45 protein-coding genes (1 of these 45 running past the window's edge) are annotated in these 57,671 nt (G+C 62.7%); 21 read left to right on the forward strand and 24 right to left on the reverse strand.

Going from position 1 to position 57,671, the window contains the following annotated elements:
* Window positions 1–1,265 precede the first annotated feature (1,265 nt).
* Window positions 1,266–2,471 carry a trans-acting enoyl reductase family protein gene (locus tag QUV11_RS11230; protein ID WP_300882688.1) on the forward strand — a complete coding sequence of 402 codons (1,206 nt, stop codon included), beginning with the start codon at window positions 1,266–1,268 and terminating at the stop codon, window positions 2,469–2,471.
* 8 nt (window positions 2,472–2,479) lie between these two features.
* Here the strand turns inward: QUV11_RS11230 and QUV11_RS11235 are convergent, their stop codons facing one another.
* The 3 genes from QUV11_RS11235 to QUV11_RS11245 form a co-directional block, all read right to left on the reverse strand.
* The gene (locus tag QUV11_RS11235; RefSeq protein WP_367279858.1) at window positions 2,480–2,734 is read right to left on the reverse strand and encodes a DUF1289 domain-containing protein; all 255 of its coding nucleotides are present in this window, start codon (window positions 2,732–2,734) and stop codon (window positions 2,480–2,482) included.
* A 60-nt stretch (window positions 2,735–2,794) separates the two neighbouring features.
* Window positions 2,795–3,148: an MBL fold metallo-hydrolase RNA specificity domain-containing protein gene (locus QUV11_RS11240; RefSeq protein ID WP_300882690.1), complete on the reverse strand. Its 354-nt coding sequence runs from the start codon at window positions 3,146–3,148 to the stop codon at window positions 2,795–2,797.
* Between the two features lie 66 nt (window positions 3,149–3,214).
* On the reverse strand, window positions 3,215–4,801 hold the full coding sequence (locus QUV11_RS11245; RefSeq protein ID WP_300882692.1) for a carboxylesterase family protein: 1,587 nt from the start codon (window positions 4,799–4,801) through the stop codon (window positions 3,215–3,217).
* A gap of 296 nt (window positions 4,802–5,097) precedes the next feature.
* Here QUV11_RS11245 and QUV11_RS11250 point away from each other — a divergent pair, with 296 nt between their 5' ends.
* Together QUV11_RS11250 and QUV11_RS11255 are read left to right on the forward strand one after the other, a co-directional pair.
* Window positions 5,098–6,240: a dihydrodipicolinate synthase gene (locus tag QUV11_RS11250; RefSeq protein WP_300882694.1), complete on the forward strand. Its 1,143-nt coding sequence runs from the start codon at window positions 5,098–5,100 to the stop codon at window positions 6,238–6,240.
* A gap of 15 nt (window positions 6,241–6,255) precedes the next feature.
* Entirely contained in the window at window positions 6,256–7,869 is a 1,614-nt protein-coding gene (locus QUV11_RS11255; protein WP_300882696.1) for a carboxylesterase family protein, read from the forward strand.
* A 47-nt stretch (window positions 7,870–7,916) separates the two neighbouring features.
* Here QUV11_RS11255 and QUV11_RS11260 read toward each other — a convergent pair whose 3' ends face one another.
* Window positions 7,917–8,324 carry a VOC family protein gene (locus tag QUV11_RS11260; protein ID WP_300882698.1) on the reverse strand — a complete coding sequence of 136 codons (408 nt, stop codon included), beginning with the start codon at window positions 8,322–8,324 and terminating at the stop codon, window positions 7,917–7,919.
* Window positions 8,321–9,112 (reverse strand): acyl-CoA thioesterase II, encoded by a 792-nt coding sequence (locus QUV11_RS11265; protein WP_300882700.1) that lies wholly within the window; start codon window positions 9,110–9,112, stop codon window positions 8,321–8,323. Before QUV11_RS11265 ends, QUV11_RS11260 begins: the two co-directional genes overlap by 4 nt.
* Before the next feature lie 314 nt (window positions 9,113–9,426).
* On the opposite strand from QUV11_RS11265, the gene QUV11_RS11270 reads away from it, so the two are divergent.
* On the forward strand, window positions 9,427–10,605 hold the full coding sequence (locus QUV11_RS11270; protein ID WP_300882702.1) for an amidohydrolase family protein: 1,179 nt from the start codon (window positions 9,427–9,429) through the stop codon (window positions 10,603–10,605).
* A 78-nt stretch (window positions 10,606–10,683) separates the two neighbouring features.
* On the opposite strand, the gene QUV11_RS11275 is transcribed toward QUV11_RS11270, so the two are convergent.
* A complete protein-coding gene (locus QUV11_RS11275) occupies window positions 10,684–12,156 on the reverse strand; it encodes an MmgE/PrpD family protein (protein ID WP_300882704.1) in 1,473 nt (490 codons plus the stop codon).
* A 161-nt stretch (window positions 12,157–12,317) separates the two neighbouring features.
* Between QUV11_RS11275 and QUV11_RS11280 the strand changes: the two genes are divergently transcribed.
* Complete coding sequence (locus tag QUV11_RS11280) at window positions 12,318–12,905, forward strand: TetR/AcrR family transcriptional regulator (RefSeq protein WP_300882706.1); 588 nt, start codon at window positions 12,318–12,320, stop codon at window positions 12,903–12,905.
* A 6-nt stretch (window positions 12,906–12,911) separates the two neighbouring features.
* Here the strand turns inward: QUV11_RS11280 and QUV11_RS11285 are convergent, their stop codons facing one another.
* Window positions 12,912–13,760 (reverse strand): TetR/AcrR family transcriptional regulator, encoded by an 849-nt coding sequence (locus tag QUV11_RS11285; RefSeq protein ID WP_300882708.1) that lies wholly within the window; start codon window positions 13,758–13,760, stop codon window positions 12,912–12,914.
* Window positions 13,761–13,995: 235 nt separating this feature from the next.
* Here QUV11_RS11285 and QUV11_RS11290 point away from each other — a divergent pair, with 235 nt between their 5' ends.
* The 3 genes from QUV11_RS11290 (at window position 13,996) to QUV11_RS11300 (ending at window position 20,119) form a co-directional block, all read left to right on the forward strand.
* Window positions 13,996–15,351, forward strand: a complete 1,356-nt coding sequence (locus QUV11_RS11290; RefSeq protein ID WP_300882710.1) for a carboxylesterase family protein — start codon at window positions 13,996–13,998, stop codon at window positions 15,349–15,351.
* A gap of 78 nt (window positions 15,352–15,429) precedes the next feature.
* The gene (locus tag QUV11_RS11295) at window positions 15,430–18,411 is read left to right on the forward strand and encodes a TonB-dependent receptor (protein ID WP_300882712.1); all 2,982 of its coding nucleotides are present in this window, start codon (window positions 15,430–15,432) and stop codon (window positions 18,409–18,411) included.
* A gap of 118 nt (window positions 18,412–18,529) precedes the next feature.
* Window positions 18,530–20,119, forward strand: a complete 1,590-nt coding sequence (locus tag QUV11_RS11300) for a carboxylesterase/lipase family protein (RefSeq protein ID WP_300882714.1) — start codon at window positions 18,530–18,532, stop codon at window positions 20,117–20,119.
* 74 nt (window positions 20,120–20,193) lie between these two features.
* Here the strand turns inward: QUV11_RS11300 and QUV11_RS11305 are convergent, their stop codons facing one another.
* A complete protein-coding gene (locus QUV11_RS11305) occupies window positions 20,194–22,230 on the reverse strand; it encodes a 3-hydroxyacyl-CoA dehydrogenase NAD-binding domain-containing protein (RefSeq protein ID WP_300882716.1) in 2,037 nt (678 codons plus the stop codon).
* Window positions 22,231–22,487: 257 nt separating this feature from the next.
* Here QUV11_RS11305 and QUV11_RS11310 point away from each other — a divergent pair, with 257 nt between their 5' ends.
* The 3 genes from QUV11_RS11310 to QUV11_RS11320 all read left to right on the forward strand — a co-directional run bounded on the left by QUV11_RS11310 (window position 22,488) and on the right by QUV11_RS11320 (window position 26,714).
* Entirely contained in the window at window positions 22,488–23,669 is a 1,182-nt protein-coding gene (locus QUV11_RS11310) for an acetyl-CoA C-acyltransferase (RefSeq protein ID WP_300882718.1), read from the forward strand.
* 1 nt (window position 23,670) lies between these two features.
* Window positions 23,671–25,416, forward strand: coding sequence for a class I adenylate-forming enzyme family protein (locus QUV11_RS11315; protein WP_300882720.1), 1,746 nt, complete (start codon window positions 23,671–23,673; stop codon window positions 25,414–25,416).
* A 68-nt stretch (window positions 25,417–25,484) separates the two neighbouring features.
* Entirely contained in the window at window positions 25,485–26,714 is a 1,230-nt protein-coding gene (locus QUV11_RS11320) for a TetR/AcrR family transcriptional regulator (protein ID WP_300882721.1), read from the forward strand.
* A gap of 10 nt (window positions 26,715–26,724) precedes the next feature.
* Here the strand turns inward: QUV11_RS11320 and QUV11_RS11325 are convergent, their stop codons facing one another.
* The 5 genes from QUV11_RS11325 to QUV11_RS11345 are packed head-to-tail and all read right to left on the reverse strand — an operon-like array spanning window position 26,725 to window position 33,192.
* Complete coding sequence (locus QUV11_RS11325; RefSeq protein ID WP_300882723.1) at window positions 26,725–28,035, reverse strand: MFS transporter; 1,311 nt, start codon at window positions 28,033–28,035, stop codon at window positions 26,725–26,727.
* Between the two features lie 4 nt (window positions 28,036–28,039).
* Window positions 28,040–29,125 (reverse strand): acyl-CoA dehydrogenase family protein, encoded by a 1,086-nt coding sequence (locus QUV11_RS11330; protein ID WP_300882725.1) that lies wholly within the window; start codon window positions 29,123–29,125, stop codon window positions 28,040–28,042.
* Between the two features lie 17 nt (window positions 29,126–29,142).
* Window positions 29,143–30,354, reverse strand: coding sequence for an acyl-CoA dehydrogenase family protein (locus QUV11_RS11335; protein WP_300882727.1), 1,212 nt, complete (start codon window positions 30,352–30,354; stop codon window positions 29,143–29,145).
* Between the two features lie 25 nt (window positions 30,355–30,379).
* A complete protein-coding gene (locus QUV11_RS11340) occupies window positions 30,380–31,891 on the reverse strand; it encodes an MFS transporter (RefSeq protein WP_300882729.1) in 1,512 nt (503 codons plus the stop codon).
* On the reverse strand, window positions 31,888–33,192 hold the full coding sequence (locus QUV11_RS11345) for an acyl-CoA dehydrogenase family protein (RefSeq protein ID WP_300882731.1): 1,305 nt from the start codon (window positions 33,190–33,192) through the stop codon (window positions 31,888–31,890). The genes QUV11_RS11340 and QUV11_RS11345 overlap by 4 nt, the downstream gene beginning before the upstream one ends.
* Before the next feature lie 350 nt (window positions 33,193–33,542).
* Here QUV11_RS11345 and QUV11_RS11350 point away from each other — a divergent pair, with 350 nt between their 5' ends.
* The gene (locus tag QUV11_RS11350) at window positions 33,543–34,997 is read left to right on the forward strand and encodes an MFS transporter (protein ID WP_300882733.1); all 1,455 of its coding nucleotides are present in this window, start codon (window positions 33,543–33,545) and stop codon (window positions 34,995–34,997) included.
* 61 nt (window positions 34,998–35,058) lie between these two features.
* Window positions 35,059–35,694 carry a TetR/AcrR family transcriptional regulator gene (locus QUV11_RS11355; protein ID WP_300882735.1) on the forward strand — a complete coding sequence of 212 codons (636 nt, stop codon included), beginning with the start codon at window positions 35,059–35,061 and terminating at the stop codon, window positions 35,692–35,694.
* On the opposite strand, the gene QUV11_RS11360 is transcribed toward QUV11_RS11355, so the two are convergent.
* Window positions 35,674–36,603 carry a TetR/AcrR family transcriptional regulator gene (locus QUV11_RS11360; RefSeq protein ID WP_300882737.1) on the reverse strand — a complete coding sequence of 310 codons (930 nt, stop codon included), beginning with the start codon at window positions 36,601–36,603 and terminating at the stop codon, window positions 35,674–35,676. The two genes, QUV11_RS11355 and QUV11_RS11360, sit on opposite strands and share 21 nt — an antisense overlap.
* Before the next feature lie 126 nt (window positions 36,604–36,729).
* Here QUV11_RS11360 and QUV11_RS11365 point away from each other — a divergent pair, with 126 nt between their 5' ends.
* The 3 genes from QUV11_RS11365 (at window position 36,730) to QUV11_RS11375 (ending at window position 40,259) form a co-directional block, all read left to right on the forward strand.
* A complete protein-coding gene (locus QUV11_RS11365) occupies window positions 36,730–39,102 on the forward strand; it encodes a TonB-dependent receptor (RefSeq protein WP_300882739.1) in 2,373 nt (790 codons plus the stop codon).
* A 20-nt stretch (window positions 39,103–39,122) separates the two neighbouring features.
* On the forward strand, window positions 39,123–39,737 hold the full coding sequence (locus QUV11_RS11370) for a glutathione S-transferase family protein (RefSeq protein ID WP_300882741.1): 615 nt from the start codon (window positions 39,123–39,125) through the stop codon (window positions 39,735–39,737).
* A 315-nt stretch (window positions 39,738–40,052) separates the two neighbouring features.
* Entirely contained in the window at window positions 40,053–40,259 is a 207-nt protein-coding gene (locus QUV11_RS11375) for a cold-shock protein (protein WP_300882743.1), read from the forward strand.
* Here QUV11_RS11375 and QUV11_RS11380 read toward each other — a convergent pair.
* Both QUV11_RS11380 and QUV11_RS11385 read right to left on the reverse strand, forming a co-directional pair.
* Window positions 40,247–40,510, reverse strand: a complete 264-nt coding sequence (locus tag QUV11_RS11380; protein ID WP_300882745.1) for a hypothetical protein — start codon at window positions 40,508–40,510, stop codon at window positions 40,247–40,249. The two genes, QUV11_RS11375 and QUV11_RS11380, sit on opposite strands and share 13 nt — an antisense overlap.
* A 435-nt stretch (window positions 40,511–40,945) precedes the next feature.
* The gene (locus QUV11_RS11385) at window positions 40,946–42,025 is read right to left on the reverse strand and encodes a L,D-transpeptidase family protein (protein WP_300882748.1); all 1,080 of its coding nucleotides are present in this window, start codon (window positions 42,023–42,025) and stop codon (window positions 40,946–40,948) included.
* Between the two features lie 124 nt (window positions 42,026–42,149).
* Between QUV11_RS11385 and QUV11_RS11390 the strand changes: the two genes are divergently transcribed.
* The gene (locus QUV11_RS11390; RefSeq protein ID WP_300882750.1) at window positions 42,150–42,761 is read left to right on the forward strand and encodes a murein L,D-transpeptidase catalytic domain family protein; all 612 of its coding nucleotides are present in this window, start codon (window positions 42,150–42,152) and stop codon (window positions 42,759–42,761) included.
* 121 nt (window positions 42,762–42,882) lie between these two features.
* Here QUV11_RS11390 and QUV11_RS11395 read toward each other — a convergent pair whose 3' ends face one another.
* Window positions 42,883–44,016 carry a PHB depolymerase family esterase gene (locus QUV11_RS11395; RefSeq protein ID WP_300882752.1) on the reverse strand — a complete coding sequence of 378 codons (1,134 nt, stop codon included), beginning with the start codon at window positions 44,014–44,016 and terminating at the stop codon, window positions 42,883–42,885.
* Between the two features lie 344 nt (window positions 44,017–44,360).
* On the opposite strand from QUV11_RS11395, the gene QUV11_RS11400 reads away from it, so the two are divergent.
* The 4 genes from QUV11_RS11400 to QUV11_RS11415 are packed head-to-tail and all read left to right on the forward strand — an operon-like array spanning window position 44,361 to window position 49,762.
* Complete coding sequence (locus QUV11_RS11400; RefSeq protein WP_300882754.1) at window positions 44,361–45,719, forward strand: amidohydrolase family protein; 1,359 nt, start codon at window positions 44,361–44,363, stop codon at window positions 45,717–45,719.
* On the forward strand, window positions 45,709–47,016 hold the full coding sequence (locus tag QUV11_RS11405) for a cytochrome c (protein WP_300882755.1): 1,308 nt from the start codon (window positions 45,709–45,711) through the stop codon (window positions 47,014–47,016). The genes QUV11_RS11400 and QUV11_RS11405 overlap by 11 nt, the downstream gene beginning before the upstream one ends.
* Complete coding sequence (locus QUV11_RS11410; RefSeq protein ID WP_300882757.1) at window positions 47,013–47,504, forward strand: (2Fe-2S)-binding protein; 492 nt, start codon at window positions 47,013–47,015, stop codon at window positions 47,502–47,504. The genes QUV11_RS11405 and QUV11_RS11410 overlap by 4 nt, the downstream gene beginning before the upstream one ends.
* A gap of 11 nt (window positions 47,505–47,515) precedes the next feature.
* Window positions 47,516–49,762, forward strand: coding sequence for a molybdopterin cofactor-binding domain-containing protein (locus tag QUV11_RS11415; RefSeq protein WP_300882759.1), 2,247 nt, complete (start codon window positions 47,516–47,518; stop codon window positions 49,760–49,762).
* A 111-nt stretch (window positions 49,763–49,873) separates the two neighbouring features.
* Here QUV11_RS11415 and QUV11_RS11420 read toward each other — a convergent pair whose 3' ends face one another.
* The 7 genes from QUV11_RS11420 to QUV11_RS11450 form a co-directional block, all read right to left on the reverse strand.
* Window positions 49,874–51,079: an alpha-hydroxy acid oxidase gene (locus tag QUV11_RS11420; RefSeq protein WP_300882762.1), complete on the reverse strand. Its 1,206-nt coding sequence runs from the start codon at window positions 51,077–51,079 to the stop codon at window positions 49,874–49,876.
* Window positions 51,080–51,084: 5 nt separating this feature from the next.
* Window positions 51,085–51,786, reverse strand: a complete 702-nt coding sequence (locus QUV11_RS11425) for a FadR/GntR family transcriptional regulator (RefSeq protein ID WP_300882764.1) — start codon at window positions 51,784–51,786, stop codon at window positions 51,085–51,087.
* On the reverse strand, window positions 51,783–52,562 hold the full coding sequence (locus tag QUV11_RS11430; protein WP_300882766.1) for an AraC family transcriptional regulator: 780 nt from the start codon (window positions 52,560–52,562) through the stop codon (window positions 51,783–51,785). Before QUV11_RS11430 ends, QUV11_RS11425 begins: the two co-directional genes overlap by 4 nt.
* A gap of 58 nt (window positions 52,563–52,620) precedes the next feature.
* Complete coding sequence (locus QUV11_RS11435; RefSeq protein WP_300882768.1) at window positions 52,621–53,931, reverse strand: MFS transporter; 1,311 nt, start codon at window positions 53,929–53,931, stop codon at window positions 52,621–52,623.
* On the reverse strand, window positions 53,928–55,328 hold the full coding sequence (locus QUV11_RS11440) for an FAD-linked oxidase C-terminal domain-containing protein (protein ID WP_300882770.1): 1,401 nt from the start codon (window positions 55,326–55,328) through the stop codon (window positions 53,928–53,930). The genes QUV11_RS11435 and QUV11_RS11440 overlap by 4 nt, the downstream gene beginning before the upstream one ends.
* A 5-nt stretch (window positions 55,329–55,333) precedes the next feature.
* Window positions 55,334–57,427, reverse strand: a complete 2,094-nt coding sequence (locus QUV11_RS11445) for a TonB-dependent receptor (RefSeq protein WP_300882772.1) — start codon at window positions 57,425–57,427, stop codon at window positions 55,334–55,336.
* A gap of 122 nt (window positions 57,428–57,549) precedes the next feature.
* On the reverse strand, window positions 57,550–57,671 hold the 3' portion of the coding sequence (locus QUV11_RS11450) for an SDR family oxidoreductase (RefSeq protein ID WP_300882775.1). 664 nt of this gene lie beyond the right edge of the window; 122 of the gene's 786 nt are visible here — the last part of the coding sequence; its start codon lies beyond the right edge, outside the window — the gene reads right to left on this strand; it ends in the stop codon at window positions 57,550–57,552.

Consider the following 57,671-nt stretch of genomic DNA (forward strand, 5'->3'; position numbering starts at 1 on the left):
TCAGACCCCTCGCACCATCGTCAGCCCAAAAATAACGCGTTCTTCGAGGTGTCCAATTTCCTGTCGTACTGATTAGTAATATCCGGTATATATTTTATCTATGACATGTGATGAATTAGCTGGGTCCGGACTATAAAAAAACTGATTATCGGGATGATGGGCGTTTTACCTGCATTATTTGCATACGCTTCAATCAACACAGATCTTTTGTTTGTGTTCTTCAACAAAAACTAATCGTCGTTTTTTTATTGGCCAGCATCGGCCGAATTGGAAGATCGAAAGGGAGCCGGCATGCCTCGACCGAAAAATGCCGACATTGGTACGATGCCTCTTGAATGACCGGTTCCAGGTATCGTGCTTGCGGTGCCCGATGAACGAGATTGCGCGAACTGTTGAACCACATTCTTGGAATCCGCAGGACAGCTTCTGTCAGGAGTAGGCGCTTGTGGCGGATGATGTAAGCGACCAACTCTGCGTCGCCTACTGCCATTGCTAAATGGCAAATCGGACGGCCGCTTTCCGCCATTGGCATCCCACAACCTGCCATTCAACAACCGGCCCATCAACAGCCATGCGATCGGAAGAGATCTACATTTTTTGGTAGCGGAAAACCCATCAAAAATGGATCCTTGTATCGCGACAAAATTGGCTCCTGCATCAGCGGCGAAAGGGCCAACGGTTGCCGAAGTCAGTCACAATTTCGGACTCAAACCCGCTTGAAATCAAATAGTTAGAATAATTTTTGGGGCACAATTGGGGGCAAAGTTGGAGGTGTGGGTCAGTTAAGCGTTTTAATTCAATTGTTTAAATGGATTGTGAGGTTCCCGTAAGCGCACCACCTCTTCACAAGGTAGATCAGAAGTTCCCATCGGAAGGGCCTTCCGGCTTGGGGCGCTCGTGGGTGCTTGCTGGGGCGTCTTTGCGTTGGACCTGCGGTGGGCAAACGATGCAGAAGGGGCTGCTGTGCGTCCAAATGGAACGATCATAAGCACGCGATCGTGAGGTTTTATCGAGCATAAAAACCATACATTAAAGGAATGCTTCTTTTGGTACTAGTCCGCCGAAAGCTTCACGTTCTACCTTGTCTATCTTGGGCTATACGTGCCTCACTGATCGGCCACACCCATCCAGGTCCGGCGAAAGAGCTGGAAACGGCTATGAACGGGTTTGTTGATGTTGGCGGGTTTGCACACAAAGGCCCAACCAGCCATCTTTGTAACTCGACCCTCGTCGGCGGCCCTGCATCATGAGGCATTTGAAGCAAAATGACGGACAACAAACTCGACATAATCGTGTTCGGCGCGACCAGCTTCGTTGGCCAGATCATCACGCGCTATATGCACGAGCAGTTCGCCGATGGGTCCATCAAATGGGCCATTGCCGGGCGATCACCCAGCAAGCTGCAGAGCCTGAGCGACACAATTGGGCTCGCTGGCGTAGAGCAAATCTTGGCAAACGCATCTGATGAGACGGCGTTGAAGCAGATGTGCGACCGAACCAAGGTCGTAATGTCCACCGTCGGCCCGTATGCACTCTACGGCGATCTGTTGGTGAAAGCCTGCGCCACGACCGGCACCCACTACTGCGACCTGACCGGCGAGCCACAGTGGATTCGCAAGATGCAGTCACGCCATGAGGCTGACGCAGAGCGGAGTGGCGCAAGGATCGTCCATTGCTGCGGCTTTGACTCCATCCCTTCCGATCTCGGCGTCCATTTCCTACAGAAACATTCGGTTCAGCGGTTTGGTCAAGCCTGCAACACGATCGACATGCGCGTCGTCAGTATGAAGGGTGGCGCCTCTGGTGGTACCATCGCGAGCATGATCAATATGGTCAAGGAAGCGGTCAGCGATGCCGAGCTTCGCCGCGAGCTGAAGGACCCATACAGCCTGTGCCCTCCGAGCCATCCATTCGCCGTCCCGCAAAAGGAAGTGAAGATCGAATACGACAAGGCCTATGGTGGCTGGATCGCGCCCTTCATCATGGCGGGCATCAATACACGGGTAGTGCATCGGTCGAACGCGTTAAGTGGCAACGGCTATGGCACTGACTTCAGGTACGAGGAAGCTGTGGCAACCAAGGGCAAGGGGATGGCCCGAGCAACAACCTGGGGTGCAAACGCGCTGATGGTCGGTCTGGCTGTGCCTCCGGTCCGGTGGCTGCTTGAAACCGTAGTGCTGCCAAAGCCAGGCGAAGGCCCGAGCGAGAAGGCGCAACGCGAAGGCGGGTTTGAACTGATGTTCCTGGGTTCAACTCCGAAGGGCGACACACTGCGCTGCCGGGTCACGGGCGACCGCGATCCAGGCTATGGGTCGACCGCGAAGATGCTGTCTCAAGCTGCTGCGTGCCTCGCCAAAGACGTGCCCGACAAGGTGCCGGGTGGCTTCTGGACGCCGGCAACGATCCTCGGCGACAGGCTGATCGACCGGCTTGAGGCAAATGCAGGGCTGACGTTCGAGCTATTGTCGTAGCCTAGCAATCACTCTTGTCGGCCGCGCTCCGCAAACAATGCGGCCAACCTTGAGGGAAGATCTGATAATATCTGCCGTTTTCTTGTATCCGATGCACTTGGCCATTCTTGGATTTCGCCCAGATTGCGACCACAGCCTTCGCAGTAGCCCATTCGCTCATAAATCCTGCAGGTCTGATTGCACGGTGACTTCATGTCGCTCCTCACACCACAGGCGCGGCCGCTGAGCAAGCGTGCCAAGTCATGCGGCGGTCGGCTCAGCATCAGTTGCAATTGACTTCCTGCGGCCCCCGCGACCAGTGTTCTGCAAGCCAGTTTGCAAGGCTATCTCGCGGCGGCGTGCGGCAAATCCCACGGCTCACCGTCCGATAATCTGCGGATTGGTGGCAAAGCAATCTGCGGATTGTCCCAAGCGACGCCGTGGACAGGGACGAGCGCCTTTGGACCTATCGCGTTGGCGAAACGTGCCAAGTCGGCGGGGCTTGCATGCCCGGAAGTATGCAGCTTCACTGTTCTGGCTCCAGCCGCCTGTGCTCGGGCCCACCCCGTGTTGGGATCTGCCGGATCCAGATAGCCACTCCAATTGGAGAACGCATAAGCGTCGGCAGCGGTAAAGCCCGCTCCACCGCGCTCAAAGTCCCGTACGCAAGAGTAATTCAAACCTATAGAGCGGGGCATACGCAGAATTATTTCCGGCGATAACAGAGTTCGGTTTTGGTACGAACGGTGCGGCTGAACAGGGTTTCAGTTCTCTCTGGTGTGGAATTTGCGCATGGCGCCCCGCGGATCGGCAGCGATGGTGATCGTATCGTCAAAAATCAGCGTGGACCTCTGCGTGCTTTCATAAGCGGGCCATTGAGGAATGCGTGGGTTGTCCGGCGTTCCGTTGGCGGCAAAGGCAGCCCAGCTTGAAGCGATGGCTGCCGCAAGGCTGATGGCTTCCGGCGACGATCCATTGAGCGCGCTACGGGTATTATAGAGGCTGGGCGCGACATCGATACCGTGCACCGCCCCAAAGCGGCCACCCGCTGCAGGGCTCGCGGCCTTCCATAGATAGGCCCAGACCTTGGCGCCGCCTTGCTTTGCCTTGCGCTCGGCCTGGGCGAACGCACTTTTACGGAAGGTGCGGTCGGTGTCCATCCGCGCGGCCAGAAGGAAAGGTTTTTCGTCGGGCGCTTCAGCGCGGTAGGCCGCGACGGCTTCTGCCGCGTCATCGCCGAACAGCTTTTGCGCAAACGTCATCAGACCGGCCTCGGTCATCGCGAAATCTGCCATGCGATAGGCGCGCTCATCAAGTGCGCTGGAAATGATCATCGGCACATCGGCGGACACCGCCGGGGCATCGGGGTCCCACGGATGGCGGGGGAGGGTGATGCCATCGATCACCGGCGCGAACGCTCCTGGTGCTTCGCCTTTTGCCCGGTCTGTCATCTCCAGCTTGGCCTGAGTTTCGAGCAGCGTCGTCCAGGGAACCTGCTGCAGCTGGCGTGCGTTTTCGGGCGCGATGTCGAGCGCCGCGAGGAGGCGGCGCGTGGCGGCCGAAGCCATCTCAGGCGGCATCATGCGCAAGGCCGATCCGCTCATCACCCCCGCACGGTGGAGCAGACCTTTTGCCGAGGGCATCGCCATGAGGACGCTGGTCTTGGCACCGCCACCCGATTGGCCATAGACGAGCACGCGCGAGGGATCGCCGCCGAATTCGGCAACGTTCTGTCGGACCCACGCCAGCGCGGCGACGATGTCCTGCATCCCCACGGTGCCCGATGTGGCAAAATCGGATCCGGCGTATTCGGGCAGGTGGAGAAAGCCGAACGCGCCGAGCCTGTGGTTGATCGCAATGACTACGCTGTCGGTAAAGCGGGCCATTTGCTCGCCGTCCATTCCGACCGAATTGCCCGATCCGCTGTAGAATCCGCCACCGTGCAGCACGACGATGACCGGCTTCTTGGCAGTGGCATCGATTTTCGGGGTCCACAGGTTGAGCGTAAGGTTGTTCTCGCCCATACCCGAAGGGTTGCGATCCACCATGATGAGATCGGCGTAGACCGATCGCCGGTCCCCCGGCACTTGCGGCGCGACATCACCCCAGTGCAGCGCATCGCGCACCCCGGCCCAGCTCTCCGGCGGGAGGGGAGGCATGAAGCGGTTGGCGCCCGCCGTGTCGCCGGCATAGTGAACGCCGCGAAATATCGCTACGCCCCCCGATGAAAGCCCGCGCAATCTGCCTTGCGCTGTCTCGACCACCGGAAACAACGTACTGCCCAGCGCCGGCTCGACCAAAAGGCCCATTCCAGTGGCCAAGCTCGCGGCGATCGCTGTCCTGCGTGACATCATGTGACTCTCCTTTGTGTCGCGGCCCCTGCCGGGGCAGTTCGCGTGACTGACACTAGAACCAATAGAACATCTGTGTTAAGCCTTTTTTCAATAAATGGGTATGGCGATCATACTCGCTGGCGGGAAGCAGCGTGAGAGGGTGGGAATGCGGGGTCTTGTCGATGGGATGATCGAAGGAATTGCCGAATCAGTGCGGCGATCTCCTGATAGCAGGGGGATGACTGCGTGAGCGGCGTGCCATCTGTACCGCACCTGAGTTGTCGGATTCGGCCTTTAGAAAGGCAAATCTGAATATGGGGTCTGATCCAGCGGTGGTTGCGAGCGAGGCACGGATCTTGCCGGACAGTTCCACCTTGCAGCGCAAATGGGCGCGTGCGCGACTGACTGGGCTGATGAACCTCATCCAGCCCTCGTTCCGTACTGACGGTACCATTCTGGATGAAGACGCGATCCGCATCGATGTGCGCGCCGCCATTGCGCACGGATTTTCAGGCACAATGCCGATGCCGAACTGGACCCTTCCCGGGACGGCTAATTGGGATCACTTCCATCGGATTGTGTGCGACGAGGCGCGGGGCAAAATCGCGGTACATGGCACCATTTTCGGGCGTGACGTGGAAGCGGATCGGGATGTGCTCAAAGGGCTTGAACGGCATGGTGTCGACCTTGTGCTACTGGCATCGACCTTTCCACGTGGCGTGGATTCGCGGGCGCTTCACGACCTGATAGCTGCGCGGGTACAGGCCACTGCTCTGCCCGTGATGCTCTATGCGGCGACCGGGCGGCGCGCCTTTGCCGCACTGGGGCCGGAAGGGCAGCCGCTCGACGTCTATGACCGCATCGCCGATATGCCCAATGTCGTTGGAGTCAAGGTTTCGCAGACGGTTTCCGAAGCGGCCACGGTCGAACTGTGCCGCAGGCTCGGCAACAGGCTTTCGATCGGGCCGGTCAATCTGGACTTCCTGCCACAGCTCGCGCGGCGGTTCCACATAGCGTGGAGCGGACAGTGGAATGCCGAGGCGATCCAGACTCCAGCCGACAGGGCCGGCATAAGACTGCTCGAAGCATCGGCGTGTGGCGATTTCGATCAGCTCGATGCGTTGGCGCAGCGGTTGCAACCGGTATTGGTGCACTTCTTTGCGGTGCAGGCACCGGTGCTCGCGAAGGGCGCACATCCCTGGCCGCACAATCGCTATTACCAGTGGCTGGGCGGGGGGAATGGCGGTTTGCTGCCTGCTGACCCCCATGCACCCAAAGGGGCGATCCCTGTGCTGGATGCGGCCGGTCGCACCGCGATCCGCACGGCATTTGCCGCGGCTGGGTTGCAGCCGGTCGATGCCCAAGACGACGACCAATTTATCGTCGGGCGCGCCGCCTGGTCTCGCGGCGAGCGGCCCGGAGCCAAACTGCAAGCGAGCGGATATTCGCGTGAATAAGAGGACACCCCTGACATGAAACAAGCCTTCAAGAGCACCCTGGCGCTGGCGGCGCTGTTCGCGAGCGCGCTGGCGCCGGTGACGGCCGCGCCATCGCGCGCAACCTCCTCCGCTATATTGCAGACGCGGTTTGGTCCGGTGGCGGGGAAGGTCGAGGGTAGCAAGGGGCAGGTGCGCGTCTATCGCGGGATACGCTACGCCGCTTCGACCGAGGGGCGGCGATTCCAGCGTGCTTCCGATCCGTCGCCATGGACTGCGCCAGCCGATGCCAGTGACTTTGGCAGCGATTGTCCGCAGCCCGAGCCCGGCGAAGTGCCAGTCTTCTCCTCATGGGCCAATCCACGCGGGATGAGCGAAGACTGTCTGTTCCTGAATGTCTGGACGCGCGGGCAGGGGGACAACAAGAAGCGACCGATCATGGTCTGGCTGCACGGTGGCGGCTATGTCACCGGTTCGGGCTCCAGCCACGGATATGACGGATCGCGGCTGGCCGAGCGCGGCGATGTTGTGGTGGTGACGCTGAACCACCGGCTGAACGCCTTTGGCTACAGCCACTTGGCGCAGGTGAGCGACGATCCGCGCTATGCCGATGCAGGCAACCTCGGCAGCCTCGATATCATCAAGGCGCTGCAATGGGTGCGCGATCACGCCGAGGCGATCGGCGGCGATGCCGGCAACGTGACCATCTTCGGGGAATCGGGCGGTGCGGCCAAGGTCTCGACGCTGATGGCGATGCCCGATGCGCGCGGCCTGTTTCATCGCGCGATCGCGCAATCGGGTTCGATGTCGCTCGCGGGGTTCGATCCGCGGCTGGCGTCTGCGCTGGCGAAGGATCTGCTGGCGACTGCAGGGGCAACGACGGTGCAGGATCTGGCCGCAATGCCGATGGATGCGCTGCTCAAGGCGATGGTGCAATCGCGCAGCAGGGGCGGCTTCTATCGCCCGGTGGTCGATGGGCGCGCGCTGACACGGCACCCCTATGCGCCCGATGCGACCCCGGTATCTGCCGACATTCCCCTGCTCGTGGGCAGCAACGCCAACGAGATGCGGTTGCAGGGCGGGCTTGGTCAACCCGGCAACTTTGCGCTGACCTGGGAGCAGCTGCCGCAAAAGCTGGAAGCCTTTGTGCCTGCGGCCGCGGTGGCCGAGGTGATCACCGGCATGCGCGCGGCGCATCCCGGCTACAGCGCCAGCGACGTGTTTTTCCAGGTGGCGACGTTCCGCAACTACCGCAGCGCCGCGCTGCGTCAGGCCGAACGAAAGAGCGCGCAGCCAGCGCCGGTTTACATGTACCGGCTGGACTGGAAGACACCGGTCGAAGGCGGCAGGCTGGGCACGCCCCACGCGCTGGACATCGCGTTCGTGTTCGACAACGTGGCGCGATCGACCAGCTATACCGGGCCTGAGACCAAGCAGACGCAGCGTATGGCCGACCTGATGGCCGATGCGTGGATCGCCTTCGCGCGCACAGGCAATCCCGCCACCCGCGCGCTGCCGCAATGGTCGACCTACTCTCCGGCGCTGAGGGCGACGATGATCTTCGACGTCAAGCCGCAGCTCGTGGTCGATCCCGATGCAGCTGAGCGCGAGCTGTTGCAGCGGCTGCTACCAGAAGGGCCTGCGCGTTAGAGGCGTTATTCCGTTCCGGACGCCATGGCGTCCGGAACGGGTCGCCGTCAGGTGCCGGGCTGCAACAGCTCGATCTCGTGCCCGTCGGGAGTCAGCAGGAATGCGATGCGCGCCGGGCCGAACTGGACCGTCTCGCCCTTCTGGCGCGCACCTGCAGCGATGGCGCGCGCGACATCACCGTCCAGATCGCGCGAGATCATGCCAAGCGGGCCCCAGCCATTGCCGATTTCGAGCGGGCGCTTGTCCTTCCAGTGGAACAGCACGACCGTGACCGAACCCTTGCGCCCAGTGAGCATGTGTTCGCGAAAATGCGGGGTATCGATTGTATCAGAGTGCTTCATGCCGAAACCGGCGACGAAGAACTGCGTCGCGTTGTCGATATCCGGGACCACGAGTTTGACGAAGGAGAAGAGCGCAGGGTGCGCGGTGTCGCTGGTCGGGCTGGCTTGTGTCATGTCGTCGTATCTCCGTCGCCCCTTGGGCGCATCAGGTTTTCCTGGGTGACCGTGGCGATCAGTTGCCCATCGCGGGCAAAGAAATGGCCAAGGTTCAGTCCGCGCGCATGGCCGGACCACGGGCTGCTGGTGGCATAGAGCAGCCAGTCGTTGAAATCGGGCGTCGTGTGAAACCACAAGGCGTGGTCCAGGCTTGCCGCCTGCACGCGATCGCTTCCTGGCCGTATGCGGTGCGGAAGCATCGCGTTGCGCAGGAACATCATATCCGACGCGTAGGCCAGGATCGCTCGTTGCAGCGCCGGATCGTCGGGCGAGGCCTGCCGTATCCGCATCCAGGTGCCGGTGCTTGGTTCGCGCGGACGGCTGCTGAAAAGGGCGCCGGGATCGAGCGGGACGATCTCTATCGGTCGCTTCTCGAGACGGCCGAAGATCGGCGATGCTGCGGAATCCGGGTGTTTGTCGATCCACTGCTCCAGCGATTGCAGCGCCGCTTCGATATCGAGTGAAAGGGGCGCATCGATCTGGTGGCATAGGCCCGGTTCGGGCGCATGAAACGACGCAGTCATGCTGAAGATAAGCTGTCCACGCTGCCGGGCGTCGATCCTGCGTGTGGCGAAGCTGCGCCCTTCGGACAGCGTGGTGACCGCATAGTCGGTCGGTTCGGACGCAATCCCGGCCTTTAAGAAATGCGCGTGCAGCGAATGCGCCAGTTTTCCACCTTGCTCTTCGCCCGCAGCAGCGAGCAACGCCTGCGCGACGGCCTGGCCGCCGAACATGCGCGGGCCCATGGCGGGGCCGGGTCTACCGGTCCATTCTCCATCTGATCGGCGTTGCGGCCTCAACAATTCGTGTAGCAGCTTTATGGTCGCCTCCCTTAAATAGTTCCGTACCGACTATTCGAATAAATCCTGCGCTGCAAGGGTATCACCTACGCTGAGTTCCATCCGAACCTGTTCGCTACCGGCCCATTAGGCAGCAGAAGGCTAATTTCGGTCGCGCAGATGCCGCCAGGCCGACGCTGACACCCTCAAACCCAACTTTCGAATAAATTGACAATCTCACAAATAGAATCGATAAAGCCGGCACAGCAAGGAGAATCGCCGTGGTTTATGCAAAGGGAAGACTCATCAACGATGCGGACGCGCACACTATGGAGACACAGGACTGGCTCGCTCCCTATGTCGATAGCGCGTTCAAGGATCAGTATTCGCAGGTCTATTCTGACAAGGATGGCGGTGAGCGGATCATCAAGATGATCGACATGGCCAAGGCCCGCAAAGCCGATCCGGCCGCGCGCGCCAAGGCGCTGGAAAATCCGATCGAAGGCGCGAAGGGCTGGCTGGGTTATGGCGGGTTCGACAAGGAGGAACGGGTCGAGGCACTCGACTGGCTGGGCTTCAAGAAGCAGCTGGTATTCCCCACATTCGGCCTGGCCGCGATCACCCGCGCGGAAACCAATGATCAGCGCTACGCTGCGGCGCGCGCGCTCAACATGGCGCAGCAGGATTTCTGCAACGCCGATCCGAGGCTGGACTGCGTCGCGTTTGCTCCGCTTGATGATCCTGCGCGCGCGCTTGATGAAGCGCGGCGCGCCATCGCCGAAGGCGCGGCGGCGATCATGTTCTCGGCAGGTCCTGCGGGCGACAAAAGCCCCGGCCACGCCGATTTCGACCCGTTCTGGCAATTGCTGCAGGACAGCAGCATCCCCTTCATGCTGCACATCGGCCCAGGGACCAAGACCCAGCCCGCCAAATTCAAGAACAATGGCCGCGAGCGCGCACCCGATCTGCACGGCGGCGGCGAGAACCTGCGCTTCCCCGATTTCCTGTGCCTATGGTTTGCGCCGCAGGAGTTCCTCACCGCCATGATCTATGACGGCGTATTCCAGCGCTTTCCAGACCTGCGCGGCGGAGTTATTGAAAGCGGGGCGGGCTGGGTTCCGGAATTCCTGCGCATGCTCGATCATGGCTGGCAGTCTTTCAACAAGACCGACCCTTATCTGCAGTCGATGGACCTGCAGCCGTCCGAGTACATCCGCCGTGCCGTCCGTTTCACCCCGTTCCCGAACGAGGATGTGGGGCGGATGATCCGGGATAGCTGGCCCGAGCTGTACATGTTCTCGAGCGATTATCCCCACCCCGAAGGAACCCGCGACCCGTTGGGCAAGTTCGAAGCATCGCTCGCGGGCATGGATGCGCAGGTGCAGGACATGTTCTTCCGCACCAATTACGATCACATGATGTGCCGCGATGCGGTCCAGGTGGCGGTCGCCGCGGAGTGAGGTTGCCGGGCCGTTGCCCTGCGGCAGCGGCCTTAGGGTCCAAGAGGCGCCCGGCCCATGCCGGCGCCTCTTTTTTTGTCAGACGCCGGGCAGGCGCATCAGCGCCACGAGCGGATCGACGGACGGGGCCGTATCGAGCTTGTCGCACAGCGCAACCAAGGCATCGGCCTTCGATGGTCCCAGCACGGGCGCAACCAACTCGCGCGCTTTCTCTTCGGCTTCGACCTTTGTCAGTGGATGCGTCGGGAAGCCCGGAACATAGGGCACGAAGCGCTCGGCTTGCTCGCCGTTGGTCAGGGTGACAGTGACGCGCGCACTCTCGGTGCGGTCCGCGCCTTCACCCGAATCCTGCGCCTTGTCTTGCACAACCGTGACGCGGCGAGCGAACTCGGCGGCAGCCTTGTCGGTGTTCAGCCGTTCCAACGATTGCGCAGCGACAAAATCCAGCCTGCCGTCCAGCATGATGATGGCAGCAAGGTACGGGATGTTGAGCGCTGGCATGTTGGCACGCTCAAACGTGCTTGCCTCTCCCGGCATGGCAACCAGGATCGAGCGGACCTGATCGGGCCGGATCGTTCCGCGCAGATCCAGCAGCGCGCGCACTGCAGGCTGGGTGGGGCCGCCCACGGGATAGCGCTTCATCGCGGCCAGCTGCAGCTCCCAGCGCTGGTTCAGCCCTTCAACCAGTGAGGCATGATTATTGCCCTCTCCCTGAAACGCTCGCCAGCGGAACCATCCCTTTTCGTTGTCGAAGCTGTCGGGCACCCCGGTAAAGCCGAGGCGCGCCATGTGCGCGGCCTGCATGCCGTTGCGCGCGCCCATTCCGGCGAAGACGAACGCTTTTTCGACATGACGGACATCGAGCAGCCATTGCCACGATCCTGACGCCTGCTGCGCGCAATAGGCGATCATGTGGTTCACCTGCATCCGGTCGAGCCCGAGCAGCGGGGCGCAGGCTGCGGCGGTGCCGAACGTGGGAGCGATGCCGTGATTGGCGAGGCCTGCCAGATAGAGGTTGCGCGTACCGATCGCCTTGGGCAGCCGCCCTGCAATTTCATAGCCCACGATGACCGCGCTGATCAGATCGCGCCCGTTGCGGCGGTTGCTCCGCGCGGTTTCCAGTGCCGCGCTGACGATGGCGGGCCCTGGCTGGACATAAGCGGACGGAATGAAGTCGTTGATCTCGGCGGCATGGGCGGTCATAGCGCTGGCAAAGACGGCATCGACTGGCGGCGCGGTCTGGCTGGAGCCCAGGATCGGACTTTCGCCCCGACCGCCTATCGCGCTGGCATAGGCACGCCCCAGCGTCGCCGCTTCGAGCGTGTGGCACGCGATGATAGAGGCCAGCGTATCGAGGACGTGGAGCTTGGCCCTTTCGCGCACTTCGCCAGGCACTGCGTGCTGGGCGGCACCCGCGATATAGGCGGTGAGCGCAGGCACCACCGGCGCCCAGGAAGCTTCGCGTGCTGCTTGTTGCCCCAGTGTTCCGGTGCTCGCCGTGCCCAGTGCAAGCGTGGCTCCGCCACCTTTCATGATGGTACGTCTGGTCATTGCTATCCCGTTTTTCATACATTCGGTATCCTGGCGCTAAACGGATTTTGGCTGCCCATGCTGGACAGATCGGCTCTGACAGTCAAACAAATAGAGATTATTCGAGCCAGCTGATGGCGTCGGCTTGTCAATTCGGGCGGAACAAGCCATTGCTTGCAGCCATGACGGTGCAGGGCGATGAAACTGGGAGACGCGAGCAGGTGTTGGCCGTGGCCGAACAGCTGGTGATCGCGCGCGGCTCCCTCAACGTTTCGCTCAACGCGATCGCCGAGGAACTAGGGGTCAGCCGCAGCCTGCTTTATGTCTATTTCGACAGCGTCCCGCAGATCATTGATGCGCTGTTTTTTGAACAGGCGTTACGGCTCGACCAGCTGGTCAAACAGATGCGCGATCAACACAGCGATTTCCGGCCACGCATGCTTGGGCTGTTTCACGGGTATCTGCAGCACCTTGTCGAACGCGGCCATCTCATCCACCTGGTGTTGCGCGAACGCCATCAAGACAGCCCGTTGCAGCCGCAAAGCTCGCGGCTGTTTCGTCGGATCCTGCTGATAATCGCGCGAGATGTGTCGTGCGAGTTGCAGCTTGCGCCGCGCGGCGCCTTCGTGACGCTTGAACTTCTTGCGGCGATACCCGAGGCGCTGGCGCGACTGGTACGATCCGGCGCGGTCGACGTGGCTGTCGCGATGTCTACCAGCGAACGACTGCTCGCGGCGGCGCTGGATGCAATGGAAGTGCGCGAGGCCTGACGCTGATCAGCGCAAGCCGTCGGCCAGTCGCTCGTCGCTGGCCACCCCTGCCATGAGAATCGACAGGCAAAGCTGCTCGACCATGGCGAACGGCGCCCGCCCTGCCGCCACGATGCCGCCCGCCTTGAGCGAGACGGCGGTGAGCGCGGTGGTCGAAGCGCGCGCGGTCGCCGCATCCATCGCACCCGACTCGGTTAGCCGTTCAATGATCGGCGCTCGGGCGGTCGTCGCGGCCAGTTGCCGCTCATCGCGCAGGGCCTCCTTGACCTCCGGTACGCGCAGCAGCATCTGCAGCAGCGTGCCGTGCTCCGCCGCCTCGTGGAGATACCCGATCGTCGAGAGCATGATGATCGTGCGGCGATCGGCGTTGCGCGCCACGCGGCGTACCCGCGCGGCTTCCTGCCTGGCGATTTCCTCGCGCGCCATCGTGGTCAACAGGTCGATACGTCCGCCGAAGCAGTTGTGAACCTGGGTGTCGCTGATGCCGACCGTATGGCCCAGGCGCCGCATGGTGAGCGCCGAAAGGCCTTCTTCCATTGCGATCTGGCGGGCTGCGGCGATAATCTGGCTGCGGCGGCTGGCGGCGTCGAGCCTGGTTCTGACACCGGGCGATTGCCGCGTCTGGCGCGACCCGAAGGCCACGACTTCGCTCAGTCCCAAAGGCGGCGGGGGCAGGGCGGGTGCGGGCTCGCGCGAATGCGGGTTGCGGGTCCAGTGCGACCGGCTTGGCCGCGGAATGTTAAGCCGATCACAGATCTTGGCTAGGCCGTTTCCGGTCATCCCAAAGCGCCCCGCCACGGCGCCGATCGGCTCTGCCCATATCTGTTGAAACAGTTGTTCGCGCGTCAATTCCATGACGCTGACCATAGCGGTCGGCGACGCCGTCTGTCTACCGGCACTGTCGAACGCGCCTTGCGGTGTCCGCATCGTTTTCGGTCATACCGGAACTTCAAAATGCTATATTGTTAGATCGTAAATTTCAGGATAGGCTCCTTCTCATAGGACGAGGAACATAACAATGAGTCGATACGCTGCGATTGCGCTAGGTGCGGCTTTGTCAGCAATGTCATCTGGATCGAGCCTGGCCCAGATGCCGGCGACGATCGACCCGGCGTTGGTTCGGATCTCCAATGGGCAACTTTCAGGTTCGCATGAAAATGGCGTACTTGTCTTTCGAGGCGTGCCCTATGCTGCTCCACCCATAGGCGAACTGCGCTGGCGTTCACCTCAGGCCGTGGCAGATTGGCCAGGCGTGCGCGCGGCATCCGCACACGAGGCGCCCTGTGTGCAGCCGGTGGACCTCGATACGGCCAAGGCCAATTTTGGTGGCGTCAACGGCGCGCAATCTGAAGATTGTCTCTATCTCACCATCCATGCACCGAAAGCGGGCAAGGGTGCGCCTGTAATGGTCTGGTTCCACGGCGGGGCGTTCTTCCTTGGTGCGGGACATCTGGGATCTTATGACGGGACCGCCAATGCCCGGCAGGGCGTGATCACGGTCAGCGTCAACTATCGGCTCGGCTCCCTGGCGAATTTCATTCATCCGGCGCTCGAAGCCGAAGCGACGACCGCGGGCGGCGCGCAAGCGAGCGAACCCCGTGGCAACTATGCCTTGCAGGACAGTGTGGCAGCGTTGCAGTGGGTCCGCGCCAACATCGCCGCCTTCGGTGGCGATCCGACAAATGTGACCATCGCTGGCCAGTCGGCAGGCGGCGGGATCGTCACCAACCTGCTGTCGCTGCCTGCAGCCAAGGGGCTGTTCGCCAAGGCCATCGTCCAGTCCGGCAGCCTGTTGATGCCGGACCGCGACCTGGCTGCAGCGAAGGACATGGCGGTCAAGGCACTCTCGACGATCGGCGTCGCCGCGAATGCCGATGCAAATGACCTCCGCGCCATCTCGGCACAGACTTTTGCAGCGTCCAACGCGCTGCGCAGTGGCTTCTTCTTTACCGGCGACGAAGCCTACAAGCCGCGCGCGACCATCGCGACGCTCAAGGACGGCACCGAATATGACGTGCCGCTGCTTGTCGGTGCAAACATGGGCGAACGTGGGTTTGCAGCAGCCAGGACTTTCGCCAGCCTGGCGGGAGATAGCGGTGCGCCGGCGTTCCTTTATCGCTTCGATCACGTCCCTGCTTTTCGGGCGCCCGAATGGAAGAGCGGTCCGATCCATTCCGCAGAACTGATGTTCACGTTTGATTCGATCGACCTGTCCACCTGGGGAGGGGAAAAAGCCGATGCGACCGACCGCACCATCGCGCGGCAGATGAACGCATGCTGGGTGGCCTTCGCCCGGCAGCCGAAAGATGCGCGGACGCTCGACTGCGGCAACGGCTTTGCTTGGAAGCCCTTTGGAAAGGCGGGTGAGACAGCGGTCTTCGGTAGCAAAGGTCCGGTGATGACCAGCGGGCTCGATATGCCTGACGGACCGGACGGCCAGCAATGAGGTGAACGCGAAGCGAAGGCGGAGTTGCAAAAACAACCCGCAAAAATGGAATACCAAATAAAAAAAGGGAGAGAGGAAATGTCTAGGAAGACCCGTTTCATGCTGGGGACGACGCTTGCTTTGCCATGGGCAATCCTGGCTGGTGGAGTAGCACACGCGCAGGAATCGCAGGAGCAGAGCAGTGAGGACACGCGAGACCTGGAGCGTCAGATCGTCGTGACCGGCAGCTACATTCGCGGTTCCGCAGAAGACGCTTCGCTCCCCGTGGATGTCTACTCGCTCGACGAATTGACCCAGCGCGGCATCGACAGTCCGCTTGAGTTTATTCGCACCCTGCCGTCGGTCGGGATCACGCTCGGCGAATCCAATCAGTACGCCGCAGGCGGCAGTCAGGGCGTCGGATCGATCAACCTGCGCGGGCTTGGCCGCGAACGCACGCTTGTGCTGATGAACGGTCGCCGTTTTTTTCCGGAACCGGGCGACGGCGCATCCGATACCAACCTCATCCCGATGTTTGCGCTGCAGCGGATCGAGGTGCTCAAGGATGGCGCATCGACGACGTACGGCTCTGACGCGATCGCAGGCGTTGCCAACTTTGTCACGCGTCGGAATTTCACCGGGGTCGAAGTGGCGGGCAACTACCAGTTCGTGAAAGGATCGAACGGCAACTATCAGGCCAGCATTCTGGCCGGGCACGACTTCGGCGCGGCGAACCTGATGGTCGGGTTCGGCTATCAGCGCCGTTCGGAACTGAGCACCCGGGAACGCGATTTCACCAACGTGCCCTATGCGCAGAACCCGTCGGGCTGGTCGTTCCTGAACGATGTCGGGACGTATATCCCCAAGCTTGGCTCCATCACCCAAGGTGTTGCGGGCCGGACTCTGGGACTTGGAGTCGATGGCCAACTGGGCAACGCCTGCGGCGCAATCGGCGGCCTGAATGGCACATTTCCATCGGGTGCATCGGTGTTTCCCGTATGCCGCTATTCCTTCATTCCGTTCGTCAATCTGATCGAGGAAGAAAACCGCTATCAGGGGTTCGCGCAGTTTGAAGTGGAACTTTCGGACACTTTGCGCTTCGTTGCCGATGCACTGTATTCGCACACCGACGTGCCGACGCTCGGCTATTCGCCGAGCTATCCTCCGACATCCGGACCGCGTGGCCCAGGGTCGTCACAGGCGTTCTTTGTTCCGCGGGCCAATCCCGGCTTCAACACGTTCCTGGCGCAGACCTTTGCTCCCGGCAACCCTGCTAACGCGGCAGGCTATGCCAGTATCCTGTTCTTCCGTCCATTCGGCTTGACCGGCAACCCGCTCGATCCCGAAGGCTCGGGCGAAGGCGCCGCTTATAACAACGCGTGGCGGATTACCGGCGGGTTCGAAAAGGAGTTCAATGCCAATTTCAGGGCGGAGCTCTATGGCACTTTCCTGCGCAGCCATCGCACCGCCTATTCGTTCGATATTCTCGGCGGGCGCCTGCAGAATGCGCTCAACGGTCTTGGCGGTCCGAACTGTACCGGCAATACTCCCGGTGCAAATGGCTGTCTCTATTTCAACCCGTTCGTCAACTCGCGGCCAGGCAATCCTGCGCTCGGCCTGGACAACCCGCTGTATGTGCCGGGGACCGAAAATAGCCCCGAACTGGTCAGCTGGCTTCGCGCAAGAAACGGCACAAGGGCCTATGAGGAGCAGCGCATCGTCGATCTGGTGTTCAGCGGATCGGCCAATCTGGGCATCGAATTCGAATATGCCTTTGGAGCGCAGTACCGTAGTGCACAGTTCGTCAGCCGGGCAATCAACAGCTTCAGCGATCCGGCGGCGGTTCCTTGCGCTACGGAAGGCACGCGCAGCTGCCTCAACAGCCCAACCGATCTGGATTTTCCAACCGGGCCGTTCATCTTTCTCGGCCAGTATCCATCCGCCAACAATACCCAAAACGTGTATGCCGTGTTTGCCGAGGCCAAGATCGTTCCGTTCACCGGCTTCGAGCTGAACGGCGCAGTCCGCTACGAAGACTATGGCGGTGCGGTAGGTGCGACGTTCAACCCCAAGCTCAACGCCCGGTGGCAGGTGACCGACTGGTTCGCGCTGCGGGGCTCGGTGGGCGATACGTTCCGCGGCCCGCTTCCAAGCGATCTCTCGCTGACCGGAGCCAGCGCGGTGGCAGGGATCAACGTGCTAGGCAACAACTTCAAGGCGATCGATTCCGGCGGCAATCCCAATCTGCAGCCGGAAACCGCGCTGACCTACAATATCGGTGCGATCATCAATGCGGGTGGTTTTTCCCTCACGCTCGATTACTGGACCTACGAGTTCGAGGGACGCTTCACCGAGCTTCCGGTGCAGGCGATCGCCGCTCTGGTCGCACCTGGGGGGAGCGATGGTCAGCAGGCGGTCAATTGCGCCAGCCCCTTCGTGCAGTTCGTCGTGTTTGAAGGCGGCGTCTGCAATGCCAACACGATCGGTCTGGATATCGCGCGCATCCGCCGCCAGACGGTCAACGGGCCGGATTCCAAGATCAGCGGACTTGATTTTGGACTGAACTATCAGGGCGAACTTGCCGGGGTGAACATCAATGTCGGCGTGAACGCAACGCACGTAATCAAATACACTTTCTCGGACTTTACCTTTGAAGGGCTGACCTTCAGCCAAGGCTACGATGCTGCGGGCTTCTCCAACTATGATCGCGCGCCGGGCACGGTGTCCAAATGGCGCGGCAACGCCTTTGCCTCATTCGGGGTCGGTCCCGTCACTGCCACCTACAACATGCTCTACATTGACGGCGTCACCGATAACCGCTGCCAGCCCAATCTGCCATGTGCTTCGACGCCAGAATTCGGTGGCACCGATTTCGGGCGCAGGATCGGCAGCTTCACCCAGCATGACCTGATCCTGTCGGCCAATGTGGAAACCGGAGGGCTCGACCTGCAGTTCACGGCAGGGGTTGAGAACATCTTCGACACCGACCCGCCCGAAGCGCGGCTGGAGTATAGCTATGATCCGTTCATCGGCAACGCGCTGGGCCGCACGTTCCGACTGGGCACCAAGGTTAGGTTCTAGTCTTGCCAACGAGTGGGCAGCGGCCTTGCATCCGGTCGTATGCCCACTCCATCTGGGGCGGATGGCCATGCGTCACCCGCCCCTTTTTTCTAACAGGGAGGTATCCGAGATGGTGGGCATGAAAAGCAGAATTTTGTGTGCGGGCATTGTGGCGCTGGCTATGCCTGCGCAATCGCTGGCGCAGACCGCAACGCCTGTCGTGCAAACGGACAAGGGCAAGGTGCAGGGCGTTAAGCAGGGCGGGGTCGATGCATTTCTGGGCATCCGCTATGCCGCCCCGCCGCTGGGTGAACGGCGTTTCAAGCGCCCGGAGCCGGCCGCGACATGGACAGGCATCGCCGATGCTACGGGTCCCGGTGCTCCGTGCATGCAGCTTTATTCAGCCAGCGGGCCGAATGAATCGGCGCTGACGCGTCAGATCCAGACCATCTTTCCCACCGCCACCGAGGCCAAGAACGACAACGAAGACTGTCTGTTCCTGAATGTGTGGACCCCCGATGTGACCAAGGGCAAGCGTCCGGTCATGGTATGGTTCCATGGCGGCGGCTATGCCTATGGGTCGGGCAACTGGCCTGCCTACAATGGCCGCAATCTCGCGGACAAAGGCGATGTCGTGGTGGTAACGGTCAACCACCGCCTCAACGCCTTCGGCTATCTCAACCTAGCGCAGAAGTTCGGGAGCGAGTTTGCCGAGAGCGGCAATGCCGGCAATCTCGATCTGGTGCGGTCGCTTGAATGGGTGCGCGACAATATCGCGGCCTTTGGCGGCGATCCCGGCAATGTCACGATCATGGGCGAATCGGGTGGCGGCTCGAAGGTGAGCCATCTGATGGCGATGCCGGCTGCTGCGGGACTGTTTCACAAGGCGATCGTTCAGTCGGGGCCGGGCGTGATCAGCGGAAAGCCCGATGAAGCCGCGGCCTATGCTGCCAGCATCCTCAAACAGGCGGGTGTCGAGACGGCGGAGCAGCTGCGCAACCTCCGCGCCGACGAGTTGGTAGACGCAGTGCGCAAGGCGACTCCTGTAGGATCGGAAACCGGTCGCGGGCCGCAATTCCAGCCGATTGCCGATGGCACGATCGTTCCGCGCGATCCGTTCATGGCAGGCGCACCGGCGCAATCGCGCGATATTCCGCTGATGATTGGCTATAACAAGACCGAGATGACGATGTTCCTGGCGTCGCAGCCGTGGTTCGGCAGGATCGACGAGGCGACGATGACCGCGATGGCAGGAATGACCGGGCCCGGCGGTACGGCGGCGGTCGAAGCCTATCGCAAGATGTATCCCGACTATTCGCCCACGCATATCGCCAGTATGGCAATGGGCACGCGTTTCGTACGCGGCACCTTCCTGATGGCCGACCAGCAGGCAAAGACGGCGAAGGCACCGGTGTTCGTCTATCGGCTGACATGGGAAACCCCGGTAGGCGAGGGCATGCTCCGTTCGCCGCACACGCTCGACATTCCCTTGATGTTCAACAACGCCAAGGAAAGCGCGTCGCTGGTCGGCGAGGGCGAGGACGCCGCGACCATGGCCGCGATGATGAGCGATGCCTGGATCGCCTTTGCCCGCACCGGCAAGCCCGCCAGCAGCCTCATGCCCGAATGGAAGCCTTATACGCCCGCCAAGCGCATGGTCATGGAACTGGACGTCAAACCGCGCCTGGTCGATGACCCGGAGGCCGCAATCCGCAATCTGCCACGCTAGAATAGCCAGCAGCCATACCCGGGGGCGAGGTGTCCCGGCAGCGCCAAGCGTTGCCGGGACATTTTTTTGGGCCTTCAGCCGAACGTGCCGCCTTCACCGGCGCGCTCGCGCAAATAGTTGCTGACCGGCAGGCCATGCTTGTCGAGACCCGCGACAACGGTATCGAGCCCGATCGTCGATGCCCAGAACATCGGGCCGCCGGTGTGGATCGGCCAACCATAGCCGTTGATCCAGACCACATCGATATCGCCGGCGCGCTGGGCGATCTTTTCGTCCAGGATCATCGCGCCTTCGTTGACCATGGGATAGAGCAACCGTTCGCGGATCTCGTCCTTGCCCACTTCGCGCTGCGCGTGTCCGGCCTTGGCCGCAAAATCGGCGATGATGGCGCGCACCTCGTCCGAAGGCGTACGCTGGCGAGCGCTGTCATAGTCATAAAAGCCCTTGCCCGCCTTCTGGCCGAAGCGGCCCGCTGCGCACAGCGCCTCGCGGACCGTCGTGACCTTGGTTGGATCGCGGTGCCAGCCGATGTCCAGCCCGGCAAGATCGCCCATCTGGAACGGACCCATCGGAAAGCCGAACTCGAGCAGGACATCGTCGACGTCCCAATAGCTCGCGCCTTCCATGATCAGCTTGTTGGCCTGCCCCTGGCGCTTTGACAGCATCCGGTTGCCTATAAAGCCAGGGCATACGCCCGAGACAGCGGCGACCTTGCCGATTTTGCGCGCCAGCTTCATCGCCGTGGCCAGCACGTCACTGCGCGTCTGCGCACCCCGTACCACCTCGAGCAGCTTCATCACATTGGCTGGCGAGAAGAAGTGCAGCCCCAGAACCTGGCCCGGGCGCTGCGTTGCGGTCGCGATCTCGTCGATGTTGAGATAGCTGGTATTGGATGCGAGAATGGCACTCGGCTTGGTCACCTCGTCAAGCCGCGCGAAGACCTGCTTCTTGACCTCCATATTCTCGTAGACCGCCTCGATCACCAGATCGCAATTCGCAAGGTCTCCATATTCAAGTGTCGGCGTGAGCAGAGACATCGCCGTATCGACTTGCGCATCGCTCATGCGACCGCGCTTGGCCGAGGCTTCGTAATTGCGGCGCATCACCGCCGTACCGCGGTCGAGCGCCTCCTGCTGCATTTCGAGGATGGTCACCGGTATGCCCGCCGACAGGAAGTTCATCGCGATCCCACCGCCCATGGTCCCTGCGCCAATCACGCCGACCTTGGCAATCGGCAGAAGTTGCGCATTGGCAGGCAGATCGGCGATCTTCTGTGCGGCGCGTTCGGCAAAGAAATAGTGCCGCATCGCCTTCGACTGCGTGCCCGTCATCAGACCGGCGAACAGTTCGCGTTCTCTCTTCACGCCCTCGGCAAAAGGCATTTCTCCTGCGGCGCGTACGGCCGAAATCGCCGCATTGGGTGCATCGAAACCGCGCATCGCGCGCCCGTGCTTGGCCCGGAACTCGTCGAAGATCGCGGGATCGCGCACGCCGTCGTGATTGGCGGTGCCTTCGCTCGCGCGCGGCACCGGCAAACCGATCTTTGAACGGGCAAAGGCCAGCGCATCGGCTGCCAGCGAGTCGCCGCCGGCCAGCTGGTCGAGCAGGCCGATATCCAGCGCCTCGCGCGCGGAAATGGGATTGCCCAGCGCCACGAGCGGCAATGCCGCCTTCGCACCGACAAGACGCGGCAGGCGTTGCGTTCCGGCAGCGCCGGGGATGAGACCCAGCTTCACTTCGGGCAGGCCCAGCTTGGCCGTGGGCGCTGCTATGCGATAATGGCAAGCCAGCGCAACCTCGCACCCGCCGCCCAGCGCGGTCCCGTGAATGGCGGCGACCACCGGCTTGTCGCTGGCCTCGATCTGGTCGAGCACCGCCGGCAGGCTCGGCCCCTGTGGTGTCTTGCCGAATTCGGTGATGTCGGCTCCGGCAAAGAAGGTCTGGCCATCGCAGCGTATGACCATGGCCTCAATGTCCGCATCGGCAAGGCCCTGCGCAATGGCATCGGCAAGCCCTGCGCGCACGGACTGGCCCAGCGCGTTGACGGGCGGATTGTCCGATACGATCACGAGCACATTGCCTTCACGTTCGGTTCGAATGGGTGACGTCATTAATCCTCCTCCATGTTTGCTGCGGGCCCCGTCCGGCATCGTGCCGCAGGGCAGACTGTCACGGCAGCATGACTGCATTTTGCAGATCGCATACGGCATACCGATCATTCGTTTTAATGCCAAGGAAGGATTATCAGCTACAATAGTGGTCATACCTCAAATTCAGAAATATGATCGGACACCTTGCAAGCGGCAGTTGCTTCTGGCTTAATCGCATCAGAAAAGAATCATGTTTTTGGGAAAGGATTGTATCGATCATGCGTGACGCCGTTATTGTGTCCACCGCGCGGACCCCGCTGGCAAAAGCCATCCGAGGCGCTTTCAATGCCACCCATCCGGTGCAACTCGGCGCGTGGTCGGTGGCCGCCGCAGTCGAGCGGGCAGGGGTTTCGGGCGAGGATGTCGACGATGTGATCATTGGGGCGGCCAGCCAGGGCGGCGCTCAGGGCTTCAACATGGGGCGACAGATCGCGTTGCGGGCCGGATTGCCGGTGGACGTTGCGGGCATGACGATCGACCGCCAGTGCTCATCGGGCCTGATGGCGATCGCCACCGCGGCCAAGCAGATCATCGTAGACCGGATGGACATCTGCGTCGCCGGCGGGGTCGAATCGATCACCGCGCTGCGCACTGCTACAAGTGGTGCGCCATGGCGCGACGAGGAACTGCTGCGGATGCACCCTGACATTTTCATGCCGATGATCGGCACCGCCGAGGTGGTGGCAAAGCGCTATGGCATCGACCGCGAGGCGCAGGACGCCTATTCGCTGAAGTCGCAGCAGCGCACTGCCGCCGCGCAGCAGGCGGGCAAATTTGCGGAGGAGATCATCGCGGTGTCCACGACGATGCAGGTCAAGGACAAGCAGACCGGCGAGATCAGCAAGCACGATGTGACGATCGGCATGGACGAGTGCAACCGTCCAGACACGACAGCAGAAGGCCTGGCGCGGCTTGAACCGGTGATGGGGCCTGGGCACACGGTCACCGCGGGCAACGCCAGCCAGCTTTCCGATGGGTCTGCTGCGAGCGTGCTAATGGAAGCAGATGTGGCAAAGGCGCGGGGGCTTGCGCCGCTGGGGCGCTATGTCGGCATGGCGGTGGCCGGGACCAAGCCCGACGAGATGGGCATCGGTCCTGTGTTTGCCATTCCGCGCCTGCTCAAGCGCTTCGGGCTTTCGATCGACGATATCGGCCTGTGGGAGCTCAACGAGGCGTTTGCCGTGCAGGTGCTTTACTGCCGAGATACCCTGGGCATTCCCGATGACCGGCTCAACGTCAACGGCGGATCGATTTCCATCGGCCACCCGTTCGGCATGACCGGTGCGCGCTGCGTGGGCCATGCGCTGATCGAGGGCAAAAGGCGCGGTGTGCGCTATGTGGTCGTGACGATGTGCGTCGGCGGCGGCATGGGCGCGGCCGGTCTGTTCGAGGTGCTTTGAGATGAGCGCACAACAAACGATGTCGGCGGTGTTGCCCGAATGGGCTCCGCCGCCCGGCTGGCCGGTCATTTCCCGCCAGCACTGCCGTGAAATCCTGACTGCGCCCGGTCAGCGCTTCGAGATGGAGACTATCGATGTCGGCGGCGTGCCCACGCGGGTCTGGAAGAACGCTCCGCCCAATCTTCGTGCGATTGCATTGCTGGGGCAGTCGCATGGCGAGCGAGTCTTCACCATTTACGAGGACGAGCGGGTGACGTACGACGCGTGGTTTCGCGCGGTGGCGACGCTGGCGCATGATCTTACCGCGCGCGGTATCGGCAAGGGCGATCGCGTCGCCTTGGCCATGCGCAATCTGCCGGAATGGCCGGTGGCTTTCTTTGCCGCGGTGACAATCGGGGCAATCTGCGTCCCGCTCAATGCGTGGTGGACCGGGCCGGAACTGGCTTATGGCCTCGCTGATTCGGGCACACGCGCATTGATCTGCGATGACGAGCGCTGGGACCGGATTTCGCCGCATCGCGGCGAATGCCCCGATCTGGAGGTGGTCATGGTCGCGCGCTACGGAGCCGAGCTTGTCGGTGCGACGGCGCTGGAAAGCGTGATCGGTACGCCAGGCGCCTATGCGACGCTGCCCCTGAAAGCCTTGCCTGAGGTTGCGATCGCCCCGGACGACGATGCGACCATCTTCTATACCAGCGGCACCACCGGCAGGCCCAAGGGCGCGCTGGGCACGCATCGCAACCTGTGCACGAACGTGCTGTCGAGCGGGTACAATGCGGCCTGTGCGGTGATGCGGCGGGGCGAGGCCCTGCCCGAACCGCGGGCCAAGGTAGGGCTGACGGTCATTCCGCTGTTCCACGTCACCGCCTGCTCGGCCGGGCTGATTGGCAATATGGCCGCCGGCAACACGATGATCTTCATGCACAAATGGGATGTTGTGAACGCCTTCCAGATCATCGAGCGCGAAAAGGTCAACAGCACCGGCGGCGTTCCGACCATCGCCTGGCAGATGATCGAGCATCCCGAGCGGAAGAATTATGACCTGTCGAGCATCGAGGCGATTGCCTATGGCGGCGCGCCATCAGCGCCCGAACTGGTGCGCAAGATCCGCGAGGTGTTCGGCGCGCTGCCCGGCAATGGCTGGGGCATGACCGAGACCATGGCGACCGTCACCGGCCATTCGAGCGAGGACTATCTCAACCGCCCGGACAGTTGCGGTCCGCCTGTGGCGGTGGCCGATCTGAAGATCATGGATGCGGATGGTTCAACCGAGCTGGCGGCGGGGCAGGTGGGCGAACTATGGGCGCGCGGCCCGATGGTGGTGAAGGGCTATTGGAATAACCCCGATGCCACAGCGGCGACATTTGTCGGCGGCTGGGTGCGGACCGGCGATCTGGCGCGGCTGGATGACGAAGGGTTCTGCTATATCGTCGATCGGGCCAAGGACATGATTATCCGCGGCGGCGAGAACATCTATTCGTCGGAAGTGGAGAACGTGCTTTACGATCATCCCGCAGTGACGGACGCTGCGCTTGTCGGCCTGCCGCACAAGCAGCTTGGTGAGGAACCCGCCGCCGTGGTGCATCTGGCGCCGGGAGCCCATGCGACCGAAGCCGAACTGCAACACTGGGTGGCGAGCCGCCTCGCACGGTTCAAGGTCCCCGTACGGATTGTCTTTTCGGCAGAGACATTGCCACGCAACGCGAACGGCAAGATCCTCAAAAAGGAACTTTTTGCGCTGTTTTGAGCCAACGCCCCTTGATGCATGGCGTTCGGAAAACAGGTGGTGTAACGCGATCATTGTTGGAGGGAACGGTGGCAGACACGGGAAAAGGTACCAAGCGGTTCGGGGAAAAGCGGCAGGCAATCGTACATGCGGCCTCCGTGCTGGTGAATGAGGTTGGTATGCAGGCCACCACCCTTTCGGAAGTGGCCCGCGCCATCGGGCTCAACGCCACCAGCATCACCTATTACTTTTCGCGCAAGGAGCAGCTGGTCGTTGCGGTCTATGAAGAGACGCTCGACCGGATGGACCGCATGGCATCCGAGGCGCTGGCCGAGCCGGACCCTCAGGCCAGGCTACAAAAATACGTCGCCCAGCACGTGGCCTTGCGCACGCGAATCCGCAATGGCGAGCGCGGGCTGGTAACCGCGCTGTCCGAAATTCGTTCGCTCGATGCCGAAACCCAAAAGCCGTTGCTCGATCGCTACCGCCAGGTGGTGGAGAAGGTCCGGGGCTTTTTCGGCGAACCTACCAGTGCGGAGCAGCGTGCAGTGTTCTCGGCGCGCGCGCATGTGCTGCTCGAGGCGATGATGTGGTGGCCGGTCTGGTCTTTGCGCTATTCGACGCTGGACTTCCCGCGGGTGCAAGAGCGCATGGTCGATATCCTCGCGCATGGTCTACCGGCGCAGCGGGCCACCTGGCAACCGTTCCCTCTGAAGGTGCGCCACTGGCGTAGCACCAGCAAAGGCGAGCCGACCCAGAACGACGAGTTTCTGCGCGCCGCGACGATCATGATCAACCGGCTGGGCTATCGCGGGGCGTCGGTCAACCGCATCGCTGAATCGATCAATGTCACCAAGGGCAGCTTCTATCACCACCACGAGGCCAAGGACGAACTGGTGCTGGCCTGTTTCAACAAAAGCCATGACCGGCTATCGGCCACCCAGATGGCGGGGCAGAATGCGGACGGGGACTATTGGGGGCGGCTTTCCAGCGTGCTCTACGAACTGCTGCGCGTGCAGTTTTTCGATAGCATGCCGCTGCTGCGGACGACCGCGCTGCAGGCCCTGAACACCGAACACAAGACCGATGTCGTGACCCGTTCCAACCGGCTCGCGCGGCGCTTTGCCGGATTCCTGATCGATGGGATCGCCGATGGGTCAGTACGGCCCGTTGATCCGTTGGTCGCGAGCCAGATCATCATGTCGACGCTCAACGCAGCCTATGAGGCACGGCGCTGGGCCGAGCGTTTCGCCGACGGCGACGCTGCTATTTCGGCTTATGCATCGACGCTGTTCTCGGGATTGATCGATACGCAGTGATGTAACGCCATCAGCTCTGGGGCCGATTGCGCGGTTCGCGTACCTTGAACAGCATGCCCAGCAACGCCAGGCTGACAGCGCCGATCAGGATCGCAAAGAGAGGCGTGAAGCCCGCGAATGCCACGAGCACCCCCGCCAGCACTGGTCCGATCGCGGATATCGCGCCCTCCACGGTGGTCGCCATTGCAAGCCGCATCGCGGTATCCTGGGTTTCGCCGAATTCCAGCACCATCGTGGTAGAGGCCAGCATCCAGCCCGCGCCGCCAACCCCCAGCATCATGAAGGCTGCGTAGATCGGCAGGGTCGTATGGCCCAGCATCAGCGTGACCATTCCGGCGAGCAGGCTGCACAGCGACAGCAGATAGACCAGCTTGAACCCGTATCGATCCCCAAGCGGGCCCCAGATGACATTGGACACGGTATCGGACGCCAGGAACATGAAGCTCAACGCCCCCACCAGCGCGCCATCGAGGCCCAATCGGCTGCCCGCATAGACCGTCCAGAAAGGGCCTCCGACGCGTGCCAAGGTTGCAAGGCTCTGCACCACGAGAAAGGCGGCAAAATCGCGGTTACGCAGCAGTTGGGGAAACTCGCGCACTCGGTCGCGCATCCGCATCTGCGGCCGAGCGATGGCTGCTGCGGGTTCGCGGATCAGGGCTCTCAGGACGAACAGCCCCATGCTGGTCAGGATAAAGGCCAGCAGAAAGGTGGTCGCGTATCCGTTGCCCAGCCAGTCATCGGCGATGAAATAATTGCCGGCAACCCATGCCAGCACGGCGGCGATCAGGCCGCCGGCGAAATTTCTATAGCCTTGCAGCCTTCCACGCTTGCGGATCGGGATCAGCTTGCTCATCAGCATCTGGAAGGCGACGCGCTGCGCGCCGGTAAAGAAGCCGAGCAGCAGGAAGCTGACGAAGGTCGCCGCGAGCAGGATGTCCCCTGTCAAAAACCATCCCGACAGCGCCAGGCACAGGATCATCAGCCGCATCAGCGACCCGACCTTGATCGCATATGGCAGGATGTGGCTTCTGTGTTCGATGCGCGAGCCGCTGGCGATCGGGCTGATCGTCGCGCCCAGTTGCAGCATCGCGGCACCAAGTCCCACCGCCGCGGTGCTGCCGGTGAGCACCAGCAGATAGGCCGGGATGATGGTCGGCGCATAGATCAACCGGAAACCGGTCATCCCGAGCACGCCATGGATGAAGTTGGCGCGGTAGTTGCGCGGCAGGTTTTCGTCCATGAAACGGGCATGATCGTCCAGCGCACGTTGCCGCGCGCTGGCCGTCATGTTCAGCCCGTCCGGGTCTTCGATAGGGTCCAAGGATTCAATAACCTGACAGCGTGGCGAACCTGTCCTTCAGAAATCCGGTGCTGCCCCAGCTTGCCTCAAGCACGCGGGCGCGTTTGAGGTAGAATCCGATGTCGTACTCGTCGGTCATGCCGATACCGCCGTGCAATTGCACGCCTTCGCGGCTGATCGTGTGCAACACGCGATTGGCCTCGGCCTTGGCGATGGCCGCGGCATGAGGCATCATCATGCCAGAATCGAGCGCCTGCAACCCGCCTTCCACGGCTGAGCGCATCATCGCAAGATCGCCGAACAGGTCCGCCATGCGATGCTGCAGCGCCTGGAACGAACTGAGCGCCTGGTTGAACTGAACGCGCTGCTTGAGATAATCGAGCGTGGTATCGAACACCTGCTGCGCCATGCCCAGCATTTCGCACGCCGTGAGGATGCGTGCGCGGTCGAGCACCTGATCGAGCAGGTCATCGCCGCCATGCGCCAGCTTTTCGGCCCGGGCACCGCAGAAGGTGACCTGCGCGTGTGATCGCATGTCTGCCAGATGGCGCGTAGCGACCTGCACCGAGGCCGCGGCATCCGGGGTGCTCGTGTCGACGACATACATTCCGTCGGCGGCAGCGACGACGAACAGCGTTGCGTCATGCGCTTCGTGGACGAACGCTTTTGTCCCGGTCAATGAACTATCGCTCACGCTCGTTTCCAGCCGATGCGGGTTGTGATGCGCACCCTCGTCGATAGCGAGCGTGCCGATCATCGCGCCGCCGGCCAGCTGCGGCAGCCATTTTGCTTTTTGTTCTGGATTGCCGCCCAACACGATGGCCGCGGCTGCCAGCGTCGTTGTAAGCAGCGGGCTGGCCGTGACCGTCTTGCCCATTTCCTCAAGGATCATTCCTGCGGAAAGCCAGCCAAAATCCGTGCCGCCGAATTCTTCGGGGATGATCACTCCGGCCCAACCCATCCGCGCGATCGTGGCGTAGGCCGCCGGATCATAGGCCCTCGGTTCACCACTGGCCCGCACGGCGCGGAATTTCGCCACCGCGCTTTCGTTGGTCACCCATTCGCGCGCCATGTCGCGCAGCATTTCCTGTTCCTCGTTGAGAACCGCCATGTCCTGTCCCGTCGTTTCTATTGGTGATCGAGCATACCAAGCACACGCTTGGCGATGATGTTGTTCTGGATCTCGGTTGATCCGCCGTAGATCGTGACCGCCTTGCCAAACAGCCAGGCGCGTACGCCCGCAAGCTCTGCATCGGAAAACCCTTCGCCTTCCCAGCCCAGGCCTTGCAGGCCCATGATTTCGATGGTCAGTTCGGACCGTTCCTGACTGAGCTTGGTGCCGAGCTTCTTGAGCACGGAACTGATCTCGGAAACGCCGCCCTTTTCCTTGCTTTCCTCCGCCGCCCGGCGTGCGGTGAGCAGGAATGCCCCCCAGCGGATTTCGAAATCGGCGATGCGGTCGCGCAACACCTTGTCGGTTAGGACACCGCTGGCATCGGCTTCGTGGTACTTCTTCGCCAGATCCGAAAGCCTTGGCCCCATCATCCGCGCCATCGAGCCGCCGCCGGACAGGTTGGTGCGTTCGTGCTGCAACAGACGCTTGCCGATCGTCCAGCCTTCGCCTTCGCGCCCGACGAGATTTTCCTTGGGCACTTTCACATCGGTGAAAAAGGTTTCGCAGAATGGGCTGAGACCGCTGATCATCCGGATCGGGCGGACTTCAACGCCCGCCGCGCGCATGTCCATGAGCAGGAAGCTGATGCCCTTGTGCTTGTCGCTGCGATCGGTGCGGACAAGGCAGAAGCACTTGTCGGCCCATTGCCCGCCGCTGGTCCAGGTCTTCTGGCCATTGACCAGATAGTGATCGCCCTTGTCCTCGGCCGTGGTCTGCAGGTTAGCGAGGTCCGATCCGGCATTGGGTTCCGAATAGCCCTGGCACCAGCGGATTTCGCCGCGGCAGATCGGCGGGATGTGCTCCTGCTTCTGCTGTTCGTTGCCATATTCCAGCAGCGTGGGGCCGAACATCATCACGCCCATGCCGCCAATCGGGTTATAGGCCCCGGCGCGGGACAGCTCCTCGTTGAGGATTGCTGCCTGCTTGCGGCTCAGCCCGCCGCCGCCATATTCCTTGGGCCATGTGGGCGTGCCCCAGCCACGGGCACCCATCGCCTCACGCCAGCGGCGCTGCGGTTCGGTTTCCCGCAGGTCACTTTCGACCCCCGTCACGGGATTGCCCTTGCCTTTCAGTTCGGGTGGGAAGCTTTCGGATAAGAACTGCTGAACCTCCCGTCGAAAGTCAGTTTCAGAAGCGGGTGCACCCGCTTTAGCCAAGCTCGCCATTACAATCTCCAGTCAGAAAACAAACTCATCGCGCCGGTCTCGAAAACCCGCCGTCGCGGGCGGTCTGTTCGAGCGCCTCTGCCTCTGTCGCGCGCAGGCGGGCGACATTGGCACGGTGCAAGGTCTCGGTGATGGGGTAAAAGAACAGGAACAGGCAGCCGATCGTCCAGAGCCCGATCGATGCCGGGATGTAATGAATCAGCAGGCTCTGTTCCATCGCCAGGGTGACATCGGCGGGGCTTACCTTTTCGGGAAAACCAGAAGCTGTCAGCACCATCCCAGCGACCAGAATGCCGAAGCCCGTGGAGCATTGCTGCATGAAGCTGGACGCGGAAAAGAACACGCCTGCAGCATGCTTGCCTGTCGTGACGGCGTGATCTTCCACCACATCGGCGAGCATCGAACTGGTATTGATCAGCGAGGTCGCAATCATTGCGCCGTAAAGCGCACCTACCAGAAACAGCGTCGGCACCAGCAGGGGGTGCCCGACCGGAAAGAACAGGCCCAAATAGGTCAGGGCGAGGGGGCTGACGCCGAGCAGGATGCCGAAGAATGCCATCGCCATCGAGGTATTGCGTTTTCCGAAACGGGCAGAAAACCAAGGTGCAAGCGGCGCCGCAATCGACGCGGCGACAAGCGAATCGAAGGTCAGCAAGGCTATCTGCCCGGAATTCAGATCGAAAACATAGGTGCTGAAATACAGCGTCGTTGCGCTGGAAAGGCCGATCGCGGTGTATTTGAATACACCGAAGCCGAAAATGGCAAGGAACGCCTTGTGCTTGAAGGCCGAGAACATCTCAGTGAGATGACCGCCGATGCTTGTCTTATGCGTTGGCACGTCGGCCTGCCGCATGTTCTGCACCTGCTTGCGCGTTCCCACCGCGCACACCAGGATTGCCAGAAGTATTAGAGTACCACCGGCAAGGGCGAAGCGATGGTAGCCATCGGGGTTGAGCTGCCCTATCGGATAATCCGGCGTCGCCACGAAGAACACCGCGAGACTGAACGCCGTGAAGCCGAACGTACCGGCATAGCCGAACCAGTAACGCAGCGAGAACAACCGTGTCCGCTGGGCGTAGTCCGATGTCAACTCCGGGTTCATCGCGCTGCTGGGGATTTCGAACATGCTGATCGAAACCCGCGTCAATGCTGCGATGCTGAATATCCAGATACCCATTTGCATATCGGTCAGCCCGCTGGGCGGGAACCACGCTATGACGAAGAAGAACGCAGTCGGTAGCGCAGACGCGAAAATATAAGGGTGCCTTCGGCCCCAGCGTGATCGCGTCACATCCGACAGTCGCCCGATGAACGGATCGGCTATTGCATCCACCAGCAGCGTCAGCGCGATCGCAGTTGATACGATCGCTGCCGGAACGCCGATCACCTGATTGTAGAACAACAGCAAATAGCTTGAAAAAGCGGCATTTTTCACGCCAATCGAGATCGCGCCGAAGCCATAGGCCAGGCGCGTGGACCGGGGCAATTGCCCTTCGCTGGTCGTTTGGTCGTCCAGCATCGCAGCCGCGCCGGTCATGCGTTGGCCTCCGCCAGTTCGGCGAGTTCTTCCATCGGATCGAACATCTGCCTTGCGGCTTCGCGGCGCGCCAGCAGCGAATAGTCGGGAAACATCGGGTCGGATACATCGCGATACTGCCGCAGGTGCTCCTTTGCGACCGTCACTTTGTGCACTTCGGTCGGGCCATCGGCGATGCCCATCACCATGGACGCGATAAGTCCGCCAACGAACGGCATTTCATTGGAAACGCCCAGTGAACCGTGGATGTGGATGCAGCGCGCGGCGATGTCGTGATACACCTTCGGCATGAGCGCCTTGATTGCCGCGATGTCTTTTCGAACCGTGCGATAATCCTGATATTTGTCGATGGTCCAGGCGGTTTTCAAAACGAACAGCTTGAACTGCTCCAGTTCGATATAGCTGTCGGCGATCTGCATCTGCACCGCCTGATAGTCGGCAATGACGCCGGTGCGGGTTTTTCGGCTGACGGCGCGGCGGCTCATCAGATCAAGCAGGCGGCGGCAGCTGCCGACCGTCCGCATGGCGTGATGCACCCGTCCGCCACCAAGCCGGGTCTGCGAGATGACGAATGCTCCGCCCTGCTCGCCCAGAAGATGATCCGCTGGGACGCGGACATCGCTGTAGCGGATGTAGCTTTCAGATCCGTTTTCCTGCCCGTAGACGCCGACGTTGCGGATAATTTCGACACCAGGTGTGCTTGCCGGTACAATGAACATGCTCATCCGCTTGTGGCGCGGCGCGTCGGGATCGGTCACGGCCATGACGATCAGGAATTCGGCCCATTTGCCGTTGGTCGAGAACCACTTCTCGCCGTTGATGACCCATTCGTCACCATCGCGAACAGCTGAGGTGATGAACGCCGTGGGATCGGATCCACCTTGAGGTTCGGTCATCGAGAAGGCCGATACGATCTCGTTTGCGAGAAGCGGGGCAAGATACCGCTCCTTCTGTTGGGCCGTACCGTAATGGGCAAGAATCTCTGCGTTGCCGGTGTCGGGTGCTTGGCAACCGAACACCACCGGGGCAAATGAGGCGCCGCCGAGAATCTCGTTCATCAGACCCAGCTTGACTTGGCCATAGCCCTGTCCGCCCAGTTCTGCACCAAGGTGGCAGGCCCATAGGCCTTGCTTCTGAACATCCCGTTGCAAAGGACGAACCACGGCGTTTCTGGCGGGGTTGCGCACGTCATAAGGGTGGATGCCGAGCAGCCCGAGCGGTTCTACTTTGTCACGGACGAAGTCTTCGATCCAATCCAGCTTGCGCTGAAAATCAGGGTCGGTCTCGAAATCCCAAGCCACCGGCGCTCTCCTGTCTCATGCGTTTTCGCACTTCGTGATTCTCAGCATACCCACTTTTTAGAAAACGGCAAGCGGGTCTTCCTTTGGGGTGATCTCGTGGCACGCTATGCCTTCTCCGCCTGCGGACCAGCCCCATCTTTTCCTGACTTCATGCAACGCTTGGCCCGGCGCACGTAATCACCATCCGCAGAGCCGACCGTGCGATTGATCTGGCCGGGCTTGTTGGGGGAAACTGGCAGTACGCCAGCGGCGGGACTGAGGGCACCGTTTCGCAATTCGATCCTTGAATTTATATTGAATATCGCACTACTAGTGGTAGTCAGATGCCGTAAAAGATAAAGAGGTGCGATATGGGAGAGAAGCCAGTGGCGACGTCGCGCGAAGGCGCTATCGCGAGCAAGGCGGCGCCAGCTCGCGGTCTCACGCCGACCGATGGGGGATATCCCTCACCAGCCTATGGCTGGTTCGTGGTGGGCGTATTGACGCTGGCCTATGTCTTTTCTTTCCTCGATCGACAGATCCTCAGCCTGCTGGTCGAGCCTATGAAGGCCGACCTCAATCTCAACGATACGCAGATCAGTCTCCTGCAGGGGCTCGCCTTTGCGGTATGCAATGCGCTCGCCGGCCTTCCGCTCGGTCGCCTGGTCGACACGCAGCGCCGGACAACGCTGGTCGCTGCGGGCATCGCCTTCTGGAGCGTCATGACGGCTGCCTGCGGACTGGTGCGCAGCTATGGTGCGCTGCTGATACTGCGCATGGGCGTAGGGGCGGGGGAGGCTGTTCTCACACCTGCGGCAAACTCGCTGATCGGCGACCATTTTCCGCCGCACAAGGTCGGCTTTCCGCTGGCCGTCTACAGCATCGGTATTTTCATCGGCGGCGGGCTGGCGTTGGTCATCGGCGCAACGGTGATCGCCGGAGCCATCGAAGCCGGCCCGGCATATGTGACGCTGGTCGGCGAAATCAGGCCATGGCAGACGGTCTTCCTGATCGTCGGGCTTCCCGGTCTGCTTGTCGCCTTGCTGGCCCTGTCGCTCCGCGAGCCGGCGCGCAAGGGCGCGCTTCGCCGGTCGGGCGCGGACAACGGTGCCGGCAAGCCTGAGGCACCGCCGCTGCGCGAGGTTTTTGCCTTCCTCAGCGAAAATCGCCGGGCATTCATATCGGTGAACCTGTTCATGGGGTTTTCGGCAGTCGCTGGATATGGCGTCGCGGCGTGGGTGCCCTCGATGTTCATCCGCCGTCACGGCTGGACCGCGGTCGAGATCGGCCACGCTTACGGGCTGCTGCTGGTCTTTGGCACGGCGGGCGTGCTGATGGGCGGGTGGCTGGGTGATGTGATGACCCGCCGTAAGGGGCCCGGCGGCCGGCTCCACATCGTGATCGTGGTCAAGCTGCTGACCATTCCTTTCATCATCGGCTACACGCTGCTTCCCGACGGCACCTTGGCACTGCTGCCGTTGGCGGCTTCGATCTTTCTGCCGACGTTCATGAACGGACTCAGCCCGGCGATCCTCCAGCAAATGGTCCCCAACCAGATGCGCGGCACGGCGATTTCCATTTCGCTGCTGGTCGTGAATATGCTTGGCCTCGGGGTCGGGCCGACCTTAATCGCGGTGCTCACCGACAGTGTATTCCAGGATCCTGCGATGATACACCTCTCGATCCTGTTCGTTTGCGTGGCGATGGCATCGATCTCACTTATCCTCATCCTCATCGCCTATCGTCCCTATGTTGCGCTGGTGAATGCTTTGCAGCAGTCGCAGGCGGAAGAGGGCAGGGAGGCGTTTGCTCAGGGCAGGCACTAGGCTATGCGGAGGCGACCAACTTTTATGAGGTCGCAACCGAGATAGGAGTACCATGCCGGACATGCCACGCCACCGCTCCCCTCGGTCGAGCCGCGACGAACGCCGGACCGACCTGCTCGATCATGCTGCACGGGCGATCCTCGCGCAGGGCGGTTTACCGCTGTCCTATGACCAGCTGGCTGTCGCTGCCGGGGTCAGCAAGGCGCTGGTGTATAACTATTTCCCCAGCCAGATCGCACTCGGTAACGCGTTGATAGAGGACGAATTGGCTGGCGTCGATCGGGACGAGCTGCGCCGCCTCGCGGCGACCGACGATCTGGTCGCCGCCGCGCGCGGATGCGCGTATTTCTATTTTGACATCGTTGTCGATCGAGGGCCGCTGCTTCACATGTTGCTAGCCGACCCGCTTTTGAACCAGGGACAGGCAGCGTATCTGACATCGCGAAGCGGCTTATTGCTGTTGCCGATTGTACGCCGGTTGCGGCGCGCCTTCGGCATATCCGCGCGCGAGGCGAATATCATCGTCCAACTGCTGATCACCCTCCCCGAAGAAGCCGGAAAGCAGGTGTTTCAAGGCAGCTCGACGCGAGAGCGAGCGCGGCGGTTGTGCGCCGATACCGTCGAGGCGACGCTTTCGGCATTACAGGGCGACCGGTCCGCAGACGGGGCGCTGGCGTTAGGCATCGATCTTATGTGACGCCGTCGCGCGATGGCCGTGCTCGGCGATCATATAGTCGATACCCGCACCGATCCCTGGCATAATCAGCCGTTCGATGGTTTCGAGATCGGCTTTGCCGCGGGCCATGAGCCGGCCGCCGCGCAGTGACATGGCGGTCAGGAGTGCGCCGACAAAGGTGCTCGCCCACGCCGGCACGCCATAGGCTTCCTCGAATGCGGTTCCAAGCACATCCTTGTTGACGCGCCGCCGCTCCTGATGGTCAGAGCGCAAGGCAAGGCGGACCTCGGGAAGCGCAAGCAGTTCCTGGACGATTTCCCCGCGCTGGCTGACCTGTCGCAAATAGGCGATCGTCGTCAACGTATAGCGCATCTTGGGATCGGTGCAGTTGCGCGCAGCGGCAAGGCGCGCCTTGTTCATTTCCATGAGCTCGGTCCGCGCGATGGCGACCAAAACCTCGGCCGAGCTCTTGTAATAATTATAGATCTGAGCCTCGCTGATACCAATATCGCGGGCGACCCGTTTGAGCGAGACGGCGTGCACACCCTCCGATCGGGCAATATTCATCGCCTCGTCCAAGATCTGCTGGCTGCGCTCGTCGCGCGACATCCGGCTGCGAGGCCGCCGCGAGGGCTGGCTATTGCGCGTGATCGTCGCTTCGGCCGGGACATCGTCAGTCACCGGCGGTAGAGCCGTCTGCGGCTGATCCTTGCCGGCGTAGACCTTCGCCCAATACCCCCGGGTGGGATAGGGGATCAGCAGCCGGTCGCAGATTTTGGCCAGCCCATTGGCCGACATGCCCAGGCTAACCGCTACGTTCGACATCGGTTGCGACCAGACAAGATCGTAGATCTCCAGGCGCGTCAAGACGGTCGGTGGCGAGGCGCCATCGTCATCGCTGCTTCGCGGGGAAGGGCTGGTCGGGGCCATCGGATGATCAAACACTCTCGCTCACAAAAGGCAAGTCTTTCAGAGTTGACTAATATTCTAGTTAGAATCTATAAATGCAATTCGCACCAATAAGAATTGCGGCGAATCCGGGGAGAGGAAATCCTGATGCATATACGCAAAACCATCGCTTGCTTGCTCGTCGGCCTGTCGGGAACAGCCTTTCCCACCGCGCTAGCTGCCCAGTCGGCAGACCAGCCGCTCCGCACAACCGCTCCGGCGGATGGCGCCAGTTCATCGGTGTATGGATCGGATATCGTCGTCACGGCGCAGCGCCGCGCCGAAAGTGTCCAGCGCGTCCCGGTCGCCGTGACCGCGGTTGCCGGCGAAACGCTGCAGCAGCTCAACATCACGTCGCCGCAACAATTGACGCTGATTGATCCGAGTCTGAAGTATAAGCAGAGCACGAGCGCGGGCAATTCCGGCTTCCTCATTCGCGGGATCGGTACAAGCAGTTTTTCGGCGGGTATCGAACAGAGCATATCGACCGTCGTCGATGGCGTTGTGCTGGGTGACCCATCGACCATCTCGACACTGATCGACATAGAGCGGGTAGAGGTGCTGCGTGGTCCACAGGGAATGTTGTTTGGGAAGAATGCCTCGGCAGGCCTGATTTCCTTCACCACGGTGCGCCCAAAAATCGGCGAAAGCGAGTTGATCGGGCGGGCGGAGTTCGGATCGAACGGCCATCGTGTCGGCAATCTGATTGCCAACCTGCCGATTTCGACCACCGCCGCCGTCCGGGCATTCGCCTTCATCAAGGAACGCGACGGCGTTGTTACCAATCGCAGCCCGTTCCAGCCGAAGGATGTCGATGGCCAGCTCAATTATGGCGGCGGTCTCAAATTCCTGTGGGAACCGACCGACGGCCTCAGCATCTATCTTTCGGGGGATTATTCAGAGGTCGGCCGCTTCTGCTGCTCGATGGTGTGGACGAAGGTGGCGCCGGGATATGCCCCCGCGGTCAGCCTGGCCGAATATGGCATCGTCGCATCGGACCGCAACCGAGAGGTCGCGATCAAGGGGCCCTCGTTTGGGTCTGCCCAGCGCGGCGGGGTGTCGATGGAGATCAATTATGACATCGGCGATCATGCGCTGACGTCACTGACGGCCTGGCGCGGGTCCTCGCGCGAATCCTTTTACGACGGCGACAACACGACAATCAATTATGTCGACCGCAACGGGGGATCGAACAAGCTTGATCAGTTCAGCCAGGAACTGCGCCTGACATCGCCCAGTGGCAACCTGATCGACTATGTCGCCGGGCTCTTCTACTTCGACCAGCGGGTGACCGGTTTTATCGCCCAGCAGGGACTGCTCGAATGGATCGTTCCGGCTTCGAACGGCAACGTCATCCGGCTTGTCCCGACTGCGCCGCCCGGCACCATCTTCGACGCCAACCTGACCAACCGTGTCCATTCGCGCAGCGTCGCCGGGTATGCCCAGGCCAATATCCACGCGACCGAACGGCTGAACTTCATTCTCGGTGGACGCCTGACCTATGATGATCTGCAACTGAACTACAGCCGAGGGACGGCTCCAGGTGCCCGGCCCATTCCCGGCGCCGTCACGCTGTCGCTGCGCCAGCGGGTCGACAACACCAATTTCTCGTTCCGCGTCGGCGCGCAATATGACGTCAGCGACGACATCATGGCGTATGCGACCTATTCGCGTGGCTACAAGGGGCCGGGGTTCAGCGGTCTCACCGTCTCCAACGTCGATCAGGATCAGCGCGTCGCACCGGAAATTCCGACCAACATCGAAGTCGGTGTCCGCGCGGCGCTGTTCGATCGCAAGCTGACGGTGAACGCAACAGTGTTCCATATGCGGGTCCGGGACTTCCAGGCGCAGGTTGCCGACCTGTCGAGCCCCAGCTACGCGAACCGGATTACCAACGCCGGGTCGCTGAAGAGCAAGGGCGTCGAATTCAGCATCGTCGCGCGCCCAACGTCGGGACTGACCCTCAGCGGCGGCGGTGCCTATGTCGATGCGCGCTACGGCCGTTTCGAGGGCGTGCAATGCTATTTCGGCCAGCCCAAAGTGGCGCAGGGGGGGCCGTGCGTGGCGCCGCCTGCTAACCCCAATTCGATCGACGGCTTTTTCGACGCTGCTGGCAATCGGCTCGCGGGCGCACCGCGGTTCAGCTATAATCTCGTCGCCGACTACCAGCGCGCGATCGGTGACGATCTGCGCGCGCAATTCCAGGTCAATTTCAGCGGCCAGTCGGACGTCAACTATTCGGCGAACGGTGATCCCGGGACGATCCAGAAAGCCTTCGGCCTCTTGGGCGTGAACATCGGCATCGGGGCGGAAGACGGGCGCTGGCGCATCGGCCTTTTCGCGATTAACCTGCTCGACAAGCAATGGGCGGCGCAGAAGAATGCCAGCCCGGTCACGACGCTCAATCCCGGCGGATATCTGCAATATCTCAGCCCCGACGCGGTTCGCACGGTCGGTGCCACTCTCGACTTCCGCATCTGATCATCAAGGGGACAAATGACATGAAATTGTACAGCGCGAACATGCCGGCGCCGAACCCGCGCCGCGTGCGTATCTTTGCCGCGGAGAAGGGCATTGCTCTGCCCGAGATCATGCTGAGCCTAGTCGAGCGGGAACACAGGTCAGCAGATCATCTGCATCGCAATTCACTGGGCCAGGTTCCGGTGCTCGAGCTTGAGGATGGCACAACTATCAGCGAAACGATCGCCATCTGCCGCTATATTGAGGAATTGCAGCCCGACCCGCCAATGTTTGGCCGCAGCGCCAAGGAAAAGGCGTTAATCGACATGTGGACGCGCAGGATCGATATCCAGCTCGGCGAGCCGACGAAGATGTTCTGGCGTCATGCGCACCCGGCCACCGCAGCATTGATCGAGCAGCATAAGGTCTTTGGCGAATCCAACCGGGACGTCCTGGCGCGCGCGATGCAGTGGCTCAATACCGAGCTGGAGGACGGTCGTTCATTTCTGACCGGAGACAGCTTTACGATCGCCGATATTGCCGCACTGACGGTCATCGATTTCGCGGCGCTGATCGGACTTGATCCCTTGGTGGGCAAGAAGTCTGTAACGGACTGGCATGCGCGTGTATCGTCGCGACCCAGCGTATCCGGCTGAGGCATTTCCCAGCGGCGGGTCCCGCTGAACCCATCCGTGAAATTGGGATGAGCCATCTTCGCCTCCGGTCCTCAAAATCAGGATGGAGGGCGGCGGGGAATCGGGGGGCTATTCAAATCTCGGGCCCGCGTATTCGTGCAAATTCAGAATTTGCTTCCATATTCTGAACAAGTTGGTACATAGGATGCGCTTACGTCGCATGCGACGGATAATCGGCAGCTTTATGCCACCTCTTATCCCTTTCTAGCACTATTGAAGCCGGGATGCGCCGCTGTTGGTGCATGCCCGTCATACTTGGGATAAAGGTTTATCCATATGACTACCGGAACCGTGAAATTTTTTAACGTCGACAAGGGTTATGGCTTCATTGCGCCAAACGATGGCGGCGATGACGCCTTCGTGCACATCTCGGCCGTTGAACGCGCTGGAATGCGTACCCTCGACAAGGATCAGGTCGTTTCTTACGAACTGGAAACCGATCAGCGGGGCAAGACTTCTGCAGTAAATCTTCAGGCTGCCTGATTAGCGCGGGGCAGCGTGATCCATGCGGTCGCGCTGCCCCGTTCCATTTGCCGCGCTAAGTTTACTGGAGTTGAAAAATGACTGATCCGCAAAGTCGTCCGTTCCTTATCAACAAGGATGCCGATGGAAATGTCCGGCTTACGGTACGCTCCACCCGGTACAACTCGCAAGGTTACCCCCTTGTGACGTCCCTGCTGCAGGAAGAGCTGTTCAAAACTGCGACGGCAGCGCGTGCGTTCGCGCAGGAACATTTCGGCGCCCGCCCTGGGGACTACGCAGCAAAGTAGCTGCCAGCTGGTCTGCCGTGCCCACATCAAACGCGTGGTCGACCAGAAACGCGCCGTCGGCCTTCGCCGGGTTGATGCCTGCATACCGAGGCGCATCACAGGGCCGGACCACGATCCTGGTCCAAGACTCCTGAAATTCAAGACGGAAATGTGCGCCCTTGCGGCTGTCGGTGGCCTCCCCGAGAACCGATCCGATGCCTGCCGCGCCGCACAGGCGCCGGGTGATATCGAGGCCCAGCCCACTGCCCGTGCTGCCAAAACCCTTCCCAAAGGGGGGCAAACTTGTCGGTGTCGCTGTCGAACCCTGGGCCATCATCCGAAATCGACAGACAGCCGGTCTCAGAACCGATAACCAACTTTCCGGCCACCATATGCTGGAAGCCATTGCCGATCAGGGTGTCAGGCTCGGCAGGCTTCGACCGGATTTGAAGCCAGCGCGATCTTGCCGTCTCTCCTGTAGATGTCCGGGCGGAACGTGATGGTGCCGTCGGGTGCGGGGGCGGCGGTGAAGTACGCCAGATAGATCGGGATGGGTCGGACCAGATCGAACGTCACGGTCTGTCCGGCCTTGATCGCTGAAGCCACTTCGTCACTGGTCTTGCTTCCCTCGAGCAGCACGGCCGCAAATCCTGCGGCATCGTCAATCCGCACGCAGCCATGGCTGAAGGCGCGGGTGTCCTTCGAGAAAAGCTGTTTGCTTGGCGTGTCATGCACATACACGCTGTAGGGGTTGGGCATCACCAGCTTCATCTGGCCCAAGGCGTTGAGCGGGCCGGGCTTCTGCCGCCAGCGCCCATTGGCATAGACATATCCCTGGCTCGCCGAGAAGCGGCCGCCCTTTTCGCGCACGATGCTCGCCGGAATGTTCCAATAGGGATTGAGATTGACGCCCGTAATCTGCGTCGCAAACACCGGGGTAGGGGTGGATGTCTTGCCGACGATGACGCGCCATGTTCGATCAGCCTTGCCCTGGCGCGTCAGCCTCGCCTCGAAGAACGCTGCATTGATCAGGAGGTGATCCGCGCCCAGCGACCGGGGCATCCAGCGCCAGCGCTCCATGTTGCGGCCGATCACGGCCTTGCGGTCGGGGGCGCTTTCGCTGGCATAGGCCGTGCGCAACGCGGCATAGTCGCTGTGTGCCGGACGCAGGGCGGTCATGAAGGTCATCAGACTGTCGGTCGCAATCGCCTGGCTAACACCTGCTTCCAAGTCGATCTGCGCATCGGTGTCGACGATCTGCCAGCCTGCTTTCTGGCTGGCACTGGAGTGGCCCAGCAAGTGCATCCCCGCAAGGCGCATAGCCAGCGCATTGGCGACCCTGTCCAGCGCGGGCCCCGGTCCTTGACGAACCGCGATCTCCAGCTCGCTGGTTTCCAAAACTCGGAGCGCGTCATCCCCCGCCGCTGCTATCAACCGCTGCAGCTGCTGCGCCTGATCGACCCGCCAGGACGCCGCCTGTGCCTGCGGAGCACTTCCCATTGCCAGGCATGCCAATGCAAGCTTTGCGTTCAGCCATTTTTCCGGCATTCTGGGCCTCGTCCGTTTGCGCTTCGACAATGGCGTTCCCAACTGATGGATGACAGATATACTGGACGGTGTAGCAATGAAACTGACACGACGCCACTTTATCGGAGCCTTGGGGCTGGGGGCCGCAGGGGCCAGTGCGCCAGCGGCATTTGCCAGGGTACGCACCGGCGCGGCGCCAGACCTGCTGGCTCAGGCCAAGGCTGCGCTCGATTCCCAAGGCGCAAAGGTGCTCAAGCGCGATGTCGTCGGTGTTGTCGATTTCAGCGCGCCGTCCGGCAAACCCAGGTTCCAGATTGTCGACCTCGACAATGGCCGGGTCATGTCCAGCATGCTGGTTGCGCATGGGCGCGGGTCGGACCCTGCCAATACCGGATTTCTACAAAGGTTCTCCAACGAACCGGGATCGAATGCCTCGAGTTCGGGAAGCTTTGTTGTCGGCGAAACCTATGTCGGCAAATACGGCCGATCGGCGCGGCTGCACGGGCTTGATCCGCAGAACGACATGGCCTTTGACCGCGCCATCGTCATCCACTGTGCTGACTATGTCAGCCAAGCCATGGCAAGCGCTTCGGGCCGGGTCGGCCGAAGCTTCGGCTGCTTCACCGTCCCGTCCAGCGATATCGCCACCGTGCTGGCGTTGCTGGGTCCCGGACGGCTGCTCTTTTCCGCGCGCACGGTTTCGAGCTGAAGCGCAACGCTTCGGGATCGAGGCAAACGGCGCGGTCAGGGCTCCTCAGCAGCACGGCCCGCGGGTCCGGGTGGTGAAGGGTGCCCCTGTCCGCTCCGCCCCCGATCCTGTCGCCTGTCAGTTACCCGCCGGTGCTTTTGGGCAGGCTGTGCTGGAGGAAAAATGTCGCCATGGCGCGAGACGCGTCGGGTCCTTGCGCGTCGGTATAGGTTCCACTGGCGTGGCCACCCGACCAGGCATGGCTCGCTCCGTGGATCGTCCATTGTTCGATCTGGGCTTTGCCATCGTCGCTGCAGTTGATGTCGCGGGTATAGGCCCGCCCCTGGGCCGTGCCGCCCTGCTGGCGCGTGCTGGCCAGCGGCATGCCGATGGCGTCGACGGCATTTGCAACGATCTGTGCACTGTTCACCGGATTCACCGTTCCGTCCTTGTCGCCGTGAAAGGTGATGACCGGCACGAACTGGCCTTTGTGACCGCAGCCATGGGTCTGCGCAGATCCGCTGCGCATGGCGGTGAAAGCCGACGCAACGCTTGTCGCCGCTCCGCACGCCAGTCCGGAATGGACGCCGATGGCAGCGTAGACGTCCGGATAGGCTGCGCCCAATATGGCTGCAGCCGCGCCGCCTGCCGACAGGCCGGCAACATAGACCCGGCTTGGATCTGCGGCGTGCTCTGCGACAATTTCGCGGGTGAGAGCGGCGATCTTTGCAGGTTCGCCGCTGTCGCGCCGCTGATCGCCGGGTTTGAACCAGTTCCAGCAGCGTGACATGTTCGCCGATGCGGGCTGCTCGGGATAGGCAACGATGAACCCCAGTTCCTCGGCAAGCAGGTTCATCTGTGTTCCGCTGGCGAAGTCTTTCGGGGTCTGGGTGCAGCCATGCAGCATGATCACCACCGGCAACCCGCTGGTCGGGCGGGACGGCAGATACAGCCAATAGGCCAGCGTGCCTGTCGGTCCGCTAAAGCTGCGTTCGGTAAAACTGCTCGCGCGATCGGCGGTTGTGGTTCTCGCCGCCGTCAAGGCTTTCGTCGAACGCTTTGGTTTGGATGGGGTCTTCGCCTTGGGCGTTGGAGCCTTCACGGGGGCAGACGGCAGATAGCGCTGCAAGGCGTCCATCGAGGTCAAAGCATGCATGTTCCGGAATGCCTTGCCGCTGACCAATGGATTCCCGGCTGCGGGGTTCAGGGTGGCCTGGATCAACCGCGTGGCAGCGCCCAGGTTGCCTGCGCGGGTGAGCCGCAGGGCTTTGGCCATAGCAGGCCGCATCTTCGTCATAACGTTCGCAATCTTTGATGGGGGGGTGGCCTATCGGGCTTTTGGTCTCGCATCAGGCAAGAAGAGGACGAGCGGCGCGTCGGAAGGTTGCGGACAAAGCGGATCGCATCATGCGCTTGGTCGTATTGTGCCATCGTCGCGCGCCGGCTCCTGCGGGTTTTGCCGCGATGCCACGTCATTTGTTGACCCAGTTGGAACGCCCCAGCCTTCTGCCTCGTAGTTGGAGCTCAGGCCTCTTGCCGGGCCGTTTTCCAAGGGGCGAGCTGATTGGCCTGAAACTTCCTTTTCGATTCTCACGGCGTGCCGTGCTGGCCGGTGCGGGCGTGTCGGCGATCGTTCCGATGGGCGCAGTCGCCGCGAGGTCTGCGACCGAAGAGTATCTGATCCGGGATGCCACGGTATTGACGATGGCGCCTGGCTCGGCAACGCTCGCGGGTCAGGATGTCCATGTCCGCGGCGGCGTTATCGTCGCCATCGGAGAGAACATCGACGCGCCCTCGGCCAAGCGGATCAACGCCCGTGGCTCGATCGTGCTCCCCGGGCTGGTGGATACGCACTGGCATCTGTGGACCACACTGTTGCGGAACCTCGCCGACAACAGCGCCGAGAACGGCTATTTTGCGATGACCGGCCGCCTGGGGCAGCATTTCACCCCCGCAGACATGCGGTTGGCAGCGATGCTCGCCGCTGCCGATGCGATCGATCACGGAATCACCACGGTGCACGACTGGTGTCACAACATCCGCAGCCCGGCACACGCGCGCGCCGCACTGACCGGATTGGACGACGCCGGACTGAGGGCGCGCTTTTCCTATGGCGCGACGCGCGAGACCGGATTCGACCAACCCCTTGATGGCAAAGACTTCGCACGCCTGCATGACCGCTGGAGCGATTGGTCCGCCGGTGGTCGCATCACACTGGGGCTTGGCTGGCGCGGTGTCATGGCGACGGTGGATGGCCGCCCGGCAGCGGTGCCCGAAGCGGTCTGGCGCGCGGACCTGGCGCTGGCGCGCGACCGTGGCCTCCCGGTGAGCGTCCACGCCAACAACACCGCCGCCAATCGCGGACATATCCGGCAGTTGGCGGACCTGGGCCTGCTCGGGCGCGACATGCAGATCGTCCACGCGGTCAACGCCGAGGCCGATGAGATCGCGGCGATCGCGGGCAGTGGGGCGAGCGTTTCGCTGGCGCCGTCGTCCGAACTCACCGTAGGTTTCGGGGTGCCGCCGGTCGCGGCGTTGCGGGGCGCGGGTGTTCTGCTCGGCGCGTCGATCGATACGCCCGCTCTGGTGGGTGCGTCGGATTTGCTCCGCGAACTGCGAACCATCCAGGGGCTCGCCAACGCGCAAGCCGGCGACGAGATGGCGATGACGCCACTCGATGCGCTGGCAATCGGCACGCGCGAGGGCGCAGCCTCTTTGGGACTGGGCGATATCACGGGGACGCTGACCCCAGGCAAACGCGCCGACCTGATCGTTGTTCGCAGCGATGCGCTTTCGCTGCAGCCGCAGGCGGATCCAGCAACCACGATCCTGCGATCGGTCCGGCCGTCGGATATCCGTCTCGTAATGGTCGATGGCGCGATCCTGAAACAGGACGGCCAGTTGACGCGGATCGATCGTGCGGCGCTTGCGAGCGACGTTGCGGAAGCAAGCGCGCGGCTGGTTCGCGATGTCCGCTGAACGCGGCACCCGTCGAAGCTGGTTACGGATCCTGGCGCTGGTGGCGCTTGCTCTGGTCGCTGTGCTGGCGATCTTCGCATTGTGGGCGCGCGCACCGACTATTGCCGCGATCGAGCGACCTGATCCGGCGAGCTTCGATCGAAGCGAAGTCGTGCGCGGCGCAGCGCTCGCCCGGATCGGCAATTGCGCCAGCTGCCACAGCGTGGCGGGAGGCCGGGTTTATGCCGGCGGCACCCCGATCGAGACGCCGTTCGGCACGATCTTTGGCAGCAATATAACCCCTGATCCCGAAACCGGCATCGGCGCCTGGTCCTACGAGGCCTTTGCGCGATCGATGCGCGAGGGGGTGGGGCGCGATGGGTCGCATCTGTATCCGGCATTCCCCTATGATCGCCTCCGACACACCAGCGACGCCGACCTGCGTGCGCTCTACGCCTTCCTGATGACCCGCGATGCGGTGCGCGCCGAACCGCCCGCCAATGCGCTGATCCCGCCGCTGGGTTGGCGCCCCGTTCTGGCGGGGTGGAAGCTGCTCGCGCTGCCGCGCACCGGTCCGCAGGCACCGCAGCCGCAACTGGGCGCGCTGTGGGAGCGCGGCCGCTATCTGGGCGAAGGGCTCGCGCATTGCGCCAGCTGCCATTCGCCGCGGGGACTGTTGCAGCAGGAGGTACGTGAACAAGCCTATGCGGGTGGCTGGTCCGATGGTTGGTATGCGCCGCCGCTCGACGCATCTTCGCCGGCCGTGCGCGAATGGACCGCTGAGCGTCTCTATGCCTATCTGCGCACTGGTCTGAGCACCGCGCACGCTGCCGCTGCGGGGCCGATGGGACCGGTGACGCACAACCTGGCGCGTGCGCCCGAACGCGACGTGCGCGCGCTGGCAACGTATTATGCCTGGACGATGCGCGAAGCGCGTGCTGCGCGGTCCGAACCGGTGCTGCCTGACCGCGGCGCTGTCGCGGCCAGAGCGCACCCCGCGGGGGCTGCGCTGTTTCGCGGTGCGTGCGCGGCATGCCACGAGCCCGGCGCGCCGATGATGGTCGCGGGGCGTCCCGACCTCCGGCTGGGCAGCCCGCTGCACCAGGACAACCCGCGCGACACGGTGCAGATCATCCTGCAGGGCCTCGAGCCGCCGGTCGAGCCGAACGGACCCTATATGCCAGCCTATGCCGACACGCTGACCGATACGCAGATTGCCGCCGTCACCGCCTATATGCGGGCGCGATGGGGATCGGGGCCCGAATGGGGCGATCTAGAGAAGGCGGTGGCAGATGCGCGCGCGGAGAGTGGCGAATGATTGAACTGACGATCAACGGCACCCGCCGCCGCATCGAGGGCGATCCGGCCGAGCCGTTGCTGTATGTGCTGCGCGACAACCTGAGGCTGCATGCCGCCAAGTTCGGGTGCGGGCTTGGCCAGTGCGGGTCGTGCACCGTTCTGGTCGACGGCAAGCCGGTGCAATCATGCATCACGCCGATGGCCGCGCTCGCAGGCCGGGAGGTCATGACGGTCGAAGGGTTGGGCAGCGCCAATTCGCCGGGATCGGTGCAACAGGCGTTCATCGACGAGCAGGCGGCGCAATGCGGCTATTGCATTCCCGGCATGATCGCGCGCGCTGAAGCGTTGTTGCGCGCCGATCCGCGTCCGAGCGAAGCTGCGATGCGCGCAGCGATGCGGCCATCGCTCTGCCGCTGCGGCACGCATATGCGGATCCTGCGCGCGGTGCGCCGCGCCGCCGTGGCGATGGGTGGCGGTATCGTCGATCCTGCCGAGCCAGTTTCATGAGCGGTGGGGCCATGAGCGGCATTGCACGCCGGGATGTGCTGGGCGGCGGCGGGCTGGTGGTGCTGTTCGCACTCGCTGGAACCGGTATCGCGCAGGAAGGCGGCACCAGCGGCGGCGGCGAGGGCACCGGTGCGCCGCCCGAGGTCGCGCCCGGGCTCCCCGGCAGCCTGGCCGAGTTTCCGCATCTGGACGCCTGGATCCGCATCGCGCCCGATGGCGCTGCCACCGTCTTCACCGGCAAGGCCGAGCTGGGGCAGGGGATCGGCACCGCGCTGCTGCAGATCGCCGCCGACGAGCTCGACCTGCCGCTCGAGCGGGTAAAGCTGATCACAGCCGATACCGGGCGCACCCCAGACGAGGGTATCACGTCGGGCAGCCAGTCGCTGCAGAACAGCGGCACCGCGATTGCCAACGCTGCTGCCAATGTCCGCTATCTGCTCGCCGAACGCGCCGCCCGGCTTTTCGGGGTGGCGGTGGATACGCTGTCGACCGTCAACGGGTTTGTCCGCGCGCGCGACGGCCGACAGGCGAGCTATGGCGAACTGGCGGCATCGCTGTCTTTGCATGTCGAGGCGCGGCCCGATGTGCGGCGCAAGCGCGTCGCTGCGCGCGACCATATCGGCCGCGACCGCCCGCGCCGCGATATCCCGCCCAAGCTGACCGGCGCTGCGGCCTATGTCCACGACATGACGATGCCGGGAATGCTGCACGCGCGCGTCATCCGCGGCCCCGCCGAAGGCACCCGGCTGACCGCACCCGATTTCGATGCCATTGCACGGCTTCCCGGGATCGAGCGGGTGGTGCGCGTCGGCGATTTTGCCGCGATGCTGGGCCCGCGCGAATGGCCGCTGGTGCAGGCGATGCTTGCGGTCGGACGGATGCCATGGACCCGCAGCGAGGCGCCGCTGCCGCAGGGCGATCTGCGCGACATGATCCGCGCGCTATCCACCGAACCCGATGTCATCCTGATGCGCGACACTGTGACACTTCCGTCCGTGCGGCGAGTCACCGCGCGTTATGACCGCCCGTACCTGATGCACGGTGCGATCGGGCCGTCCTGCGCGGTTGCCCTGTGGCAGGATGGCGAATTGACCGTGTGGACGCACAGCCAGGGCGTCTATCCGCTGCGCAACGCGCTCGCCGAGCTTCTCGACCTCCCGCCCGAGCGCATCCGCTGCATCCACCGCGAAGGCGCCGGCTGCTATGGGCACAATGGTGCCGACGATGTTGCTACCGACGCCGCGCTGGCAGCGCGCGCGGTCCCCGGTCGGCCGGTCAAGCTGATGTGGACCCGCGAACAGGAGCATGGCTGGGAACCGCTCGGCCCTGCAATGGTGACCGAGCTTTCGGCGGGGGTCGATGCCAACGGCCGTATCGCCGAATGGACGCACGCGGTGTGGAGCAACACCCACAGCACCCGGCCTTCACAGGCGGGCGACCTGCTCGCCGGGCTCGAGGTCGGGCGAGGCTTTGCGCCCTCGCCGCCGCGTGCGATTCCGCAGCCCAATGGCGGCGGCGATCGCAACGCGATCCCGCTCTACACGCTGCCGCGCGCAACGATCACCAGCATGTTTGTGCCGCAGATGCCGGTGCGGGTATCGGCGCTGCGCGGGCTGGGTGCGCACATGAACGTGTTCGCAATCGAAAGCATGATCGACGAACTGGCCGCAGTGGCCAAAAGCGATCCGGTGGAGTTCCGGCTGCGGCACCTCGAGGACCCGCGCGCGATCGAAGTGATCCGCACCCTGGCTGATCGCTTCGGGTGGGCGCGGCCGAAGCGCGAGCGCTGGCGCGGCCAGGGCTTTGGCTTTGCACGCTACAAGAACAGCGGCGCCTATTGCGCGGTGGCGATCGAAGTTCGTATCGAACCCGAAACCGGAGCGACGACCGTGCTGCGTGCCGACGCTGCGGTAGATGCCGGGGAAACGGTCAGCCCCGATGGGCTGCGCAACCAGATCGAGGGCGGCATCGTCCAGTCGATCAGCTGGACCGCCCATGAAGAGGTGCGCTTCGACGCCGCCCGCCGGACCGCGTTCGACTGGAGCAGCTATCCGATCCTGCGCTTCGATGCGGTGCCGCTGCAGATGGCGGTGCATGTGGTCGACCGCCCAGGGCAGCCGTTTCTGGGCGCGGGGGAAGCGTCACAAGGCCCCGCAGCCGCGGCGTTCGCCAATGCCATTGCCCGCGCGACCGGGCAGCGTTTGAGGTCAATGCCGCTGACGGCGGAGCGGGTTCGGCTGGCTCTGGCGGCGCGATGAGCTTTGGGAGCGGTGTCTCGGTCGGGGCGTGCGCATCCGACCGGCCACGCACTGCGTCAGGATGATCAAAGTGGGCAGGTCGAGATCGAAGGTTGCGCCGCGCGCCTGGGCTCAGTTTTCATCGGCTACACGCAAGCCCGGGACGCTGCCCCGTCTCATACGAAATTGCGAAATGTGATCGACATCGTCGGCTGTGATTTCGGAAATGCGCGTTCTGCCCATCAGCCCCATGTCGCGCTCGATCTCGGTGCGGAAAATCGTCAGCACGCGCGCCACGCCTGCCTCGCCGCCGGCCGCCAGCCCGTAAAGATAGGGCCGCCCGATCGAGCAGCCGTCGGCGCCGAGCGCGATCGCCTTGAGTACGTCGGTTCCGCGCCGCACGCCGCCGTCGGCGATCAACTGCACGCTGTTCTGGATGCGGTCGCGGATCGCGGGAAGATAGTCGATCGGTGTCGCTGCCCTATCGAGCTGGCGACCGCCATGATTGGACACCATGATCGCATCTACGCCGCAGGCGACGGCGCTCGCGCTGTCCTCGGGCATCATCGCGCCCTTGATGACCAGCCTCCCGGGCCACTGCGCGCGCAACCATTCGACATCTTTCCAGGTCGCGGTCCGATCGAACTGGGCGTTGACATAGTCGATGACGCTGGTGCCCGCGCTGCTGAAATCTCCGACATGTTCGACGACGTTGGCGAGTTGGAACGAGCGATTCCTCAGCGCGCCCAGCGACCATGCCGGATGCATCGCAAAACTCATCACACTGCTGAGCGTGAACCGCGGCGGCATGAACATGCCGCTGCGCAGATCCCGCTCGCGATTGCCTGCAATGGCGGTGTCGACCGTCAGGCAGAGCGCGCCATAACCATGTGCCGCCGCGCGCTCGAGCAAGGCTTTGGTTAATCCGCGATCGCGGAACAGGTAAAGCTGGAAATAGCGGTCGGCTCCCGATTGCGCGATGGCCTCGATCGAGGTGGTCGCCATCGTCGACAGGCCATAGGGCACCTGCGCCGCAGCCGCCGCGCGCGCGACCGCCATTTCGCCCGCCGCGTGAAACAGCTGAGACATGCCGGTCGGCGACAGCATCAGCGGCATCGCGCTGCGAAATCCGATCAGGTCGGTGCTGGTATCCACATGGCTCACGTCGACCAGCGTCCGTTGCGCGAGCACCCATTCGTCGAACACCGCGCGGTTGCGCGCCAGCGTCCATTCGTCGTCGGCGCCGCCTTCGAGATAGTCACGGATCGGCAGCGGCAGGGCGCGGCCTGCCAGCGCGGCCATGTCGGCAATGTTGAAGACTTTGGCGAGCGATTTCATTCAGGTCATCGTTGCCTGAGCTGCATGCCAACCGATGAATCGAAATGACTGTCCATCGCTACGCGCGCGGCAGCAGGATCTCGGGCCGCGATCGCATCGGCCAGCGCGCGATGCCGGGTGATCATCGTCTCGCGCTGCTCATCGGTGACCCGCGTCTGCCAGGCTTCGGGCACGGCCACCTGCATCAAGGGCTCGAAGGACCGGACGATGGCGACGAACAACGCATTGCCGCTCGCCTCGGCAATCAGGATGTGCAGCGCAATGTCGTGATCGGTGGGCGCATGGTCATCGACCTCTTCGGCCATCCGGTCGACCAGGGCACCGATTGCCGCGGCCTGCGCATCGCTGCGGTTTTCGGCCGCCAGAGCGGCTGTCCGCACCTCGATCGACCGACGGACATCCCAGACGTCGGCCACGCTGATCTGAGCCGTCGAGATGCCGTGATCGAGCGATGCGGCGAACACCGCCCCATCGATCGCTGCAACCCGCGGCTTGCGGCCGTTGCCGACGTCGATCAGCCGGAGCGCCGCCAGCGCCCCGAAGGCTTCGCGCATCACCGCGCGGCTGACGCCGAGCTGGCTGGCGAAATGTCCCTCGCCCGGCAAAGTATCGCCGACCTTGAGCTGCGATACGCGGATATGCGCCGCCACCGCGTCGATCGCCTGCTGGACAAGCGAGACGCCTGGTGCCTGAGAGCCCACGCTCATGCGGCCCGGCCCATCGCGCGGAAGCTGCTGGGCGATACGCCGAAGCGGCGGTTGAAGGCGCGGGTAAAGCTCGAGTTGTTTAGATAACCGCTGGCATAGCCGATGCTGGACACCGGTAAATCGGTGCTCAAAAGCTTGGCCTGTGCTGCCACCAGGCGGCGTTCGGCGAGCGCCTCGCTGATCGTGCAGCCATAAATATCCCGAAAGCCGCGGGTTAGCTTGGCGCGGTTGATGCCGCAGGCCCGCGAGATACTGTCGAGCGTCAGCTTCTCGCCCCATTGGCTGTCGACAAGATCGCGCGCCGCGACGATGGCGCGGGTATCGCGCTCGGTAAAGCCCGGATCACCATTGCAGGCAACGAGCTGGCCCGCCTTGAGCGCTTCTGCAGTCTCGCACAGCAGTTCGATGCTCTTGGCGAGCCGGTAGGTCACCAGCGCGTCGCCCCGGCGCGAACCGTCTGCAATGTGGAGCGCGATCGCGCACAACGGATGCGAAAGGTGGTAGGTGCCATCGCAGGCCCCACCGGACGCCCAGTCATAGAGCCGTGCCAGTGCGCGGTTGGCGACGAGAAAAACGATCACGCCGTCGGCCGATACGAGCTGTACAACGCTGTCGATGTCGGGATCGGACACGATCGATACCGTCGGCAGCACCTCGTCACGCGCTGGGCGGAACGCGAACAGCGTCACATCGGCGGGGACATCGTGCTGCGTGACGGTCACCGGGCCGATCAGCGTGGTCATCTCGGGCGAGACGGCGATGATCGCAGATGCCATAGATCCTCTCCTTATTTTCGAGGAGCCTACACCTATCGGATAGCTCGGGCAATAGCTATCAGATAGGTTCAGCGACTGCGGACACCGGCGCGCGGCGCATGGCAAGATAGAAGCATGCAACCGATCCGGCGCTGACGACCACCCCGACCAACGCGAGCGCCTGCGCGAGATACTGCTCGCCGCCCATCAGGTCACTGACCGCGGCGACCAGCGTCGGCGCGAGACCGAAACCGATCAATCCGGCCACCGCGATGAAGGCGCCGATGCACAGACCGCGCAGTTCGTTGGGCAACAGCACCGTGAGCGCGACCGACATGATGAGCCCGGTCACCGTGCCGCCGAGCATCAATACGCCCAGCGCTATCGCAAAACCCGTCACCCCCGGAAGGATCGGAAACAGCGCGGCAGGCACGCTGACCGCGGCAGCGATCACCGCGCCGATCAGCAGGCCGCCGCGCCGCCCGGTTTTCTGGCCGAGATCAGCGGCGATCCCGCCGAGCACGGCTCCTGCGATACCGGTAAAGAGGATCAGCGCGCCCATCCAGCCTGCGAACTGTTCGGGCGTCAGGCCATGATTGCGGGTCAGCACCGGCACGGCCCAGATGCTTGCCGCCGCATCGGCCATGACCACCGCGACCTGGCCAGCGAAAAGCGGCAGCAGGAAGCGTCGGCGCGTCCACAGTTCGGCGGCGATGACGCGCAATGCTGGACGTGCCGCGCCCGACGCGACCTCATGGCGGGCAGGTTCGCGCAGAAACAACAGCGGAAGCGCCAGTAAGAGGCTGAGTCCCGCCAGCACCACATGCGTGCTGCGCCATGGGGTAAGCCCCATCAGCGCGATGTCACTCGCCGCGAGCCAGCCGATCAGCCATCCGGTGGCGGTGAACCCGGCTGCGGTGCCCAAGGTCTTGCCCAACGTCGTCAGCAGCGCCGCACGGCCGCGATGCGCGGGCACGACCAGGTCCGCGCCCAGCGACAGCGCCGCGGTCAAGGCTCCGGTGGTGCCGATCGCCGCGAGTATCCGCGCGATGAACAAGGTGGTGGTATCGGGGGCAAAAGCGGTCATCGCGGTGCCCAGCGTCCAGACCGCCGCGAGCCCGATCATCAAGCGGACCCGGTGAACGCGATCGACCAGCAGGCCGATGGGGATCGACAGCAGCACCATCGGGATCGCGGCGGACACCCCCTGGACAAGGCTCAGCGCATAGTCGCTCAACCCCATCTCGGCCTTGGCAGCACTCTGGATCGTGCTGAACGATCCCATCATCGCAAAGCCGATCGCCATCGCCAGCGATAGCACCAGCAGAGGCGGCAGCGAGCGGCTGAAGCTCGGCACGCCGACGGTGGGCGAAGCGGCGATCACGGTCACAAGGCGAAGATCTTGCCGGGGTTGAACAGATTCTGGGGGTCCAGCGCTCGCTTGATCGCGCGCATCAGGTCCACCGCATCGCCGAGTTCGGCAATCAGCCATTCCTGCTTGCCGATGCCGATGCCGTGTTCGCCGGTGCAGGTGCCATCCATCGCAAGCGCGCGTTCAACCAGCCGTGCGTTGATCGCCTCGACCTCGGTCATCTCCTCGGGTGCATTGGGATCGATCGAGAACACGACATGGAAATTGCCATCGCCGACATGCCCTAGAATGGTCGCGGGGATCGCCGACTTGTCGAGATCGGCGCGGGTTTCCTCGATGCATTCGGCCAGCCGGCTGATCGGCACGCACACGTCGGTCGCCCAGCCGATCGCCCCGGGGCGCAGGTTGATCGCCGCGTAATAGGCCTCGTGCCGGGCCTTCCACAGCTTCGACCGCTCCTCGGGAAGGTTGGACCAGGCAAATTCGCCGCCGCCATTTTCCGCCGACAGCGCCTTGACCATCTCTACCTGTTCACCGAGTTGCAGCGGGCTGCCATGGAATTCGAAGAACAGCGTCGTGACTTCGGGATAATCGAGCTTGGACCACAGGTTGCAGGCGCGCATCTGCATCGCGTCGAGGATCTCCACACGCGCGAGCGGCACGCCGAGCTGGATTGACTGGACAACGGTATCGACCGCGCCCTTGAGGCTGTCGAACCCGCAAACTGCCGACGAGATTTGCTCGGGGATCGGATGCAGGCGCAGCGTGACCTCGACGACGATACCCAGGGTGCCTTCGGACCCGACGAACAACCGCGTCAGGTCATAGCCCGCCGCCGATTTGCGCGCACGCCGGCTGGTGCGGGTCACCTTGCCATCGGGCGTCACGACCTTGAGGCCGAGCACCGCCTCGCGCATCGTGCCATAGCGCACCGCGTTGGTGCCGCTGGCACGGGTCGATGTCATTCCGCCGATCGTCGCGTTGGCGCCGGGATCGATCGGGAAGAACAACCCCTGATCGCGCAGGTGCTCGTTGAGCTGCTCGCGGCGCACGCCCGGTTCGACCACGCAATCGAAGTCTTCGGCATTGACCGCGAGGATGCGGTTCATCTCGCTGAGGTCGAGGCTGATGCCGCCGCACACCGGCGTGGCGTTGCCCTCGATCGAGGTGCCCGCACCGAACGGCGTGATCGGAACCCGCGCATCTCGGCACAGCTCGACCGCTGCCACCACATCCTCGGTCGTCCTGGCAAAGATCACCGCATCGGGCAGCATGGTTTCGAAATGGGCTTCGCTGGTACCGTGCTGCGCGCAGATGGCATCGCCGGTCTGGACCTGCGCACCGAAACGCGCCGTGACCTTGTCCATAAATCCGTCGGGCAAGGCGAGGCGGGCGGGGAAGACAATCGCAGTCATCGCAATCAGAACTCGAACCGTACGCGCGCGCCATAGCGGCGGCGATCGCCGACAATGCCCAGGTCGCTTGCGGGCAAACCGGCCAGCACCAGTGTCGTCCGCTCGATGTACGATTCGAAATAGTCTTCCTGCAGCAGGTTGTTGGCAAAGACCGAAAACTCGATGCCGCCGGTCTTGTAGGCAAGCTGGGCGTTGACCAGCACATAGTCGTCGAGGAAGGTCGGGGTCGTTTCGTTGAGTGTTCCGGCAAGCCGGCGCCCCTTTCCGGTCGCGCCCAGCGTGAAGGTCATCGTATCGTCGCCCAGTGGCAGCACGTAATCGCTGTTGATGCTCCAGGTCGTATCGGGCTGGAAGGTCAGCCGATCCGACGAGAGCACGCGGCCAGTGACCAGCGTATAGGGCGTGCTGTCGACCAGCCGGGCATGAACATAGGTAAAGGCGCCGCTCAGCGTCCAGTTGCGCACCGGACGGAGGCTGGCCTCCAGCTCGAAGCCATAGCTTTCGACGTCGCCGGCGTTGAGATCGACCGTCACCAGCCCGCCCGCCGACGACGGCGCGACCGAATTGAGGCCGATATAGTCCTTGTAGTCGCTGTAGAACAGCGCGGCGGAGACGTTGAAGTTGCGATCGGGCGAGCTGTACTTGCTGCCCAGTTCATAGGTCCATGCGCTGTCGCCGCGATAGACCCGCACCGGGGCGGTGGGGGCGTTGAAGCCTCCGCCGCGATAGCCGCGCGCGACCGTCGCATAGGTCATCAGGTCATCGGACCAGCGCCGGGTGACGCTGAGCCGCGGCTGCACCTGATCGGACTTGAGCGACACCCCGCCGGTCGCTTCGCGATCCTCGTGATCGTAACGAAGCCCGAGCGCGACTTCCCAAGCGCTGCTGGGTCGCCAGAAGGCGGTGCCGAAAACGGCATAGGTATCGGCATTGGTCCTGGCGGAAACCGGGACGACGCGGTTCAAAGGAACAACCGTGGTCACGCTGTCTGCACGCACCATTTCATTGCTGTAGAACACGCCGACCAATGTGCTGAACTGATCCGACCACAGGCTGTCGAGCCGCAGTTCGGTGGTCAGCGTATCGAACTGGTCGGTAACCGACGAGCGGACGATATCGAACGGGCTGAAATCGCCATCGGTGTTGTTGGAGCGGCTGGTGCGGCCGTCGTAGGCGGCCATGCTGGTGAGCGTGCTGTCGCCAAATTCGGCATCGATCCGCCAGTTCACCCCGTAATAGCGATAGGCGGTCTGGTTGAGATCGTTGAACGGGATGTTGCGCGAATAGTCGCGCGGGCCGGTGACGCGGGCATAAGGCGTGTTCGCGCCGTCGATCCAGTCGTGATAGCCGTTGAAGACCATCGTGAAGCTCTCGCTGGGCGTCAGCCGGACGGTGGCATTGAGCGAGTCACTCGTCAGCCGGTTCTGCTTGCCGCCGATCACCGAGTTGGTGAGGAAGCCGTCCTGCTCGCGATGCGACCCGGCGATGCGGACAGCGAGTTTGTCGGTGATGATCGGAAGGCTGACCGATCCGGACACCAGCCAGCTGTCGTCGGGGCCGGCATAGCTTGCCACGCCGCGGACCTCGAGGTCATTGCCCGGCTGCCGCGTGATGACGTTGATCGCGCCGCCCAGCGTATTCTTGCCATACAGCGTGCCCTGCGGTCCGCGCAGCACCTCGACGCGCTCGACATCGAGCAGCGGGTTGTTGAGATAGGCGGTGTTGGGGCGATAGATGCCATCGACGAACAGGCCGACGCCAGGCTGTACGGTCTGCACCAATGTCACGCCGACACCACGGATCGCCACGAACGCGCGGCCCGCGCCGTCGCTGTTGATATTAAGACCGGGGACCGACTGCGCGATGTCCCTGACCGAAGTCAGGCCGCGGCGTTCGATCGTGTCGCCCGAGATCGCGGTGATCGCGACCGGAACGTCCTGAAGGCTTTCCTCGCGCCGGCGCGCGGTGACCACGATCGCGTTCTGCTCGATCACGTCGCCCGAATCCTGTTCGGTGGGCGGGGCTACCTGCGCATGTGCAGCATAGGGCAGTCCCGATACCAGCGCAGTGGTCAGGGCCAGGCGTTGAAGTGCTTTCATGACAATCTCTCCTGTTCCCGCGGAACTTGTGCCCGCTTGGTGTCAGGGAAGCTATCGGACAGGTTGTACCTATCTGAAAGGTCTGCGACTGTGCCGATCCGCACAATCGGTTACCTCTACGGCTACCAGCAGCTGTATCCGCCATCGGCCAGCACGATGCTGCCGGTCATCAGGCTGGCCGCGTCGGACGCGAGAAACAGCACCACGGCGGCGACCTCCTCGGGCTCGCCGAGGCGGCCCTGCG

Source organism: Blastomonas sp., assembly GCF_030373265.1.
Taxonomy (GTDB): domain Bacteria; phylum Pseudomonadota; class Alphaproteobacteria; order Sphingomonadales; family Sphingomonadaceae; genus Blastomonas.

What these genes read in the sequence shown, in the direction of transcription:
- QUV11_RS11395 (WP_300882752.1), bottom strand. Translation starts at nt 44,016, where the DNA reads ATGGCCAAAGCCCTGCGGCTCACCCGCGCAGGCAACCTGGGCGCTGCC.
- QUV11_RS11440 (WP_300882770.1), bottom strand. Translation starts at nt 55,328, where the DNA reads ATGACTGCGATTGTCTTCCCCGCCCGCCTCGCCTTGCCCGACGGATTT.
- QUV11_RS11260 (WP_300882698.1), bottom strand. Translation starts at nt 8,324, where the DNA reads ATGACACAAGCCAGCCCGACCAGCGACACCGCGCACCCTGCGCTCTTC.
- QUV11_RS11340 (WP_300882729.1), bottom strand. Translation starts at nt 31,891, where the DNA reads ATGACCGGCGCGGCTGCGATGCTGGACGACCAAACGACCAGCGAAGGG.
- QUV11_RS11390 (WP_300882750.1), top strand. Translation starts at nt 42,150, where the DNA reads ATGAAACTGACACGACGCCACTTTATCGGAGCCTTGGGGCTGGGGGCC.
- QUV11_RS11350 (WP_300882733.1), top strand. Translation starts at nt 33,543, where the DNA reads ATGGGAGAGAAGCCAGTGGCGACGTCGCGCGAAGGCGCTATCGCGAGC.
- QUV11_RS11445 (WP_300882772.1), bottom strand. Translation starts at nt 57,427, where the DNA reads ATGAAAGCACTTCAACGCCTGGCCCTGACCACTGCGCTGGTATCGGGA.
- QUV11_RS11405 (WP_300882755.1), top strand. Translation starts at nt 45,709, where the DNA reads ATGTCCGCTGAACGCGGCACCCGTCGAAGCTGGTTACGGATCCTGGCG.
- QUV11_RS11285 (WP_300882708.1), bottom strand. Translation starts at nt 13,760, where the DNA reads ATGGAATTGACGCGCGAACAACTGTTTCAACAGATATGGGCAGAGCCG.
- QUV11_RS11245 (WP_300882692.1), bottom strand. Translation starts at nt 4,801, where the DNA reads ATGTCACGCAGGACAGCGATCGCCGCGAGCTTGGCCACTGGAATGGGC.
- QUV11_RS11335 (WP_300882727.1), bottom strand. Translation starts at nt 30,354, where the DNA reads ATGGCGAGCTTGGCTAAAGCGGGTGCACCCGCTTCTGAAACTGACTTT.
- QUV11_RS11355 (WP_300882735.1), top strand. Translation starts at nt 35,059, where the DNA reads ATGCCACGCCACCGCTCCCCTCGGTCGAGCCGCGACGAACGCCGGACC.
- QUV11_RS11255 (WP_300882696.1), top strand. Translation starts at nt 6,256, where the DNA reads ATGAAACAAGCCTTCAAGAGCACCCTGGCGCTGGCGGCGCTGTTCGCG.
- QUV11_RS11280 (WP_300882706.1), top strand. Translation starts at nt 12,318, where the DNA reads ATGACGGTGCAGGGCGATGAAACTGGGAGACGCGAGCAGGTGTTGGCC.
- QUV11_RS11330 (WP_300882725.1), bottom strand. Translation starts at nt 29,125, where the DNA reads ATGGCGGTTCTCAACGAGGAACAGGAAATGCTGCGCGACATGGCGCGC.
- QUV11_RS11250 (WP_300882694.1), top strand. Translation starts at nt 5,098, where the DNA reads ATGGGGTCTGATCCAGCGGTGGTTGCGAGCGAGGCACGGATCTTGCCG.
- QUV11_RS11410 (WP_300882757.1), top strand. Translation starts at nt 47,013, where the DNA reads ATGATTGAACTGACGATCAACGGCACCCGCCGCCGCATCGAGGGCGAT.
- QUV11_RS11370 (WP_300882741.1), top strand. Translation starts at nt 39,123, where the DNA reads ATGAAATTGTACAGCGCGAACATGCCGGCGCCGAACCCGCGCCGCGTG.
- QUV11_RS11265 (WP_300882700.1), bottom strand. Translation starts at nt 9,112, where the DNA reads ATGGGCCCGCGCATGTTCGGCGGCCAGGCCGTCGCGCAGGCGTTGCTC.
- QUV11_RS11240 (WP_300882690.1), bottom strand. Translation starts at nt 3,148, where the DNA reads ATGCCCCGCTCTATAGGTTTGAATTACTCTTGCGTACGGGACTTTGAG.
- QUV11_RS11365 (WP_300882739.1), top strand. Translation starts at nt 36,730, where the DNA reads ATGCATATACGCAAAACCATCGCTTGCTTGCTCGTCGGCCTGTCGGGA.
- QUV11_RS11230 (WP_300882688.1), top strand. Translation starts at nt 1,266, where the DNA reads ATGACGGACAACAAACTCGACATAATCGTGTTCGGCGCGACCAGCTTC.
- QUV11_RS11300 (WP_300882714.1), top strand. Translation starts at nt 18,530, where the DNA reads ATGAAAAGCAGAATTTTGTGTGCGGGCATTGTGGCGCTGGCTATGCCT.
- QUV11_RS11275 (WP_300882704.1), bottom strand. Translation starts at nt 12,156, where the DNA reads ATGACCAGACGTACCATCATGAAAGGTGGCGGAGCCACGCTTGCACTG.
- QUV11_RS11380 (WP_300882745.1), bottom strand. Translation starts at nt 40,510, where the DNA reads ATGTTCCTGCGCGAACGCACGCGCTGCCGTCGCAGTTTTGAACAGCTC.
- QUV11_RS11385 (WP_300882748.1), bottom strand. Translation starts at nt 42,025, where the DNA reads ATGGGAAGTGCTCCGCAGGCACAGGCGGCGTCCTGGCGGGTCGATCAG.
- QUV11_RS11425 (WP_300882764.1), bottom strand. Translation starts at nt 51,786, where the DNA reads ATGAGCGTGGGCTCTCAGGCACCAGGCGTCTCGCTTGTCCAGCAGGCG.
- QUV11_RS11235 (WP_367279858.1), bottom strand. Translation starts at nt 2,734, where the DNA reads ATGCTGAGCCGACCGCCGCATGACTTGGCACGCTTGCTCAGCGGCCGC.
- QUV11_RS11430 (WP_300882766.1), bottom strand. Translation starts at nt 52,562, where the DNA reads ATGGCATCTGCGATCATCGCCGTCTCGCCCGAGATGACCACGCTGATC.
- QUV11_RS11290 (WP_300882710.1), top strand. Translation starts at nt 13,996, where the DNA reads ATGCCGGCGACGATCGACCCGGCGTTGGTTCGGATCTCCAATGGGCAA.
- QUV11_RS11315 (WP_300882720.1), top strand. Translation starts at nt 23,671, where the DNA reads ATGAGCGCACAACAAACGATGTCGGCGGTGTTGCCCGAATGGGCTCCG.
- QUV11_RS11310 (WP_300882718.1), top strand. Translation starts at nt 22,488, where the DNA reads ATGCGTGACGCCGTTATTGTGTCCACCGCGCGGACCCCGCTGGCAAAA.
- QUV11_RS11360 (WP_300882737.1), bottom strand. Translation starts at nt 36,603, where the DNA reads ATGGCCCCGACCAGCCCTTCCCCGCGAAGCAGCGATGACGATGGCGCC.
- QUV11_RS11305 (WP_300882716.1), bottom strand. Translation starts at nt 22,230, where the DNA reads ATGACGTCACCCATTCGAACCGAACGTGAAGGCAATGTGCTCGTGATC.
- QUV11_RS11415 (WP_300882759.1), top strand. Translation starts at nt 47,516, where the DNA reads ATGAGCGGCATTGCACGCCGGGATGTGCTGGGCGGCGGCGGGCTGGTG.
- QUV11_RS11295 (WP_300882712.1), top strand. Translation starts at nt 15,430, where the DNA reads ATGTCTAGGAAGACCCGTTTCATGCTGGGGACGACGCTTGCTTTGCCA.
- QUV11_RS11420 (WP_300882762.1), bottom strand. Translation starts at nt 51,079, where the DNA reads ATGAAATCGCTCGCCAAAGTCTTCAACATTGCCGACATGGCCGCGCTG.
- QUV11_RS11375 (WP_300882743.1), top strand. Translation starts at nt 40,053, where the DNA reads ATGACTACCGGAACCGTGAAATTTTTTAACGTCGACAAGGGTTATGGC.